Annotated in this window: 50 protein-coding genes, 1 tRNA gene and 1 pseudogene (1 of these 52 running past the window's edge); 24 read left to right on the top strand and 28 right to left on the bottom strand. The window is 72.8% G+C overall.

Annotated elements, in window-relative coordinates; all coding sequences use genetic code 11:
* Together ACGF5U_RS20765 and ACGF5U_RS20760 are read left to right on the top strand one after the other, a co-directional pair.
* Positions 1-854, top strand: the 3' end of a protein-coding gene (locus tag ACGF5U_RS20765) for an FtsX-like permease family protein (protein ID WP_392711382.1). Its footprint begins 1987 nt before the window's first position; only the last 854 of its 2841 coding nucleotides appear in the window; its start codon lies beyond the left edge, outside the window; it ends in the stop codon at positions 852-854.
* Positions 851-1897 carry an ATP-binding cassette domain-containing protein gene (locus ACGF5U_RS20760; RefSeq protein WP_392711381.1) on the top strand — a complete coding sequence of 349 codons (1047 nt, stop codon included), beginning with the start codon at positions 851-853 and terminating at the stop codon, positions 1895-1897. The genes ACGF5U_RS20765 and ACGF5U_RS20760 overlap by 4 nt, the downstream gene beginning before the upstream one ends.
* A gap of 15 nt (positions 1898-1912) precedes the next feature.
* Here the strand turns inward: ACGF5U_RS20760 and ACGF5U_RS20755 are convergent, their stop codons facing one another.
* On the bottom strand, positions 1913-2392 hold the full coding sequence (locus tag ACGF5U_RS20755) for a hypothetical protein (protein ID WP_392711380.1): 480 nt from the start codon (positions 2390-2392) through the stop codon (positions 1913-1915).
* A gap of 350 nt (positions 2393-2742) precedes the next feature.
* On the opposite strand from ACGF5U_RS20755, the gene ACGF5U_RS20750 reads away from it, so the two are divergent.
* Positions 2743-3195, top strand: a complete 453-nt coding sequence (locus tag ACGF5U_RS20750; protein ID WP_392711378.1) for a hypothetical protein — start codon at positions 2743-2745, stop codon at positions 3193-3195.
* A gap of 48 nt (positions 3196-3243) precedes the next feature.
* Here ACGF5U_RS20750 and ACGF5U_RS20745 read toward each other — a convergent pair whose 3' ends face one another.
* The gene (locus tag ACGF5U_RS20745; protein ID WP_392711377.1) at positions 3244-5223 is read right to left on the bottom strand and encodes a cellulase family glycosylhydrolase; all 1980 of its coding nucleotides are present in this window, start codon (positions 5221-5223) and stop codon (positions 3244-3246) included.
* Between the two features lie 534 nt (positions 5224-5757).
* Between ACGF5U_RS20745 and ACGF5U_RS20740 the strand changes: the two genes are divergently transcribed.
* From ACGF5U_RS20740 to ACGF5U_RS20720, 5 genes are all read left to right on the top strand, one after another.
* A complete protein-coding gene (locus ACGF5U_RS20740) occupies positions 5758-5970 on the top strand; it encodes a type A2 lantipeptide (protein WP_392711376.1) in 213 nt (70 codons plus the stop codon).
* Positions 5971-6186: 216 nt separating this feature from the next.
* A complete protein-coding gene (locus ACGF5U_RS20735) occupies positions 6187-6993 on the top strand; it encodes an HlyD family efflux transporter periplasmic adaptor subunit (RefSeq protein WP_392711897.1) in 807 nt (268 codons plus the stop codon).
* Positions 6990-9218 (top strand): NHLP family bacteriocin export ABC transporter peptidase/permease/ATPase subunit, encoded by a 2229-nt coding sequence (locus ACGF5U_RS20730; protein WP_392711375.1) that lies wholly within the window; start codon positions 6990-6992, stop codon positions 9216-9218. The genes ACGF5U_RS20735 and ACGF5U_RS20730 overlap by 4 nt, the downstream gene beginning before the upstream one ends.
* A gap of 1 nt (position 9219) precedes the next feature.
* Positions 9220-12159: an NHLP bacteriocin export ABC transporter permease/ATPase subunit gene (locus tag ACGF5U_RS20725; protein WP_392711373.1), complete on the top strand. Its 2940-nt coding sequence runs from the start codon at positions 9220-9222 to the stop codon at positions 12157-12159.
* Between the two features lie 139 nt (positions 12160-12298).
* Positions 12299-12526 carry a hypothetical protein gene (locus tag ACGF5U_RS20720; RefSeq protein WP_392711371.1) on the top strand — a complete coding sequence of 76 codons (228 nt, stop codon included), beginning with the start codon at positions 12299-12301 and terminating at the stop codon, positions 12524-12526.
* A gap of 123 nt (positions 12527-12649) precedes the next feature.
* Here ACGF5U_RS20720 and ACGF5U_RS20715 read toward each other — a convergent pair whose 3' ends face one another.
* The 10 genes from ACGF5U_RS20715 to ACGF5U_RS20670 form a co-directional block, all read right to left on the bottom strand.
* Positions 12650-14086 carry a hypothetical protein gene (locus ACGF5U_RS20715; RefSeq protein WP_392711369.1) on the bottom strand — a complete coding sequence of 479 codons (1437 nt, stop codon included), beginning with the start codon at positions 14084-14086 and terminating at the stop codon, positions 12650-12652.
* Between the two features lie 30 nt (positions 14087-14116).
* A complete protein-coding gene (locus ACGF5U_RS20710; protein WP_392711367.1) occupies positions 14117-16063 on the bottom strand; it encodes an amino acid adenylation domain-containing protein in 1947 nt (648 codons plus the stop codon).
* Positions 16060-17535, bottom strand: coding sequence for a condensation domain-containing protein (locus ACGF5U_RS20705; protein ID WP_392711366.1), 1476 nt, complete (start codon positions 17533-17535; stop codon positions 16060-16062). The genes ACGF5U_RS20710 and ACGF5U_RS20705 overlap by 4 nt, the downstream gene beginning before the upstream one ends.
* A 43-nt stretch (positions 17536-17578) precedes the next feature.
* Positions 17579-19417 carry an acyl-CoA dehydrogenase family protein gene (locus ACGF5U_RS20700; RefSeq protein ID WP_392711365.1) on the bottom strand — a complete coding sequence of 613 codons (1839 nt, stop codon included), beginning with the start codon at positions 19415-19417 and terminating at the stop codon, positions 17579-17581.
* Positions 19407-20312 (bottom strand): thioesterase II family protein, encoded by a 906-nt coding sequence (locus tag ACGF5U_RS20695; RefSeq protein WP_392711363.1) that lies wholly within the window; start codon positions 20310-20312, stop codon positions 19407-19409. Before ACGF5U_RS20695 ends, ACGF5U_RS20700 begins: the two co-directional genes overlap by 11 nt.
* A complete protein-coding gene (locus ACGF5U_RS20690) occupies positions 20305-21645 on the bottom strand; it encodes an MFS transporter (protein ID WP_392711361.1) in 1341 nt (446 codons plus the stop codon). The genes ACGF5U_RS20695 and ACGF5U_RS20690 overlap by 8 nt, the downstream gene beginning before the upstream one ends.
* On the bottom strand, positions 21642-21854 hold the full coding sequence (locus ACGF5U_RS20685) for an MbtH family protein (RefSeq protein ID WP_392711359.1): 213 nt from the start codon (positions 21852-21854) through the stop codon (positions 21642-21644). Before ACGF5U_RS20685 ends, ACGF5U_RS20690 begins: the two co-directional genes overlap by 4 nt.
* 164 nt (positions 21855-22018) lie before the next feature.
* Positions 22019-25117: a type I polyketide synthase gene (locus tag ACGF5U_RS20680; RefSeq protein WP_392711357.1), complete on the bottom strand. Its 3099-nt coding sequence runs from the start codon at positions 25115-25117 to the stop codon at positions 22019-22021.
* Positions 25114-27078, bottom strand: coding sequence for an amino acid adenylation domain-containing protein (locus tag ACGF5U_RS20675; RefSeq protein WP_392711356.1), 1965 nt, complete (start codon positions 27076-27078; stop codon positions 25114-25116). Before ACGF5U_RS20675 ends, ACGF5U_RS20680 begins: the two co-directional genes overlap by 4 nt.
* Before the next feature lie 176 nt (positions 27079-27254).
* Positions 27255-28040 (bottom strand): BTAD domain-containing putative transcriptional regulator, encoded by a 786-nt coding sequence (locus tag ACGF5U_RS20670; protein ID WP_392711355.1) that lies wholly within the window; start codon positions 28038-28040, stop codon positions 27255-27257.
* Between the two features lie 322 nt (positions 28041-28362).
* Between ACGF5U_RS20670 and ACGF5U_RS20665 the strand changes: the two genes are divergently transcribed.
* Positions 28363-29676, top strand: a complete 1314-nt coding sequence (locus ACGF5U_RS20665) for a BTAD domain-containing putative transcriptional regulator (protein ID WP_392711354.1) — start codon at positions 28363-28365, stop codon at positions 29674-29676.
* Here ACGF5U_RS20665 and ACGF5U_RS20660 read toward each other — a convergent pair.
* The 4 genes from ACGF5U_RS20660 to ACGF5U_RS20645 all read right to left on the bottom strand — a co-directional run bounded on the left by ACGF5U_RS20660 (position 29619) and on the right by ACGF5U_RS20645 (position 33421).
* Complete coding sequence (locus ACGF5U_RS20660; protein WP_392711352.1) at positions 29619-30068, bottom strand: hypothetical protein; 450 nt, start codon at positions 30066-30068, stop codon at positions 29619-29621. The two genes, ACGF5U_RS20665 and ACGF5U_RS20660, sit on opposite strands and share 58 nt — an antisense overlap.
* A gap of 324 nt (positions 30069-30392) precedes the next feature.
* Positions 30393-32114, bottom strand: coding sequence for an acyl-CoA dehydrogenase family protein (locus ACGF5U_RS20655; protein ID WP_392711351.1), 1722 nt, complete (start codon positions 32112-32114; stop codon positions 30393-30395).
* 106 nt (positions 32115-32220) lie between these two features.
* Positions 32221-32799, bottom strand: a complete 579-nt coding sequence (locus ACGF5U_RS20650) for a PadR family transcriptional regulator (protein ID WP_392711350.1) — start codon at positions 32797-32799, stop codon at positions 32221-32223.
* 124 nt (positions 32800-32923) lie between these two features.
* Positions 32924-33421: a DUF6194 family protein gene (locus ACGF5U_RS20645; protein WP_392711349.1), complete on the bottom strand. Its 498-nt coding sequence runs from the start codon at positions 33419-33421 to the stop codon at positions 32924-32926.
* A gap of 62 nt (positions 33422-33483) precedes the next feature.
* On the opposite strand from ACGF5U_RS20645, the gene ACGF5U_RS20640 reads away from it, so the two are divergent.
* The 4 genes from ACGF5U_RS20640 (at position 33484) to ACGF5U_RS20625 (ending at position 35947) form a co-directional block, all read left to right on the top strand.
* Positions 33484-34206 carry a MerR family transcriptional regulator gene (locus ACGF5U_RS20640; RefSeq protein WP_392711347.1) on the top strand — a complete coding sequence of 241 codons (723 nt, stop codon included), beginning with the start codon at positions 33484-33486 and terminating at the stop codon, positions 34204-34206.
* 170 nt (positions 34207-34376) lie between these two features.
* Positions 34377-34580 carry a hypothetical protein gene (locus ACGF5U_RS20635; protein WP_392711346.1) on the top strand — a complete coding sequence of 68 codons (204 nt, stop codon included), beginning with the start codon at positions 34377-34379 and terminating at the stop codon, positions 34578-34580.
* A gap of 147 nt (positions 34581-34727) precedes the next feature.
* Positions 34728-35156: a VOC family protein gene (locus ACGF5U_RS20630; protein ID WP_392711345.1), complete on the top strand. Its 429-nt coding sequence runs from the start codon at positions 34728-34730 to the stop codon at positions 35154-35156.
* 212 nt (positions 35157-35368) lie between these two features.
* The gene (locus ACGF5U_RS20625; protein ID WP_392711344.1) at positions 35369-35947 is read left to right on the top strand and encodes a dihydrofolate reductase family protein; all 579 of its coding nucleotides are present in this window, start codon (positions 35369-35371) and stop codon (positions 35945-35947) included.
* A 62-nt stretch (positions 35948-36009) separates the two neighbouring features.
* On the opposite strand, the gene abc-f is transcribed toward ACGF5U_RS20625, so the two are convergent.
* The gene (abc-f, locus tag ACGF5U_RS20620; protein WP_392711343.1) at positions 36010-37695 is read right to left on the bottom strand and encodes a ribosomal protection-like ABC-F family protein; all 1686 of its coding nucleotides are present in this window, start codon (positions 37693-37695) and stop codon (positions 36010-36012) included.
* Between abc-f and ACGF5U_RS20615 the strand changes: the two genes are divergently transcribed.
* From ACGF5U_RS20615 to pstS, 6 genes and pseudogenes are all read left to right on the top strand, one after another.
* Positions 37678-38442, top strand: coding sequence for an AAA family ATPase (locus tag ACGF5U_RS20615; protein ID WP_392711342.1), 765 nt, complete (start codon positions 37678-37680; stop codon positions 38440-38442). The two genes, abc-f and ACGF5U_RS20615, sit on opposite strands and share 18 nt — an antisense overlap.
* Positions 38327-40351 carry a hypothetical protein gene (locus ACGF5U_RS20610; protein WP_392711942.1) on the top strand — a complete coding sequence of 675 codons (2025 nt, stop codon included), beginning with the start codon at positions 38327-38329 and terminating at the stop codon, positions 40349-40351. Before ACGF5U_RS20615 ends, ACGF5U_RS20610 begins: the two co-directional genes overlap by 116 nt.
* On the top strand, positions 40339-40620 hold the full coding sequence (locus ACGF5U_RS20605; protein ID WP_392711340.1) for a GNAT family N-acetyltransferase: 282 nt from the start codon (positions 40339-40341) through the stop codon (positions 40618-40620). Before ACGF5U_RS20610 ends, ACGF5U_RS20605 begins: the two co-directional genes overlap by 13 nt.
* Before the next feature lie 17 nt (positions 40621-40637).
* Positions 40638-40775 (top strand): annotated as a pseudogene (locus tag ACGF5U_RS20600) (IS630 family transposase); the annotation flags it as partial.
* A complete protein-coding gene (locus ACGF5U_RS20595) occupies positions 40774-41052 on the top strand; it encodes a TIGR02391 family protein (RefSeq protein WP_392711895.1) in 279 nt (92 codons plus the stop codon). The pseudogene ACGF5U_RS20600 and the gene ACGF5U_RS20595, both read left to right, overlap by 2 nt.
* Positions 41053-41292: 240 nt before the next feature.
* Positions 41293-42306 carry a phosphate ABC transporter substrate-binding protein PstS gene (gene pstS, locus ACGF5U_RS20590; RefSeq protein ID WP_392711339.1) on the top strand — a complete coding sequence of 338 codons (1014 nt, stop codon included), beginning with the start codon at positions 41293-41295 and terminating at the stop codon, positions 42304-42306.
* Here the strand turns inward: pstS and ACGF5U_RS20585 are convergent.
* Genes ACGF5U_RS20585 through ACGF5U_RS20575 form a run of 3 tightly spaced genes read right to left on the bottom strand, consistent with a single transcriptional unit; the run spans position 42290 to position 44738 of the window.
* Positions 42290-43357, bottom strand: coding sequence for an ArsO family NAD(P)H-dependent flavin-containing monooxygenase (locus tag ACGF5U_RS20585; RefSeq protein WP_392711338.1), 1068 nt, complete (start codon positions 43355-43357; stop codon positions 42290-42292). The two genes, pstS and ACGF5U_RS20585, sit on opposite strands and share 17 nt — an antisense overlap.
* Positions 43354-44433, bottom strand: a complete 1080-nt coding sequence (gene arsB / locus ACGF5U_RS20580; protein ID WP_392711337.1) for an ACR3 family arsenite efflux transporter — start codon at positions 44431-44433, stop codon at positions 43354-43356. The genes ACGF5U_RS20585 and arsB overlap by 4 nt, the downstream gene beginning before the upstream one ends.
* Entirely contained in the window at positions 44430-44738 is a 309-nt protein-coding gene (locus ACGF5U_RS20575) for an ArsR/SmtB family transcription factor (protein ID WP_392711335.1), read from the bottom strand. Before ACGF5U_RS20575 ends, arsB begins: the two co-directional genes overlap by 4 nt.
* A gap of 91 nt (positions 44739-44829) precedes the next feature.
* Here ACGF5U_RS20575 and ACGF5U_RS20570 point away from each other — a divergent pair, with 91 nt between their 5' ends.
* The 3 genes from ACGF5U_RS20570 to trxA are packed head-to-tail and all read left to right on the top strand — an operon-like array spanning position 44830 to position 46550.
* Positions 44830-45258 (top strand): arsenate reductase ArsC, encoded by a 429-nt coding sequence (locus ACGF5U_RS20570; RefSeq protein ID WP_392711334.1) that lies wholly within the window; start codon positions 44830-44832, stop codon positions 45256-45258.
* Positions 45255-46199, top strand: coding sequence for a thioredoxin-disulfide reductase (gene trxB / locus ACGF5U_RS20565; RefSeq protein ID WP_392711332.1), 945 nt, complete (start codon positions 45255-45257; stop codon positions 46197-46199). Before ACGF5U_RS20570 ends, trxB begins: the two co-directional genes overlap by 4 nt.
* A gap of 27 nt (positions 46200-46226) precedes the next feature.
* Complete coding sequence (trxA, locus tag ACGF5U_RS20560; protein WP_392711330.1) at positions 46227-46550, top strand: thioredoxin; 324 nt, start codon at positions 46227-46229, stop codon at positions 46548-46550.
* 129 nt (positions 46551-46679) lie between these two features.
* Here the strand turns inward: trxA and ACGF5U_RS20555 are convergent, their stop codons facing one another.
* Positions 46680-47039: an ArsR/SmtB family transcription factor gene (locus tag ACGF5U_RS20555; RefSeq protein ID WP_392711893.1), complete on the bottom strand. Its 360-nt coding sequence runs from the start codon at positions 47037-47039 to the stop codon at positions 46680-46682.
* Between the two features lie 114 nt (positions 47040-47153).
* On the opposite strand from ACGF5U_RS20555, the gene ACGF5U_RS20550 reads away from it, so the two are divergent.
* On the top strand, positions 47154-47807 hold the full coding sequence (locus ACGF5U_RS20550) for a low molecular weight phosphatase family protein (RefSeq protein WP_392711329.1): 654 nt from the start codon (positions 47154-47156) through the stop codon (positions 47805-47807).
* A 7-nt stretch (positions 47808-47814) separates the two neighbouring features.
* Here ACGF5U_RS20550 and ACGF5U_RS20545 read toward each other — a convergent pair whose 3' ends face one another.
* The 5 genes from ACGF5U_RS20545 to ACGF5U_RS20525 all read right to left on the bottom strand — a co-directional run bounded on the left by ACGF5U_RS20545 (position 47815) and on the right by ACGF5U_RS20525 (position 52393).
* The gene (locus ACGF5U_RS20545) at positions 47815-48549 is read right to left on the bottom strand and encodes a response regulator transcription factor (protein ID WP_392711327.1); all 735 of its coding nucleotides are present in this window, start codon (positions 48547-48549) and stop codon (positions 47815-47817) included.
* Positions 48550-48618: 69 nt separating this feature from the next.
* Complete coding sequence (gene pstB, locus ACGF5U_RS20540) at positions 48619-49491, bottom strand: phosphate ABC transporter ATP-binding protein PstB (RefSeq protein WP_392711325.1); 873 nt, start codon at positions 49489-49491, stop codon at positions 48619-48621.
* Between the two features lie 45 nt (positions 49492-49536).
* Positions 49537-50457, bottom strand: a complete 921-nt coding sequence (pstA, locus tag ACGF5U_RS20535) for a phosphate ABC transporter permease PstA (protein ID WP_392711323.1) — start codon at positions 50455-50457, stop codon at positions 49537-49539.
* Positions 50454-51407: a phosphate ABC transporter permease subunit PstC gene (pstC, locus tag ACGF5U_RS20530; RefSeq protein ID WP_392711322.1), complete on the bottom strand. Its 954-nt coding sequence runs from the start codon at positions 51405-51407 to the stop codon at positions 50454-50456. The genes pstA and pstC overlap by 4 nt, the downstream gene beginning before the upstream one ends.
* A complete protein-coding gene (locus tag ACGF5U_RS20525; RefSeq protein ID WP_392711321.1) occupies positions 51404-52393 on the bottom strand; it encodes a PstS family phosphate ABC transporter substrate-binding protein in 990 nt (329 codons plus the stop codon). The genes pstC and ACGF5U_RS20525 overlap by 4 nt, the downstream gene beginning before the upstream one ends.
* Before the next feature lie 362 nt (positions 52394-52755).
* Here ACGF5U_RS20525 and ACGF5U_RS20520 point away from each other — a divergent pair, with 362 nt between their 5' ends.
* Positions 52756-54849: a PhoX family protein gene (locus ACGF5U_RS20520; RefSeq protein WP_392711320.1), complete on the top strand. Its 2094-nt coding sequence runs from the start codon at positions 52756-52758 to the stop codon at positions 54847-54849.
* A gap of 379 nt (positions 54850-55228) precedes the next feature.
* On the opposite strand, the gene ACGF5U_RS20515 is transcribed toward ACGF5U_RS20520, so the two are convergent.
* Positions 55229-55316: transfer RNA gene (locus ACGF5U_RS20515), tRNA-Leu, on the bottom strand.
* A 221-nt stretch (positions 55317-55537) separates the two neighbouring features.
* Entirely contained in the window at positions 55538-56539 is a 1002-nt protein-coding gene (locus tag ACGF5U_RS20510; RefSeq protein ID WP_392711891.1) for a sugar phosphate isomerase/epimerase family protein, read from the bottom strand.
* Positions 56540-56804 lie beyond the last annotated feature (265 nt).

The following is a 56804-nucleotide window of genomic DNA, read 5'->3' as shown; positions in this document are numbered from 1 at the left end:
ACCCCGACTCGTACGCGCGTTTCGCCCGGCGCACCGGCCTCGGCGCCTTCCCCGCCGACGCGTTGCGGGCGGCACCGGGGCGGACGCTGCCCGCGATCGCCTCCCCCGGCGTCGCCGAGCGGCTGGGTGACGGGGACTTCCAGATCGGCCCGGACGAGGGCGGGTTCACGGTGCGGGTCGTGCTGGTACGGGAGGTCACGCCCGCCGACGCGACACGGGGCGACTTCCTGATGGTGGACGCGTCCGGCCTGCCGGGCGACCGGACGCCCAACGCGCTGCTCGTCCACGGCACCTCCCTGTCGGCGACGGCGCTCGGGGCGGCGGCCCGTACGGCCGACGGCGATGCGACGGTGACGCTGCGCTCGGCCGAACGGGCGCGCTTCGCGGACTCCCCTGTCCAGCGCGGTGCCGAACGCGTCTACACCGTCGCCGCGACGGCGTGCGCGGGCTACGCCGTCCTCGCGCTGCTGCTGACGCTGCTGCGGGCCGCGCCCGAGCGGGCCGCGCTGCTGGCCCGGCTGCGCACCATGGGCCTGACCCGCCGCCAGGGGCGCCGTCTACTCGTCCTGGAGTCGCTGCCGCAGGCGCTGACGGCGTCGGTGGGCGGTGCGCTGGTCGGGTGGGCGACGATCCGGCTGCTCGCGCCGGGCGTCGATCTGGGGCAGCTCGCCCTGGCGTCGGCGCAGGCACGGTTCGGGCCGACGGGGCCCGTACCGCTGCGTGCCGATCCCTGGAGTCTGCTCCTGCCCACGGCCGCCGTGGTGGTGGTCGCGGTGGGCGTGGCCGCCGCGCAGGCATGGACGACCACACGCCGTACGACGACGACCGAACTCAGGGCAGGAGACACGCGATGACCGAGTCGTCCACACCGGCCGCCGCCTCGGGCACCACGGCGCGGATCGCCGCGCCGGCGGCCACCGGGACCACGCTCGACGAACTGGAGCGCCGTGCGGCGGCCCGCCGTGACCGGCCGGCGTACGGGCATGACGCGCTGATCTCCTGCGACCGGCTCGTGCGGGTCTTCTCCACCGACGGGGTCGAGGTGCAGGCGCTCCAGGGCCTCGATCTGCTCGTGCGGGAGGGCGAGTTGATGGCGCTGGTCGGGGCGTCCGGCAGCGGCAAGTCGACCCTGATGAACATTCTCGCCGGGCTCGACGTGCCGACGGCGGGCGCCGCGAAGGTGGCGGGCAGCGATCTGCTCGCCATGGGGGCGAAGGAGCGGCTGCGCTACCGGCGCGAGGTCGTCGGCTTCGTCTGGCAGCAGACCGCCCGCAATCTGCTGCCCTACCTGACCGCCGCGCAGAACGTGGCGCTGCCCATGCAGTTGCGCGGCCGGGCGCGGAAGCGGGCCGAGCGGGTGGAGTCCCTGCTCGGCGCGATGGGGGTGGCCGACTGCCGCGACCGCCGGCCGCACCAGATGTCGGGCGGCCAGCAGCAGCGGGTCGCGATCGCCGTGGCGCTCGCCAACGACCCGTCGGTGCTGCTCGCCGACGAGCCGACGGGCGAGTTGGACTCGGGGACGGCCGAGCAGATCTTCGCGGCGTTCCGCCGGGCGAACGAGGAGTTCGGCACGACGATCGTCATCGTCACGCACGACCAGGCGGTGGCCGGTGAGGTGCGCCGTACGGTGGCGATCCGTGACGGGCGCACCTCCACGGAGATCCTGCGCCGTACGGAGGTCGACGCGGAGACCGGCCACGAGTCCCTCACGGCCCGTGAGTACGCGATGCTGGACCGCGCCGGCCGCCTCCAGCTGCCGGCCGACTACACGGCGGCGCTGGGCATGCGGGACCGGGTGATGCTGCGGCTCCAGGAGGACCACATCGGCGTCTGGCCGGACGAGCCGGACGAGCCGGTCGACTCGGAGGCCGGCTCGACCGGGACGCCTCAGGACTGACGGCTGACGGTCGGATCAGTACCAGTTGGTGCGGGCCAGGACGACTCCGGTGCTGCCGAGACCGCACACGAGGGCGGCGCGCGAGTAGCGGCCGTTCAGGTTGTTGCCCATCTTGGTGTAGGCGTAGTTGAGGCCGGACTCGACCTGCTCGGAGACGTTCACCCAGGTGGCACCGCCGTCGTCGGAGCGGTCGAGGTAGGCCTCGCAGTCGGTGGGGGCGTTCTCGATCCGGGCGAACGAGCCGCAACCGCCGTTGTAGTAGTACTTCAGCGTGACCGTGCGGCCCGCGTAGGACACGCTCCGCGTCGCACCGCCCGGGACGTCGCTGGGCAGGTAGTAGCGTCCGGAGCAGGGTGTGGATCCGGGGTAGACGCCCTCGTAGGCGTAGCGCCCGTAGGGCGCGCTGGCGGCCTGGGCCGAGCCGGCCGTGCTGAACAGGAGTCCGGCGGCCGCGGCGACGACGCCGAGCGAACGCGTGATGCGCGTGGTGCGCATGCCGATTCCTTCCCTCGAGTGACGGTGACGGGACCAGCGGACCATGGATGGCGCAGGGGCGGTGCCTGACGAATGTCAGGGTGTCGACGCGGAGTCGCCCCCGCCCCCGGGTTGCTCGCCCTGCCGGAGTGGAGGGCGGGCAGGGGCCGCCGCTCACCGGTGCCGGTGTCGACAGGGCCTCCGCCGGGGCCCGCGTCGCGCGGGTGGTCGCCGGCCTCCGACCCTGACATCTGTCAGGTACGCGGCCGGGGCTCGGTTCCCTAGGGTCGGTGTGGGCACGGACGGCCGGGCAACGGCCGGACCGCCGCCCGCACGACCTCATCACGCCGACGACATTGGAGAGAGGGCTCATGCCTCGCCGACTCCTCAAGACCCTGCTCGCCGCGGCCGGTGCCGCCACCGCGGTCGCCCTCACCCCGTTCACCGCCCAGGCCGCGTCCTTCCAGGGCGGCAACTACGGCGCCTACGCCTACGAAGGCCAGTACCCCACCGTCTCCGGCTGCGCGGGCACATTCCGCCAGATCGGCAACACGATCTACGCCGAGGGGATGGCGCTCAAGTACTTCTACTCGGACCGCTGCGGATCGTTCGCCAGGATCGAGAACTCCCGCTCCAACTGCGCCGCCGTGCTGGAGCGGTCCAACTCCGGCGCCTGGCGCGCGGACGCCTGGGTCTCCGAGACCGTGGACCCCGGCATCAACTACGCCTACACGAAGATGGGCAACAACCTCAACGGCCGGGTCTCGCGGGCGCTGCTCACCTGCGACGGCCACGTCATCGCCCCGCCCACGGCCTGGTACTGAGCCCCGTGCGGGTGGTGGGCCACGCGGGGAGCCCACCACCGGCCCCGTTCAGCCGTGCGCGGCGGCCCAGGCGGTCAACTCGTCCCGCGCGGCCCGGAGCAGCGCGCCGGAGGGCGGCGCGCCGGTGGCGCCCTCGGTGACCAGCGCCACGTGCGGTGTGCCGGGGGCGCCGGTCGGCGCGGTCAGCAGCAGGCGGCGGCTGCCGGTGCCGCCCGGTTCGGGCGCGACGGCGACCGGCGGGGCGGCGGACGGCGCGGAGGCCGCGTCCAGGCCCGCCGGGTACGGGGGCGGGCCGTGGACCGTGCCGAGGTCGGAGACGACGGTGGTCCGGGCGGGGTCGAACGAGGCCGGAAGGTGCAGGTCGGTGGGGGCTGCCGTACCGTCCCCGCGCCACAGCAGCAGACCGTACCGGCCGGTCCCGACGAGTTCGGCGACCCGTGGCAGCGACGGTGGGACCGGGTTCCAGGTCAGTGTGGTCGTCCCGTCGCGGGAGCGGTCCTCGTACGTGAAGGCGAGGGCGCGTCCGGCCGTCGCGGCGGGGTACAGCCGGTCAAGGAGCCGGGCGTCCTGGCGCAGTACGGCGTTCCCGCCGTTGTCGAGGCGTACCGCCGACAGGTCCTCGTCGTTCCAGGCGTCGCCCGAGGTCAGCACCTTGTCGGGGTTGCCGTTCATCAGCTCCCGGTGGCGCCCGTTGTGGATGTCCCACTGCCATTGCGTCGCCGACAGGACGGGTCCTGACGCCTGCGGTCGCGACCACCAGCGGGCACCGGGCAGCCGGGAGTCCAGCGCCTGGTACATCGCCTTGAGGACGGTCGGCGCCTTGTCGGCGACCGTCCCGCTCAGCGGGTGGCCGAACTCGCCGACGACGGCCGCCGTCCCGGCACCGGCCGCACGGTCGCGGACGGTGGCGAAGTCCCCCGCGTACTGACCGTCGGCGGCCTTCCCCCACATGAAGACGCCGGAGATGGCCTTCTGGTCGTAGAAGTGGGTGTTGAACACATACCGGGGGCCGAGCCCGCCGCCGGCGTCGAGCAGGCCGCCCTCCTCCTTCTGGAAGGCGATGTTGGCGTTCCAGAAGAGGTTCGGTTCCACGAAGGCCGGCTTGTCGCGCCACCCGGCCGCGTCCATGCGCGCGCGGAACGCCTCGTAGAACGGCCACAGCACGTCCCGCTCCCAGGTGCGACCGGTCTGCCCGCTGTCGTACCGGCCCGCGTGGGGTTCGTTGTACGGATCGAAGCCGGCGACCCGCGCGAACTCGGCGGGGGTCAGCCGCGCGGCGAGGTACGCCATGGTGGCCTCTGCGGTGTCGAGGAACGCGTCCCGCACTCCCGCCCGGTTGTGCCAGAAGTCGTACGTCGCCCGCTTCACGGCCTCGTTCTGGGTGATGTTCTGGCCCCAGAACAGGCAGATGCCGCACGACTCCCTCGGGTAGTCCCCCGCGTCGACCACCCACTTGGGCGCTCCGTCGCCGGTGTACCAGCTGTCCCGGTGGAACAGGTACCGCGAGTGGAGGTCCTGGTGGAAGTCCGGGTAGACGCGGATGCCGGCCCGCAGGAACGCCCGCATCTGGGCGGTGGCGGCGGCCAGGTACGCGGTGTCGACGCGGCCCCGCTCCGGTTCGGCGTACGCCCAGGAGAGCAGGAACCGCACGGTGTTGCCGCCGCCGAGGGCGCGCAGGGCGGCCGCCGACTTCTCGGCGTCGGCGACGGAGGCGAACGGCAGCCCGTCGTGCTCCGCGAGTTTGGTCCCTCCGGAGACGTTGTAGCCGCGCAGCACCGCCTCCCGGCCGAGGCCGTCCACGAAGCGACCGTCCCGGACGGTGAGGACGGCCGCGGCGGGCTCGTCGAACCAGAGGGATCCGGACGGGGCGTCCGATGACGGCTGCCGTACCGCCGGCGCCGACGCGGACGGCAGCGACCGTGCCGACGGCACCGACAGCGCCGACGGCGACGCGGCCATCACGGCCATCACGGCCAGGAGGACCAGGACGGCACCGGCGAGCCGGGGGGCGCGCATCTTCGTCACCATGCGAGCAGGTTCCTGACGAACCGTCAGACTGTCAAGGTGTGCACGGCGTGCCCGGTGAACACCGCTCCCGCACACCGGGCTCACCGCCCGGCGCCGACACAGCCGATCGACGCCACGGTAATTCGGGCCATTCACCGCCACGGACCGCCAAATCCGTTATGGCGCGATGCCGCACCTGTCGCACACCCCTTCAGCGGATCTGCACAGCGAATACGCAGCCGGCACATCGCCTCCCGCAGGCCGCCACCGCGTCGACCGGTATCTCCCTCCGCCGCTGACGGATTGTCCGATTCCCCTCCGGTGCGCGCGAGCAGCGGGCGAGCGTTAAGGAAACGCCGTGAAGAAACCGCCACCACGCTATGGACGGTTCCGCACACCGGCGCAATTCCGGGGAGCTGCACACCCTCTTCGGTGAGCGCTCGATTGGCCGTTCAACGCGCCTGCGTGCTTTGATCCTTCGCACTGCGGGAAGCCGTACTCCGGCTCGCATCCGCAGTGATTTCGAGAAATTCGTGTGAAGGGAAACCCCACATCATGAACGCCCCCCAGATCCAGACCCAGGAAATCTCCGACAGCGACCTCGACAACGTCTCCGGCGGTCTGCTCGGCGGCCTCGTCGGCAACGTCGCCGGCGCCGTCGACGCGGTCGTCCCCGTCGCCGGCACCGTGGCCGACCTGGCCGGCACCACCGACGCGCTGACCGGCCTCAACACCACGGGCACCACGGCCTACGCCGCCGGTCTCTGAGACGTCTCACCTCCGCGGTGACGGCTCGTCGGCATCCCCCCACCTCGTGCCGACGAGCCCGGCGCACCTCCCGCACTCCGGCAGTCCCGCACTCCGGAGAGTTCCCGTACTCCGGAGAGTTCCCGTACCCCCGAGAGTTCCCGTACTCCGGACGGTTCCCGTACTCCCGGTCCCTCCCGTAGTCCTCCGAGAAAAGCAGTCGAGGAAAGCGTGTCGTTGCAGTTCCGCCAACAGGCTCTTTCCAAGCTGCAATCGCCCGAGGAAATCGATCTGCCGGTCCGTTTCGCCCGGCCGCAGGGCCTCCTCGTCCTCATCGTGACCATGCTCGCCATGCTCGCCGGTGCCGTGTGGGCGGTCACCGGCACCGTCGCCTCGACCCTCACCGCGCCCGGGATCCTCACCCACGCCCAGGGCAGCTACATCCTGCAGAGCCCCGTCTCCGGACAGGTCACCGGCGTCCTCGCCGAAGAAGGGCACCGGCTGCCGGCCGACGCGCCGCTCTTCGAGGTCCGCACCGCCCGGGGACAGACCGTCGTCCGTACCGTCGCCGCCGGTCGGCTCACCGCGCTCGTCTCCACGATCGGCTCCGTGGTCACCACCGGCACGGACCTGGCCGCCGTGGAGCGCGTCGACGACGAGGACCACCCCCTGCGGGCCGTGCTGTACGTACCCGCCGACGCCGGCTCGTCCGTCCCCGTCGGCGCCCCCGTCGACCTCACCGTCCAGTCCGTGCCCGCCCAGCAGTACGGCCTGCTGCGCGGCACCGTGAAGGCGGTGGCGCGAACCGCCCAGTCCCGGCAGCGGATCGCGGTGTTCCTCGGCAGCGACCAGCTCGGCGAGCACTTCTCCCGGCAGGGACAGCCCGTCGCCGTCCTCGTGGAGCTCGAACGGTCCACGGCCACCAGAACCGGATACGCCTGGTCCACCTCGGACGGCCCCCCGTTCCCGCTGCCCTCCATGACGCTGGCCACCGGCACCGTCCGCCTGGCTGAGCGGCACCCGGTCGACTGGCTGCTGCCGTGACGCGCGGGAACCGGCGCGGCACGGGATCCCGGCGGAACACGCGCGCCGTCCGCCGCGTACGGGCCGCGCGCACCCCCACGATCCTCCAGATGGAGGCCGTGGAGTGCGGCGCCGCCGCCCTCGCCATGGTGCTCGCCCACCACGGCCGCCATGTGCCGCTGGAGGAGCTGCGCATCGCCTGCGGGGTGTCCCGGGACGGCTCGCGCGCGAGCAACCTGCTGAAGGCGGCACGCGGTTACGGCCTCCAGGCCAAGGGCATGCAGATGGAGCCGGGGGCGCTGGCCGGAGTGCGGGGCCCCGCCATCCTGTTCTGGGAGTTCAACCACTACGTCGTCTACGAGGGCATGGGCCGCAGGTTCGGCCGCCGGGGCGTCCACATCAACGACCCGGACAAGGGCCGCCGGTTCGTGTCCCCCGAGGACTTCGACGCGAGCTTCACCGGTGTGGCCCTCGTCTTCGAACCCACCCCCGCCTTCCGCCGGGGCGGCCGCGGGCCCGGGGTCATGCGGGCCGTGCCGGCGCGGCTGCGCGGGACGACCGGAACCCTGCTGGCCGCACTGGTCGCGAGCCTGCTGCTGGTCGCGGTCGGCGCGGCGCTGCCCGCGCTGAGCCGTACGTACATCGACACGTTCCTGATCGGCGACCAGACGTCCGTCCTCGGACCGCTGTTCGCGTCGATGGCGGCGACGGTCGCGCTGACCGCCGTCCTCACCGGCTCCCAGCAGGCCAACCTGCTGCGCGGGCGCCTCATCGCGTCCACCCTGGGCAGCGCCCGGTTCCTGCGGCACCTGATGCGGCTGCCGGTCACGTTCTTCGCCCAGCGCAGCCCCGCCGACCTCGTGCAGCGGCTCCAGTCGAACGACGCCGTCGCCGAGACCCTGGCCCGCGACCTGGCCGCCGCGGGCGTGGACGGGGTCGTCGTCGTCCTGTACGCGGTGCTGCTGTGGACGTACGACCCCCAGCTCACCGTCGTGGGTGTGCTGATCGCGCTGCTGAACGTGGTGGCGATGCGCGTCGTGATCCGGCTGCGGGCCACGCACACCCGGAAACTGCGCGCCGACAGCGCCCGCCTGACCACCACCTCGTACACCGGGCTCCAGCTGATCGAGACGATGAAGGCCACCGGCGGCGAGCACGGCTTCTTCCGCCGCTGGGCGGGTCAGCACGCCACCACCCTGGAGGAGCAGCAGCGGCTGGGCGTGCCGAGCGCGGCCCTGGCCGTCGTGGCACCCGCCCTCGCGACGCTCAACAGCGCGCTGATCCTCTGGATCGGAGGGCTGCGGGCCGTCGACGGCCATGTCTCCATCGGTCTCCTCGTGGCCTTCCAGGCGCTGGTGACCCGCTTCACCGCGCCCATCACCCGGCTGAACGGCATCGCGGGACGCATCCAGGACTTCGCGGCCGACGTGGCACGCCTCAAGGACGTGGAGAACTTCCCGGCGGACGCGCTCTACGCGCGGCGCGGCGGGCGGGGAGGCCCCGGTGACACCGGCACCCGCCGGCTCACGGGCCATGTGGAGCTGGAGGGCGTCACCTTCGGCTACAGCCCGCTGGACGAGCCGCTGCTGAAGGACTTCTCGCTGACCGTCGGGCCTGGCCGGCAGGTGGCCCTCGTCGGCGGGTCAGGCAGCGGCAAGTCGACGGTGTCCCGGCTGATCGCGGGGCTCTACACCCCCTGGGAGGGGACGATCCGGATCGACGGGCAGCGGCTGGAGGACATCCCGCGCGGCGCGCTGGCCGCTTCTGTCTCCTTCGTGGACCAGGACGTGTTCCTCTTCGAGGGGACGGTCCGGGACAACGTGGCCCTGTGGGACCCGTCGATCCCCGACGAGGCGGTCGTCGCCGCTCTCAAGGACGCCGCGCTGTACGACGACGTCGTCGCCCGGCGGCCGGGAGGCATACACGGCCGGGTCGAACAGGACGGCCGCGACTTCTCGGGCGGGCAGCGGCAGCGGCTGGAGATCGCCAGGGCGCTGGTGCGGCGGCCGAGCGTCCTCGTCCTCGACGAGGTGACGAGCGCGCTCGACGCCAGGACCGAGGAGATCATCATCGACAACCTGCGGCGGCGCGGCTGCGCCTGCGTCGTCATCGCGCACCGGCTCAGCACGGTCCGGGACAGCGACGAGATCGTGGTCCTCGACCACGGTTCGGTGGTGGAGCGCGGCCGGCACGAGGAGCTGGTCGCGGCCGCCGGTCCGTACGCCGCGCTGGTCGAGGAGCGCTGACGTGTCGACCTCCTTCGTAGGCGCGGGCGCGACCGACGCGGTGATCCACGCCCTGGGCGGCCTCGGCACGCCCGTCGACCGCGCGGGACCGCGGACCGTACCGCTGGAGGGGCCGCAGGTGCTGTGGCTCGTGACGGGCGGCGGGCTCGACCTGTTCGCGGTGGACGCGTCGGCGGCGGGCCACTGGCACTTCCTGGGCCGTCTCGAGGCGGGCAGTCTGCTGCTCGGTCCGGTCGCGGGCGCGCGGCACACGCTGCTGGGCAGGCCGTCCCAGGACTGCGCGCTGCGCCGGATCGCGCTGCGGGAGCTGTACGAGCCCCCGCCCGCCGATCCGTACGGCGGGCCCTGGCCCGGTCCCGATCCGTACGCGCCGCCGTACGCGGATCCCCACCGGGCGCCGACGCCGCTGGAGCACGCCTTCGCGCTCGGCACGGCGCGCAGTCTGGGCGTGCTGTGCGAGGCGCCGCTCGGCGACCGGGCCGCGTCGGCGAGCGACGGCGGGGGCGGTTCCGTCGCCGACGACGACATGCTGTGGATGCCGGTGCCGCCGGGCAGCGTCCGGTACGGCGCCGAGTTCAGCGCGGACGCGGCGGGCGACCTGCTCGTCGAGGGCGGCCTGTGGCAGAGCATGGTGAACCAGCAGTACCGGCTGCTGTCCGCCGTGGACCGCTGGATCGACCGGCTGGAGCGCGCGCACGAGGACCGCACGGCCGCGGGCATCAGGGCGGGCGAGGCCGTCCGGGAGCGGGCCGACCAGGCGCTGCTGGCGTCCATCGGGGGGCGGGACCGTGCGGGGCGGGGCCGTGCGGGACGGGCCGGGGCGGCCGGCAGAACCGGCCCGGAGGCCGGTTCCGACGACGCCGCGTTCGCGGTGTGCCGACAGGTGGCCGACGCGGCCGGGATCACCCTCACGGAACCCGCGCGCACCGACGCGACCGCCGGCGGTACGGGCGACGGCACGGGCGCGGGTGACCGGACCGACGCGGTCGAACGCGTCGCGCTGGTGTCGCGGATCCACACCCGGGCGGTGCGGCTGCACGGGCGCTGGTGGCGCCGCGACGCCGGGCCGCTGGTCGGCCACTGGGCGCGGTCCGGCGCCCCGGTGGCGCTGCTGTGGCGGCGCGGCCGGTACGAGGCGGTGAACCCGGCGTCGGGTCTGCGGCTACGGGTCGGCGAGGAGACCGCGCGGGAGCTGGAGCCCCGGGCCGTGATGCTGTACCGGCCGCTCCCGGACCGGCCGCTGACGGCGTGGCGGCTGCTGCGGTTCGGGCTGCGCGGCAGCGGCCGCGACCTGCGGAACCTGACGCTGGCCGGGCTGGTGACGGTCGGACTCGGCGCGCTGGTGCCGGTGGCCACGGGGCAGGTGCTCGGCGTGTACGTGCCGGCGGCCGAGCGGAGCTTGATCGTCCAGGTCGCGCTCGCCGTGATGACGGCGAGCGTGGTCGCGGCCGCGTTCGCGCTGCTGCAGAACCTGACGGTGCTGCGGATCGAGGGCCGGGTGGAGAGCGTGCTCCAGCCCGCGGTGTGGGACAGGCTGCTCCGGCTGCCGGCGCGGTTTTTCACGGGGCGGTCGACCGGCGAGCTGGCGAGCGCGGCGATGGGGATCAGCGCGGTGCGGCGGGTGCTGTCGGGCACGGGTCCCGTGGTGGTGCAGGCGGGCACCGTCGGCACCGTGAACGTCGTCCTGCTGCTCTGCCACAGCGTGCCTCTGGCCCTGGCGGCGATCGCGATGCTGGTGGTGTTCGGTGCCCTGTTCCTGGCGCTCGGGCTGTGGCAGGTGCGCTGGCAGCGGCGGCTCGTCGCGCTGGCCAACAAGCTGAACAACCAGGCGTACCAGACCCTCAGGGGGCTGCCGAAGCTGCGGGTCGCGGCGGCGGAGAGCTTCGCGTACGCCGCGTGGGCGCGGGAGTTCGCCCGGTCGCGGGACATGCACCAGCGGGCGGGCCGGATCAAGAACCTGACGACGGTCGTCGACGCGGTCCATCTGCCGCTCTGCTCGCTGATCATGTTCATGCTGCTGGCGGGCCCGGCGCGCGGCACGATGTCGGCGGCGGCGTTCCTGACGTTCAGCGCCTCCCTCACGATGCTGCTGACGTCGGTGACCCAGCTGACCGGCGCGCTGGTGTCGGCCGCCGCCGCGCTGCCGATGTACGAGCAGCTCAAGCCCGTCCTGGAGGAGCTGCCGGAGGTGCGCGGCGGCGGCACGAGGCCGGGCCCGCTGTCCGGCGCGATCGAGGTGCGGGGCGTGTCGTTCCGCTACGGCGACGACACGCCGCTGATCCTGGACGACGTCTCCTTCGAGGTCCGCGCCGGGGAGTTCGTGGCGATCGTCGGGCCCAGCGGCTGCGGCAAGTCGACCCTGCTGCGCCTCCTCATCGGCTTCGAACGGCCGGCGTCGGGCCGTGTGCTGTACGACGGTCAGGACCTGGCCGCGCTGGATCAGGCGGCGGTGCGCCGCCAGTGCGGGGTCGTCCTGCAGAACGCCCAGCCGCTCACCGGCTCCGTCCTGGACTGCGTCCGCGGCGCCGGGTCCTTCACTCAGGAGGAGGTGTGGGCGGCCGTCGAGATGGCCGGGCTCGCGGAGGACATCCGGCGCATGCCGATGGGCCTGCACACGATGGTCTCCGGCGGCGGGGCGGTCTCCGGTGGCCAGCGTCAGCGTCTGATGATCGCCCAGGCGCTGATCCGGCGCCCCCGGATCCTCTTCCTCGACGAGGCGACGAGCGCGCTGGACAACCGGACCCAGCGGACGGTGATCGAGTCCACGCGGCGGCTGAGCGCCACACGCCTGGTGATCGCCCACCGTCTGTCGACGGTTCTGGACGCCGACCGGGTGATCGTCATGTCGGCGGGCCGCGTCGTGGAGCAGGGCCCTCCGTCCGTCCTCCTCGCCGATCCCGGCGGTCACCTGCATGAATTGGTGCGCCGCCAGATGAGCTGACCCGCCCGGCTGTGAGCTCCGCTCGAAAGGGTGGGCTTCCCGCCCGGCGTGCCTCCGAGACCCCGAGCACCGGGAACCTCTCACTCCGAACCCGCCCGGAGGGACCGGGCGGCGCGTCTCCAGGTGACTCGGAGGAACAATGATCAAGAAGGCCCTTGCCTGCGCGGCCCTCGTCACGGCCGCCATGGCGATCGGAACCGTACCCGCCGCCGCGCTGAACAACGACGACGGCTGCGCCTGCGACCACGGCAGCTTCCACGCCAAGGAGTGGAGCGCCATGCACTTCCACTACCTGGAGCAGGACGGCGGCTCGGTCATCGCCAGCGGCGGAGCGGCCGACGGCTCCTCCATGGGCGCCACCTGGTAGCCACCCGGGCGACCAGGACACCGAGCCGCCGAGTGCCCGAGCGTTCGGCGGCTCGGTGCCGCGCACGAGGCGTCCCGGCGCGGACAGCGCCGACAGCGGCGACAGCCGCGACAGCGCCGACGGTCAGCGTGCCGGTCGCACCCGCTCGCCGTCCGGTGCGCCGCCGGGGGCGGTGCGGTCCCCGGGGGCCAGTTCGTGAAGGCCCACGCCCGACGAGGCGCCGTTCGCCACGTTGACCACGTCCGTACCCGATCCCGGCCTGACCCCGCGGGCGAGGATCCCGGCGAACCCGTGGACGGAGGTGAACACTCCCCAGACGGTCCGCCAGGGCACCAGGTCGCCGGAGTCGTCGGGGAACAGCTCCTGGACCGGGCGGACGCGGCGCTGGAGGACGTACGGTCCGTCGACCGCGGCCTCGAGCGCGCCGCGCCAGCGCGCGTCGTCCACACCGTCGTCCCAGCCGAGGAGCACCCCCGCGCCACCGTGCTGGAAGACCGGCTTGAGCGCGAACTCGCCGCGGTGGGCGAGTGCGTGGTCCACGAGGTCGGCACGGGTGCCGTCGTCCAGGGTGACCTTCTCCCGGCGCACCGCCCTCGTCCAGGGCAGCAGGCGGTCGAGCGCGGCCAGCTCGTCGGCGTCGTACAGGGAGCGGTGCCGCTCGTCGGAGAGCATCGCGAGCGCGGCCTTGCTGGCGTACAGTTCCGCGTCCAGCGGTGTGAAGAGACGTACCCGGCCGTCGGCCGCCGCGTCGAGGACCGGGGCCATCAGCTCCGCCGCGTCCGGCGACTCCACGAGGTCCTCGCTGATGAAGATCCGCACGATCACGTCGACCTTGCGGCCGTGGAGCCGGACGTCCCGGTCGCCGACGTCGAGCTGACCGAAGTGGCCCGCCGTGGCGTCCACTCCGCGCTCCCGCAGCACCGCGCAGAACTCGTGGAGGAAGGGCGCCATCTGCGCGCGGTAGCTGCTCGGCCAGTCGATCACGGCGACGGCGGGGGCGTCGGCCCGCGTGAAGCCCGTCTCCGCGTACATGGTGTCGAGGAACGCCGAGATGGTGTCCTCGTGGCCCAGGCCGTGGCGGGCCGCGAAATCGGCGAGCAGCGGGTGCTCCAGCTGAGCGCGGGCGATGTCCACGATCGCCAGCCCGCCGAGGGAGCTGCCCATGTTCACCTCAAGGAGCCGGAAGCCGGACTCCTCGACGCTCAGGTCGAAGCGGGACAGCCGACTGACCGCGGCGCCTGGGGCGTCGGACGCGTCGGAGGCGCGCGCCACGGCGGCGACCTGCGGCTCGGCCAGCCCGGCGGCACGGGCGAAGGCGGCCACGTCACCGTCGAAGAGCCGCTGGGGAAGGCTGAGCAGAGCGGTGCGGAACAGTTCCAGATCGGCCATGAGGCGGGTCTTCTCGTCATGTCCCAGGAACAGCGGACGGGACAGGAAGTCGCTGCCGAACTGTGTGGTGACCAGCCTCGACTCGGCCTGGCGGCCCAGCAGTTCGGGCGCGGTCGCGCCCCGGGACCGTACGTCGGCGAGGTAGGCGGCGGTGAGGGTGGCGCGGTCCATCGGAATCTCCTTGGGTGGGTGCGGGGCGGCTCAGCGGGCGGACGGCGTGCGGGTCCGGCCGTCGAGCAGGGCCGCGAGCGAGCTGAGGTCGGGCTGGCGCAGCACCTCGGCGGCCCGGACGCGGACACCGAGGGTCTGTTCGATCGCGGCGAGCAGCCGGGCGGCGGCGAGGGACGTGCCGCCCGCGGCGACGAAGTTGTCGGCGGCCGTCAGCCCTGGGCGGTCGAGGAGCTTCCGGCAGGTGTCCAGGAGGAAGCGCTCGGTGCCGGAGCCGGAGCCGGAGCCGCGGGACGGCCGGCCGGGTTCCGGTTCGTCGCCGGGGACACCGCGCAGGGCGGCGGCGAGGCGCGCGGGGGCGGCGGTTCCGGTGGCGGCGTCGTGGCCGGCGGAGGCATCGGCAGGGTCGGGGTGCGGCTCGGACGCGAGGGCGGCGAGACGCCCCCGGTCCGTCTTGCCGTTGGCGTTCAGCGGGAAGTCCGCGACGAAGCGCACCTCGCCGGGGGCGGCCTGCGGCGGCAGCAGGTCGTGGGCCGCCCTGAGCACGGCGCCCGCGTCCTCGGCCGCTCCCGGCACCGTACGGACGAACGCGACGAGCCGCGTACCGCCGAAGGAGTCGGGCACCGGGACGACGACGGCCCGCCGGACCGCCGGCTGGGCCTCCAGGGCGCTCTCCACCTCGGCGGGCTCGACCCGCACCCCGCTGACCTTGACCTGGTCGTCGACGCGGCCGAGGAACTCCAGGGTGCCGTCGGGGCGCATCACCGCCTTGTCGCCGGTCCGGTACACGCGGGACACCCCCGGCGCCTCGTCGGGCGCGGGAACGAACCGCTCGGCGGTGCGCAGGGGGTCCAGGTAGCCGATGGCCAGGCCGGTGCCGCCGACGCGCAGTTCGCCCGGCAGACCCCGGGGCAGCACGCGCCCCGCGTCGTCGGTGACGAGGACGACGGCGCCGGCGACCGGACTCCCGATGGGGATCGGCCCCTCGCCGTCCGGCGACACGCGGTGGGCGGTGGTCACGACCGTGGCCTCGGCCGGCCCGTACATGTTGTGCACGGTGGCCGTGCAGTCCGGCTGCGGACGTACCCGCATCCGGTCGCCGCCGACGGAGACATGGCGTAGTGCCAGGCCCCGCGGCCAGTCTCCGGCGAAGGCGAGATCCGCGAGCGGTGTGGGGAGGATCGCGCTGGTGACGCCCGCGTCCCGCCACCACCGGAACAGTTCCGCCGTGGAGCCGGCCGTGTCCTCGGGGGCGACGCACAGGGCGGCCCCGGAACTCAGGGCGGACCACAGCTCCTTGAGGTGCGGATCGAAGGTGGTGCCGACGAAGAGGCTCACCCGGCTGTCCTGACCCAGTTCGTGCCGTGCGCAGTACCAGCGCACGACGTTGCCCAGGGCCTCGTCGCCCACCAGGACGATCTTGGGCCGGCCGGTGCTGCCCGAGGTCGTCACCGCGTACCGCGCGTCCGGGTGCCGGGCGGGGTCCGCGCCGTCCCCGTCACGGCCGTCGCCGGTGGGGCGCCGGTCGACGCGTACGGCGTCGGGCAGCGGCCGCGCCGGCCGCGCGGGCTCCCACCCGGCAGGCGGCGCGAGGTCCGCGTCGGTGACGACGAGACGGACGCCCGCCTCCGCCGTGAGCGCTTCGATCCGCCCCCGCCCGGCGTGCGCCCCGAGCGGGAGGTACACCGCTCCCGCTCTGGCCAGGCCGATGACCACCGCCACCAGATGCGCCGAGCGCTCCATCCGTACGCCCACGATCTCGCCGGGCACCACGAGTTCGCGCAGCGCCCGCGCCATGCGCTCGGCGGCGAGGTCCAGGGTGCGGAAGGTCCAGACGTCCTCGCCCTGGACGACCGCCGGTGCCTCCGGCCGCCGGGCGGCCTGGTCGGCGAACCACTCGACCGGGCCCGCCCCCCGCGCGGGGGCGGGCGGGGTGGCGTCGCCGTACGCGACGCTGAGCGTGAGCTCCCGAAGGGTCATGACCGTCCTCTGTTCGATCCGGTGAGCGGGGAGAGGGGGGTGGGGGTGTGCGGGGTGAGTGGGGTGTGCGGGGTGAGGGGGGTGAGCGGACCGGCCGGGTCGGCCTCGGGGACGAGGCGTTCGAGCGGGGTGTCCGGGGCGTCGAGGAAGGCGTCGAGGAGGGCCATCAGCCGGGTGTGCAGGCCGTCGATCGTCGAGGCGTCCCAGAGGTCGGCGGCGTAGTCCCAGACGAGGACCATGCCGGCCTCGCCCGTCGACGGGCCGACGGTGCGCCGGGCGTCCGGGATGAGGACCACGTCGAGGTCGAACCGGGACGTCCCGGTGTTGTGCCCCTCGTGGAGGGCGACCTCCACATCCAGGTCCCGGATCCGTGGGAGGGGGGCGTCGTGCGCGCTGAACATGACGCGGAACAGCGGGTTGTCGAGGCCGCCGGACGAGTGCACGCCCATCTCCCGGGCGAGGTCCTGGACGGGGACGTGCTGGTGGGGCAGTGAGCGGAGCAGGACGTCCGTGGTGTCCTCGACGGCGTCCCGCGCGCTGTCCCCTGGCCGCAGCCGCAGGCGCAGCGGGATGGTGTTGACGAACATGCCGACGGTCTCCTCGGTGCCCGGCGCCCGGTTCCCGACGGCGCTGCCGATCACCAGGTCGCCGCGGCCGCTGAGGCGGCGCAGCAGCTCGGCGAAGAGGGTGAACAGCACGCTGAACGGCGTGAGACCGTCGCGGCGGGCCACCGTGCGCAGCAGGGCGGCACGGTCGGGCGACACGGACAGCCGCAGTTGGGCGCCGTCCGGTGCCCTGCGCGCGCGGTCCGGATCGGCCCGGCCGGGCAGCGGCAGGTCGAAGCGCGCGTCACGCAGCGAGGACCGCCAGTACGCGAGCGCCTCCTCACGGTGGGCGGCACCGTCGCGAGCGGCACCGTCGCGAGCGGCACCGTCGCGGACGGTTTCGGCACGGACGTGGGCGGCGTACGAGCCCGGGGCCGGCAGGTCCGCCGGGATGCCTCGGGTCGCCTCCCGGTAGAGCGTGAACAGGTCGCGCAGCACCAGGCAGAACGACCATCCGTCGTGGACCAGGTGGTGCTCGGTCTGCAGCAGCCGGTGGTGGTCGGGACCCAGCCGGACCAGGGTCCAGCGCACCATCGGTGCCCGCGCGGTGTCGAACGGGTCGTCGTGCTGGCGCCGCCACAGCCGGTCGAACAGCGCCTCGGGGTCGTCGCCGCCGCTCAGGTCGACGGTCCGGTAGCGCGGCGCGCAGTCGGGGCTCACCCGCTGGCGCGGCGGGAAGGAGTCGGGGTCGAGTTCGAGCCGTAGCCCGTCGTGGCGTGCCAGTACCTCGGTCAGGCTCCGCCGCAGCGCGGGTTCGTCCAGGGGACCGCGCAGGTCGAGCGAGGCGGAGAAGTTGTAGGCGCGGCTGTCGGGGAACAGCTGCTCGTGCAGCCAGACGATCTCTTGGGAACGGGACAGGGCGAACATCCGTCGTGCCTTTCGGTGTCGGTGGCGGGTGCGCCGCACGGTCTCAACGCGTCGCCGTGGCCGGGCCGTCGATGACGGTGTCCCTGAGCAGGAAGTCCAGGTCACCGCCGTGCAGCCAGCGGGCGCTGGCCTCGCGGTACGGGTGGGCGGGCGTCGACCCGGCCGTCGCGTCGAGCTGTCGTCGCGCGTCCGCGACCCGGTGGAGGGCGTCGGCGCAGTACGTCTCGGCGAGCTGCTGGGCGGCGCCGGTCCCGCCGCCGTCGAGATGGGCGGCCCTGGCGAGGACGAGGGCCATGGTGAACAGCTCGGCGGAGATCCGGCTGAGCAGGATCAGCGTCCGTTCCCTGGCGTACAGCTCTTCGGGGTCGGGATGCTCCCGGGTGAGCCGGCGGCAGACACGGGCGAACGCCGCCGTCTCCTCCGTGATCCGCTGCCGGTGGCGGCGGTTGGCCGGCGAGAGCGGCAGCACGTCCCCGGTGTCCGGGGACTGGGCCGGCCTCTCGTCCCCGCCCGGCTCCGGGTCGGTGTCCAGCACCCGGTGCGGGTCCGCCGCCCGGTCCGTGCCAGGGTTCTCGTAGTGGGCGGCCAGGATGCGCCGCGCGGTCCAGTGGTCGACCATGAAGTCGACCCCGCCCATCACGCGCAGGGCCCTGGCGTCCCTGAACGCCCGCTCCACCGGCAGCGGCTGGGCGCCGCGGCGGGCTTTGCTGGCAGCCGTCTCGTACCCCTCGCCGCCGAGCAGGGACAGCGTCCGGTCGACGATGCGCCAGCTCGTCAGGGAGTTGATGTTCTTGGCGGCGGTCTCCTCGGGGTCGACGTCCAGGCCGGGACGCGTCTCCTGGGCGAGCAGGCACCAGTCGGTGACGCTCTCCATGGCGAAGACCTCGGCGAGGCTCGTCGCGATGAGACGCTGGATCTCCTCGTACTCGCCCAGCGGCAGTCCTGCGACGGTCCGGCGACGGACGAACTCGCGGATCCAGTGCAGGCACAACCGCCCGGTGGCCAGCGCGGGCGCGGAGACCGGATACATCCGCCCGCGTACGCTGATGCGGTGCAGCACCGGCTGGAGGCGCCATTCGCCGCCCCCGGCGGACTCCTCGACGGGGAACGTGCGGCTGTGCGGGACGAAGACCCGGTCGAACGCGAGCGCCGCGTTGGGCATGCCCTTCAGGCCGAGGTACTCGTGCCGGGAGACCACGGAGAACCCGGGGTCCCTGGTGTCGACGAAGAACAGCCGGATCCGGTCGCCGTCGGGCTCCTCGACCGTGGCCGACACCCGCAGCAGCCCGGCGACGGGACCGTTGCCGATGAAGATCTTGCGGCCGCTGATGAACCAGCCGGAACCGTCGTCGGCGGGCACGGCGACCGTCTTGCGGGTGCGGTTCAGCGCGCCCGTGGGCTCCGTGTCGGCGTCACCGGTGATCAGGCCCTCGGCCAGCAGGGCGGTCAGCTCGTCCTTGAGTTCGCCGTCCGGCAGCGCGGGCAGGTACGCGCCGGCGCCGAGCCCCAGATGGAGCGCCATGGAGGTGGCGGCCGCCGTCGACCAGCTGGCCACCGCCTGGATCAGCCGGAAGGCGTTGTACGCGCTGAGGCCGTGGCCGCCGTCGGCCTGCGGGTCCTGGAGACGGAACCAGCCGCGCTCCGCGCACCGCTCGTGGAAGCCGTCAGGAAGCCGTCCCTCGCGGTCGACGGTGAGCGGGTCGAGGTGCTCCCGCAGGAAGTCGGCCGCGTCGGCGACGACGGCGTCGCCGTGCTTCCGGTCGGCCTCGGACTGTTCGGGGAAGGGGTATACCAGGTCCCAGCGCAGTCGTCCCTGGTGGAGTTCGGACAGGAACCCCGCGGTGCCGCCGGGTCCGGTCCTTCGGGTGTGGTCAGCTGCCATCGTCGTTCTCCCTGCCGGATGGGTGCGGGAAGGTACGGGGGACGGGAACGGGAGCGGGGGCCGGGGCGGGCGCGGGGATGGTGGCGGGCGCGGGGGCTGCCGGGGCGGGCGCGGGGATGGTGGCGGGCGCGGGGGCTGCCGGGGCGGGGAGGGTGATCGCCCTGCGGATGACGTCGAGCGTGTCCGTACGCCGGTCCCGCAGGTAGAAGTGGCCGCCGGGCAGCAGTCGGACGTCGGTCGCGGCCTGTGTGTGGATACGCCACTGGGCCAGGTCGTCGGCGCTCATCCGGTCGTCGGTACCGCCGATGACCTGGAACGGGATGTCCAGGGGCGGACCCTGGCGGTGCCGGTAGGTCTCCACGACCGTGAAGTCGGCCCGGTGGGAGGACATCGTCAGCGCCAGGAGCTCGTCGTCGGCGGCGAGTTCGGCGGACAGCGATCCGTAGTGGCCCTGGATCGCCGCGAACAGCTCGCGGTCCCCCAGCCCGCGCAGCGGCGGCAGCGTGCGCGGCAGGTGCGGTGCTGGACAGGCGGACAGGATCAGCCGCCGCGGTCCGGTACGGCCCAGAGCGCGCAGGGCGCGGGCCGTCTCGTAGGCGAGCAGGGCGCCGAGGCTGTGCCCGAAGAAGACGAACGGGGGCTCGAAGACCGCCTCCTCGACCAGTTCCGCGACGAGGGAGGGGAGCGCGGTGTGGGACGGTTCGTCGATCCGGGCGCCCCGGCCCGGGAGCTGTACGCCCCAGAGTTCGGCCTCCGGGAGTTCGCCGTCCCAGCGCAGGAACTCCCCGATGTAGCCGCCGCTGTGCGGGAAGCAGTACATGCGCAGCGGGGCCGTCGGGCGCGGTGTCCGGTTGACCAGCCAGGGGGAAGCCGTCCGTGCGGAGGTGTCAGTCACCGCCGGCCCCCTGCCCGTCAGCGGCCCCCCGCTGGTCCGGGGTCCCCGGGGCGTCCGCGGGCTCCCGCGCGTCCGGCGATGTGGGTATCTCCCGCAGCGCGCGGACGGCGGACAGGAGGACCGGCAGCCCGGCGAGGACACTGCCCACACCGGCGATCCAGAGCATCGGCCGTACGCCGACGGTCTCGGCCAGCGCACCGCCGGCGAAGGTGCCGACGGGGATGGTGCCCCACACCACGAACCGCATCGTCGCGGTCATCCGGCCGCGCAGCTCGGCCGGTGTGACGGCCTGCCGCAGGCTGACCTGGTTGATGTTGAAGATGGCGGCGAACACTCCGGCCAGGGCCATGGAGACGCCCAGGACCGGGACGGCGGTCGCGCGGGTCGCGAGGGGCAGCAGAAGCAGACAGGCGCCGAGGAGCAGCGAGGAGGCCGCCAGCATGGGCCCCGTGCCCCAGCGTCTGGTCAGACGGCCGTTGACCGTGGCACCCAGCAGCACGCCGCCGTTGGCGAACGCGAGGGCGAGACCGAGAACGCCCGGTTCGAGCCCGAGGTCGCGGACGGCGAACAGCACCAGCACCGCCTGCACCATGCCGAACACGCCGAAGAGGTTGCCGAGTCCGGCGGTGAGGGCGAGGGGGCGCAGCAGGCGGTGTCCGAAGACGTAGCGCAGTCCCTCCCGTACCTCGGCGACGAGACCCGGCGCGTCCGGGCGGCGCTCGGGGCGCGGATCGTGCGCCTTGGTGCCGAGCAGCAGCAGGCCGGACACGGCGAACCCGATGGCGTTGGCGATCACGGCGACGGGTGCGGTGAGGAGCTGGATGAGGAACCCGCCGACGCTCGGACCCGCCAGCTGGCCGACCGTCTGCGACACCTGGAGCTTGGTGTTGCCTTCGATCAGCCGGTCCTCACCGATCAGGGCGGGGAGGTAGGCCTGGGCGGCGATGTCGAAGAAGACGGTGGCGACACCCACGACGAAGGCGACCGGGTAGAGCATCCACAGTTCCAGCACGCCGGTGAGCGCCAGCACGGGAAGGGCCAGCAGCACCCCGAAGCGCACCACGTCCGCGATCACCATGACGGGCCGGCGCGGGAGCCGGTCGACCCAGGCCCCGGCGGGCAGGCCGACCAGCAGGAACGGCAGGTACTGCACCGCGACCAGCACGCCCACCTCGAACGCTCCGGCGCCCAGCACCGCCACCGCCGCGAGCGGCAGTGCCAGCTCGGTCACCTGGGAGCCGAGCACGCTCACCGCCTGGGCGCCCCACAGTCTCCGGAACCCCTTGTGGCGCCACAGGGTCGGCGCTTGGGCCGCCGGTGCCGTGGCGGTCACTCCCCGCCCCCGTGCGCGTGGGCGGTCCGCAGGCTCAGCGGCCGCTGGTCGGTCCAGACCTGGGCGACCCGGTCGAGGCATCGCGCCCGGGTTCCCGAGGTGCCCTCGTGGGCCCAGCCGTCCGGCAGCGGTCTGTCGGCCGGCCAGACGGCGTACTGCTCCTCCGTGTTGCGGACGACGGCGTACCGCCGTCCCGTGTCCTCGGACACATCGTTCCCTTCGCTGAGGTCGATGGATGGTCGACGGTGGTGGATGGACGCTGGGTGTGGTTGGACGGTGAGTGGTGGGTTGGGACGGTGGGTGGTGGATGGACGGCGGCTCGCCGGGGACCGGTGCTTGACCGGGCATCACCGCCGCGCAGGGTGACGAGCGGTCAGCGGCCGTCGTGATCGCGTCGCCGCTCTTCGGCGACGAGGCGCGCGAGCCGTTCCGGCGTGGGCGCGGTGAAGACCTGCTTGACCGACAGCCGCACCCGCAGCGAGGTCTGGACGGCGGCGGCCAGCTGTACGGCGATCAGTGAATCGCCGCCCATCTCGAAGAAGTTGTCGCGGGCTCCGACGTCGTCCATGCCGAGCGCCCGCGCGAAGAGTTCCCGCAGGCGGACCAGCGTGTCGTCGTCGGCCGGCGACTCCGGTGCCGGATCCGCCGCCGACGCGGATGCCGACGCCGAGGCGCGCTCCGGTGCCGGTGCCGGTTCCGGTTGCGTGTCCGGCACGGGCGAGTGGCGCCGGCGGTCGAACGGGTACGTGGGCAGGGCGGCCTTGCGGGGCGCGTGGCCTTCGTGCAGCCGCCGCCAGTCCGGTTCCACACCCTCGGCCCAGAGCCTGCCGACCGCGTGCAGGACGGTACGCCGGGCCGGGGTGTCGTCCGCCGGGTGCGGCAGGCTCGGCAGCAGCACATGCTCGTCGGTCCTGGCGGGATGACGGCGGGCGAGGGTGGTGAGCGTACGTCCCGGGCCCACCTCCAGCAGGACCCGCCCCGGCGTGCCCAGCAGCGTGTTCAGGGCGTCGCCGAACCTGACCGCCCGGCGCATGTGCCCGGTCCAGAACCCGGTGGAGGCGACATCGGCCGGGGCCACCTCGGCGCCGGTGGTATCGCTGATCCACGGCACCCGCGGCGGGCGCGGCCGGGCCTGCGAGACGGCCTGCGCGTACTCCTCCAGGACGTCTTCGACCAGGGCGCTGTGCGCGCCGGCCTGGATGCGGAGGAGGCGGGCCTCGACACCCGCCGCCGTGAGCGTGCGCCGGAGCCGCTCGATCGCCGGGCGGGGTCCCGACGCCACGATCTGGTCGGGCCCGTTGACGGCGGCGATCTCCACTCCGTCGTCGAGCAGCCCGGTGACCCGGTGCTCGGGCAGGGCGACGGCCAGCATGGCTCCGTCCGGCAGGCCCTCCAGGAGCCGCCCGCGCACCGCCACCAGGCGGAGCGCGTCGGCCGGCGACAGGACTCCGGCGACGCAGGCGGCCGCGTACGCGCCGAGACTGTGACCGGCGACCGCGTCCGGGACGACGCCCCAGTGCCGCCACAGCCCGGCGAGGGCGTACTCGACCGCGAAGACGGCGGGCTGGGCGATGGACATCCGGCGCAGGGCGCTCTCGGCCGCGGCGTGTTCCCCGGCGTCGGCGGGGCGCAGCAGGGTGGTGAGGTCGAGGCCGATGAGGGGCCTGAGCAGTTCGGCGCACAGGTCGATCCGCTCCCGGTAGACGCGCTCGGTCGCGTACAGCTCCGCGCCCATGCCGACGTGCTGGCCGCCGTGTCCGGGGAAGAGGAACGCGACCGGCCGGCCGGGGACCGCTCGGTACACCCGGGCGGTCGGCCCGGTGAGCTCGTCGGCGGCCGTCGCGTGGTCCCCGGCGATGGCGAACTGCCGGTACGGGAAGGGCTTCCGGCCGGTCTGCAGGGTCCACGCCGCGTCGGCGAGCGGAACGTCGGTGCGCGGGCCGAGGCTTTCGGCGACGCGCCGGGCCGACGCCGTGGTCCGGTCCTCGCTCCTGGCCGACACGAGGATCAGCTGGTCCCCGGTGCCGGCGGGGCCGGGGGTGCGCGGCGCCGGTGCGGGCGGCTGCTCCAGCACGATGTGGGCGTTGGTCCCGCCGATGCCGAAGGAGCTGACGCCGGCCCGGCGCGGGTGCCGCCGGGGATTCCACTCGTACGACTCGGTGTTCACGACGAAGGGGCCGGTGCCGAACGCGATGCCGGGGTTGTCGGCGGTGTGGTGCAGGCTCGCCGGGATGAGGCCGTGCTGCACCGCGAGCACCGTCTTGATGAACCCGGCCACGCCCGCCGCCGCGTCCGCGTGCCCGATGTTGCTCTTCACCGATCCGATGCGGCACCAGCCGCGCCGGGACCCGTCCTCCGTACGGGACCCGTGATCCGTATGGGGGCCGTCCTCCGTGCCGAGGCCGTCCTCCGCACTGGCACCGTCCCGCGCACCGGGCCCCCGCTCCGCACCCGGGCCGCCGCCGGGGTTCCGGGTGAACGCCCGTATCAGCGCGGCGACCTCGATCGGGTCGCCGAGCGGCGTGCCCGTGCCGTGGGTCTCGACATAGCCGACGGTCGTGGGGTCGACGTCGGCGACCAGCTGCGCCGCCCTGATCGCCGCCGCCTGCCCGCTCACGCTGGGCGCGGTGTACCCGACCTTGTCCAGACCGTCGTTGTTGACGGCGCTGCCGCGCACCACGGCCCTGATGTGGTCGCCGTCGGCCAGGGCGTCGCCGAGTCGTTTGAGGACGACCACGCCGACGCCGTTCGCGGCGACGGTGCCCTGGGCACGCGCGTCGAACGGTCGGCAGTAGCCGTCCGGTGAGATCACTCCGCCCTCGGTGTACTCGCCCAGCCTCGGGGGCACATGGACGCTGACCCCGCCGGCGAGCGCCAGGTCGCACTCGCCCGCCAGCAGGGCCTGCGCGGCCACGTGGATGGCGACCAGGGAGGTCGAGCAGGCGGTCTGCACGGTGACGGCGGGACCCGTCAGGCCGAACCGGTGGGCGACCCGGGTCGTCAGCATGTCGATCCCGGTGGCGAGCCTCAGCTGCCACTCCCCCATCCCGGCGGTGGCCTCCGGGTGGGCGAGCAGGGTGGCGAGGTAGTCGGTCTGGCTGCTGCCCGCGTAGACGCCGACGACGTCGGGTCCGCCGGACGGCTGGTGCCCCGCGTCCTCCAGCGCGGTCCACGCGCACTCCATGAACACCCGGTGCTGCGGGTCGAGGGCGAGGGCCTCACCCGGCGAGTAGCCGAAGAAGGCGGCGTCGAAGGTGTCGGCCCCGGCGAGTTCGCCCAGGGCGGGCACGTAGGTACCGCCGGTCGCCGACTCCCTCTCCGGGTAGCGGGTCACGCAGTCGCGGCCCTTGCGCAGGTTGTCCCAGAACTCGTCGACGTCGGCGGCGCCGGGGAACCGGCAGGCCATGCCGACGACGGCCAGGTACGGTCCGTCCGGGTCGATCGCGGCCTCCAGCGCCGCGGCCGCGGTCATCGCGCACCGCCGTCCGAGGCGCGGCCGGCCCGGCGCGTCCGGCGCTGGGCCGTCTGCCGGATCGTGCTGTGTCGCCGTGCCGCCCGCCCGGCGGTGCCGTCCTCGTCCGCGCCCCCGCCCCCGGCCCCGGCCGTGTCCGTGCCGGCGTCGGCCGTGTCGGTGTCCGTGTCGGTGGCGGCCGTGTCGGTGTCGGTGCCGGTCGCCGTTTCGTCGGCGAGGAACGCCGCGAGCTTGCGGACGGTCGGATGGGCGAACAGGTCGACACCCGAGACGGTGCGTCCCAGTTCGGCCGAGAGGCGGCGCTGCACCTGGACCAGCAGCAGGGAGTGGCCGCCGAGTTCGAAGAAGGTGTCGTCCGGGCCGATCGGTCCCCGCCGCAGTACGTCGGCCCATACCCCGGCCACCAGGGCCTCCATCCCGGTCAGCCGCTCCACCGGGACGGCGGTGCCGGCGCCGGGTGGCGGGGTCGCCGACTCCAGTGCCTTGACGTCCACCTTGCCGCCCGGGGTCAACGGCAGCTCGGGCAGCGGCACATAGCGGTCCGGCACCATGGCGGCGGGCAGCAGCCGAGCCAGATGGGTGCGCAGCTCCGCGCCCGTCACGTCGTCGGCGACGACGTATCCGACGAGGCGGGCGTCCCCCGCGTCGTCCCGCACGGCCCGCACGTACGCCTGACGGACGGCCGGGTGCCGGCACAACGCGGCGCTCACCTCGCCCGGTTCGACCCGCTGTCCCCGGATCTTCAGCTGGGCGTCGCGGCGTCCGTGGAAGACGAGCGCCCCGTCGTCCGTACGCGTGACCAGGTCACCCGTGCGGTAGAGACGCGCGCCGGGGCGTCCGCCGAACGGGTCGGGCAGGAACCGCTCGGCGGTCAGCGCGGGCATGCCGTGGTACCCGCGCGCCAGCAGCGCGCCGCCGAGGTACAGCTCACCGGTGGTGCCGTCGGGGACGGGGTTCAGCTCGTCGTCGAGTACGTGGGCGGTGACGCCGGGCAGCGGGACGCCGATGGGAAGGGTCGCCCGCTCGGGGAGCCGCGACGGCGGGCATTCCTGTACGAGGGCGGTGATGGTGGTCTCGGTCAGCCCGTAGGCGTTGAGCACGGGGACGTCGCTCTGCCGCCACCAGGACGCCAGGGTGTGCGTGTGGCCCACGTCGCTGCCGATCACCAGCAGACGGAGCGACGCGGGCAGGGGGCGCGGCGCGGCGGCCAGGTCCAGCACCCACTGGTCCCAGTACGGCGTCGGCAGGTTGAGGACCGTCACCCCGGCCTCGGCGACGCACGCCTCCAGTTCGGCCGGTGACGGCATCCGCCCGCCTGGCACCACGACGGTTCCGCCGGACAGCAGGGTGGGGTAGACCTCCTCGGCGTACACGTCGAATCCCGGCCCCGCGAACTGCAGCACCCGGTCGGCCGGGGTCAGCCCGAACCGGGCGCCGACGACCCGGGCGTGATGGGCGAGCGCGCCGTGGGTGACGGTCACCAGCTTGGGTTCGCCGGTCGTCCCCGATGTGGGCATGAGGTACGCCTGGTCGTCCGGCCGGAGACGCGGGAACAGGTCCCGGCCGGGCTCCTGGCCGCTCGTGCCCTTCGGTGCGCTGTCCGGAGGGATCTGCCCGGGGCCCGTACCGATCACGAGGTGCGCCCCGGCCGCCGTCAGCAGCGTGTTCCGGCGGTGTGGCGGCAGCGCGGGGTCGAGGGGCAGGTAGGCGGCGCCCGATGTGAGGACCGCCAGCAGCGCGGTGACCAGGTCGGCGCCGCGCGGCAGTTCGACCGCGACCACACCGCCCGGCGCGGCTCCCCGCTCGGCGAGCACCCGCGCCAGCCGCTCGACCTCCGAGCCCAGTCGGGCGTAGGTCAGCCGGGTGTCGTCCGTGCGCAGTGCCGGCGCCTCCGGTGTGGCCGCCACCTGCCGTACGAACAGCTGGGGAACAACGAGAGCCTCTTCATCTTCATCCCGCATCCGGTCCTCCACGACTCCGTGGGCGGCGACGACCGCCCCCGGACGAGAAGAGTTCCGGGCTGTGCCAGCGCCCGGCCATCGAAGCGGCGCCGGCCGTCGATGGCGTATCGGAAGGGGGTCCCGGCAGTGTGGCGGCGCCGGGGACGACCGGCTGGGGTGAAGAGGCTTTCCGACCGCTACCCGGGCAGGGCCGGCAGGACGTACGCCTCCGTGCCCTGCCGCAGCAGCTCCCGGTGGCTGGCCTGGAGCGCGGGGCCCGGACGGCAGCCGTACTCCTCGTCCAGGCGCCGGCGCGTCCGTTCGAAGAGGTCCAGGGCCTCGGCGGTCTGTCCGCACCGCCGCAGCGCGTGCATCAGCAGCGCCACGAGGGGCTCGGCCTGGGGGTGCGCGGTCACGAGCCACGACAGCTCTCCGAGCACCTCCGCGTGGCGCCCGGCCCGCAGTTCGGCGCCGTAGAGCTCGGTGAGGGCCCCGAGTCTCTCCCATCCGAGGGACTCGCGTACGCCGTCGAGCCAGCGGTTGCCGACACCGCCGAACGCCGTGTCGGCGCGCCACAGGCCGACGGCCGAGCGCAGCAGGTCGGTGGCCGCGAGGTCGTCGCCGACGGAGGCGGCACGCCGGGCCTCCTTGATCAGTCGGCGCATGCGGTACACGTCGACGCGTTCCGGTGGCGCCTCCAGTACGTAGCCGGCGTGGTCGCTGCGCCGGAGCCGGACGTCCGGCAGCGGCGCGAGCAGTGTGCGGAGCCGTGACACGTACGCGTAGAGCGCGCCCCTGCCCGCCGGCGGCGACTCGCCGTCCCAGACCCGTTCGATCAGCGAATCGATCGGGACGGGCCTGCCCGCGTTGAGCGCCAGAACCGCGAACGCGGTGCTCTGCTTCGGGGGCCCCGCGGAAACGAACACCCCGTCGGCCATGATCCCGATCCGTCCCAGTAGCAGTATCGCCGTGCCATCTCTCATGTCGCGCGATCCCCCGTCGTCCCCGTTGTCCCCGTCGTGCCTTTCGTGCCCGGCGTGCCCGGCGTGCCCGGCGTGCCGTCGTGCCGTCGTACCCGGCGTGCCCGATGTGCCGTCGTGCCCGTACCCGGCCCGGTGTCCCCCCGGGCCCGGTGCGCGCGGCCGACCGGGTGTGGCCCGCCCGTGTCAGCTCTTCACAAGATTCCCGCAAGCCGACGCCACCACTATCTCCCCGCACCCGACGTCGAAAAGACCGACGGGCTCACCGACCCCCGTCTGTCTCGCACACCATGATCTGGCTCGCCGAGGGGATGGAGATACCGACGTGCATATCCTGTTGCTCGGATCCGTGGAACTACGTCTGCCCGACGGAACGTCGCCGCACATCGGCGGGGCGCGGCGGCGTGCGACGCTGGCCGCCCTCGCACTGGAGGTCAACCGGGTGGTGTCGGTCGACCACCTGGTCGACCTCATCTGGGACCAGGCGCCGCCGCCGAGCGCCAGAGCCGTGCTCCAGGGCCATGTGGCGCGTCTGCGCGCGCTGTTCGACGACACGCTGCGGCTCACCACGCGGGCCCCCGGATACATGCTCCAGGCGGACCCGGACCGGATCGACGTACACCGGCTGCGGGCCAGGCTGAAGGAGAGCGAGACGGCCCCCGACCGGGAGGCCGTACGGACCCTGTTCCACTGTCTCAACCAGTGGCGCGGCCCGGTGCTGGACGACTGCGACTCCCGTACGCTGCGCGAACAGTCGGGCCATGCGCTGGAGGAGACGCGTGTGCGCGTACTGGAGGCGCTGGCGCAGCGGTTGCTGCGGCTCGGCGAGGGCCACCGGGTCCGCGCGGAGCTGGCCGACGCGCGGCGCGCACGTCCCCTGAACGAGCATCTGGCGCGCCTGTTGATGCTCTGCCTGCATCAGGAGGGCAGGGTCGCCGAGGCCCAGTCCGTCTACCACGACGTCCGCGCGCGGCTGGCGGACGAGACGGGACTGGAGCCGGGCCCCGAGCTGCGTGAGGCCTTCGCCCGGATTCTGCGCCCCCGGGATCCCGGACCGGCGTCCGGCGTCCCCGCCGCCGTCCGGGTGGCGCCGCCACGGGACGGGCACGAACGCCCCGGCCCGGTGGCCGCCGTGGCCGAGCCGGGGCGGGAGGGCATCCAGCACGCCCGCGCGTCCGAGCCCGAAGGCGGTTTCCCCGGGGGCGGGTTCCCCGGGGGCGCCTTCCTCGGCGACGGCTACCTCGACGCCGGTGAACGGGTGGCGGCCGTGGCGGGACGCGACGCCCCGGTCCTGGCCACCCGCGCGTTACCCCGCCGCCCCGCGGACCCCGCCCCGCGTCCGTCGCCCAGAACGACGGTCCTCCACTGGGGCCTGACGCTGATCGACGGCGTCAGGGACCAGGCGGACTACGGGGAGATGCAGCTCATCGACCATGCCCGGGCGCTGGGGATGACGTGGGAGCAGCTCGCGGGAGCGCTCGGCTACGGCGGGCACTGCCAGGCCCAGGCGCGGTGGCGGCAGCTGCGCGACCGCTGGCCCGGCTACCAGCCGGTGTCCGAGGCGCGGACGGCGGCCGGTCGTCAGCAGGCGGAGGGCAGTACGGCGGACGCCTGGTCGTTCGCGCCGCCCGAGAAGTAGACGAGCGGGACCCAGCCCCACCGGCCGTTGTCGGCCATGGTGAAGGCCCACCAGCTGTTGTAGTAGCCGCTCGCGTGGAAGTAGGCGGGGGAACCGTCGTTGTGGTAGGAACGGCACTGCCCGGTGAACCAGTTGGCGCGTCCGCCCTCGTACAGGTAACCGACGACGGGCTGTCCCGCGAAGGGCCAGCTGTACACGGGCACGTTGCCCTTCCACAGGCCGCACACGTACTGCGGGCCGTACGCGCTCGTACGGCCGTTGGCCACGCAGGCGCCGGGGTCGCCGGCCGCGAGCGCCGAGGCCGTGGGCGCCGGGCCGGTGAGCACCAGTCCCGCCGTGAGCGTCAGCGTCGCCGCCGCCGCCGCGCTGAAGATCCTGCGCATCACACGCATCTGTTCCCCCTGATCGGATCGTCGAGCCGGGGAGGCCGGACCGCCCCACCCGCGCCGGGATGCTACGGGAGGGGCGCCTCGCGGGTACCTGACAGACGTCAGGGTGACCGGGGCCCCGGCCGCCGGAGGTGAGCGGACGGCCGAGCGGGATCCCGTCCGCGCGATGGGAGTTGCCGAAGCCGCCGCGCGGAACACCGGTACGGAGCCCGTCCCGCGCGGGGAGGGACCACCCCTCCTGACACCGCCGCGCGTGCCGCCGCCCCCGGCCGGTGGCGGCCGAGGACGGCGGGACGGTGGCGTTACGGCGCCATCTTCTCGTACGCCTTACGGCGCCATCTCGTACGCCCCGGAGAGCGCCTCCACGCGCTGCCAGACGCGGGCCGAACGCGCCTCGTCGACGACCGGGCGCCGGACGGCGGCCAGCGACCACAGCTGCTGCCGCTCGGTGGCGGAGTCCTTGCCGTGCAGCTCGACGGCGTGCGCGGAGAAGTCCCGTACGAGGACGGCGAAGAGCTCGTCCAGCACGTCCTCGTCCAGCCCGGTCAGGCCCGCCTGCTCCAGGATCAGCTGGCCGTGCACGACGAGCGCGAACAGCTGCCCCACGGCGAGGAGGAGGTCCAGGTCGCGGCTCTGCTCCTCGTCGGGGGCCGCGGTGGTGACGAACTCGCAGAGCGCGTCGGCCTGCTCGCGGAAGCGGGCGACGTTGGGCAGGTGGGCGTACGCGTCGTAGGCGGTGCGCCAGTCGTGGAAGCGTACGGAGCCCAGGCCCCTGGCCGGGCCCTGGCGGAAGAGGAACGCGTCGTCGGCCGCGTCCAGACGGGTCGGGACCGGCTCGTACTCCGCGGGGGCCAGCAGGTGGTTGCGCATGAACTTCAGGATCAGCGCGAGGTTGACGTGGACCGTGCCCTCCAGCTTCGGCAGGCCGCGGATCTCGACGGCGGCCTGGGCGAAGTAGTTGTCCTTCTCGAAGCCCTTGGCGGCGATGACGTCCCACATCAGGTCGATGACCTTCTCGCCCTCCGTGGTGACCTTCATCTTGGTCATCGGGTTGAAGAGCAGGTACCGGCGGTCGTCGGGGCCGGCGGAACGGAAGTAGTCGACGGCGCGGTCGCTGAACAGCTTCATGCCGACGAGACGGACGTACGCGTCCGTCAGCTCGCGGCGTACGTGCGGGAACGCGGTGACGGGACGGCCGTAGAGGACGCGGTTGTGCGCGTGGGTCACCGCCTCGTACATCGCGTGCTCGCAGATGCCGATGGACGCGGTACACAGGTTGAACTTGCCGACGTTGACGGTGTTGAGCGCGGCGTCGAAGGCGGCCCGGCCGGTGTGCAGGACGTCCTCCGGCGCGACCGGATAGTCCTCCAGGCGGAATTCGCTGACGTACTTGGACGAGTCCACGACGTTCTTGACCAGCTGGTACGCCGGGTGGCGGCTGTCGGCGGCGAAGAAGACGTAGCCGTCAGGGCCTTCGACGTCGGTGCGGCGGCCGAAGACGGAGACGAGACCTGCGGCGTTGCCGTTGCCGATGTAGTACTTGGAGCCGGTGGCCCGGAAACCGCCCTGGCCGTCGGGCTCCAGCAGCATGTCGGTGGAGTAGATGTCGGCGCCGTGCGTCTTCTCCGACAGGCCGAAGGCGAACACCTCGCCCTGGTCGAGGAGCTCCGCGGCGCGGGCGCGGGCGTCGGCGTTGTCGCTCTGCCAGACCGGGCCGAGGCCGAGGATGGTGACCTGCCAGGCGTACCAGTAGTCGAGCCCGTAGAACCCGAAGATCTCGTTGAGGGCGGCGATCCGGGCGGTGTCCCACCGCTTGTCCTGCTGCCCGTCGGCGGCGGACGCGGGGGTGAGGAAGGTCGCGAACAGCCCTTCCTTGGCGGCGAACGCGAGGAAGTCGCCGAGCCAGGCCCGGGAGCGGTAGTCCTCGATCAGCCGGCGCTTGCCCCGGTCCTCGAACCAGTCGACGGTGGCGCGCAGCAGTCGGCGGGTCTCCGGGTCGAAGTGCGCGGGGTCGTAGGTGCGCGGGTTGAACAGCAGCGGGTCGGCCATGGATGTCCGCCTTTCCGGCTTGGGACGAGGGGTCATGAGGGTGAGGGTGGTGAAGGTGGTGAGCGTTGGTGAGGGTGGTGAGGGTTGGTCGTGGCGGCTCGGGCCGTCAGCGCGGCGGCCCGAGCCCGCGCAGGGTGGTGAGGACGTCGTCGAGCCAGGCGAGCGTCATCCGCTCGTACGCGATGCCGCCCCGGAGCACGACGTGCTGGAGCTCGCGCCCGGGATCGGGCGGGCCGCCGGAGCCGGCGCCCGCACCGCCGCCGGGCGGTCCGGTGAAGTCCCGCTCCTCGCCCGCGAGGTAGTGCGCGAGGCGCTCGGTGTGCGCCTGCCGGTACCGCTCCACCTCGCGGATCAGCGCGGCGGGATCGTCGAACGCCGCTCCCCGGATCTTCACGGCGAGGTCGTGGCGCACGCTCTCGGGCTCGATCGGCTCGTGCAGCCACCCCGAGAGTGCGGCCCGTCCGAGCTCGGCGACGGAGTACTCCTTCTTGTCCGGCCTGCCCTGCTGCGGCACCTCCCGGACGTCCACCCAGCCGTCGCTCTCCATGCGCTTGAGCACGCGGTAGATCTGCTGATGGGTGGCGGTCCAGAAGTACCCGATGGACCGCTCGAACCGCCGGGCCAGCTCATAGCCGGAGCCCGGCTTCTCCAGCAGGGACACGAGGATCGCGTGTTCGAGCGCCATACCCCGATCCTCATATGCAACTCGTTGCACAAACAAGCGCCCCCGCCGGGGTGAGACGCGGCTCACCCCGGCCCATGGCGCACGGTGCCGGTCGGGAGCGCGTCCGCCCGACCGGCACTCGGCGTCACCGCGATCGTGAACCGGCGCGGCGCCGGTGGCGCGCACGGGCGAGGTCGTGCGCCGCACGGAGGAGGCCACGGGCCGCTTCCCCGCTCCGCGCGCCCGGGTTCACGACGGCCAGCCACCCGAGGTCGCCGTAGACGGGGTGGGCCATCACGGTGTCGGCCGTGCTCGGGTCGACACCGCTCGCGCCCGGTGCGACACCGCTCGCGCCCGGTTTACGGGGCTCGTGGCCCGTCCACCGGACGAAGCTCTCCCTGCCGGCGTTGACGTTCAGGCGGAAGCCGCCGGTCCGGGAGAGACCCGCGGCGTCGTCGCCGGGGTAGTCCTTGGTCACGATCGTCGCGAAGGGCTGGGCCGTGTCACGAACCGTGCCGTCCGGCGCGTAGAAGAAGAACACGTCACCCCAGGCGATCTCGGGCGAACCGTCGCCCGGCCCCGGCCTGCGTGTCAGCACCCCGCCGAGGGTCTCAACGAACTGGATGATCTCGTCGATGCTCATGTGCTCTAGCGTTCCATTGACGTGCTTGTGGAGACCTGGGACCGAAAAGACGGGGTAGACCGATGGAAAGTCGCAACTCGCCCCGCCTGCGGACCGTCGATGTCGCGCGACGCGCCGGGTGCTCCGTCCAGCAGGTGCGCAACCTGGAGCGCGACGGTGTACTGCCCCCGGCCGCCCGCACACCCGCCGGCTACCGGATCTACGACGAGTCCCATGTGCGTTCCGCGCTGGCCTACCGCGCCCTGGCGGCGGGCACCGGTCCGGTCGAGGCCCGGAACATCATGCGCGCCGCGCACGCACACCCGGCGCCGGGCCTGTTCGCCCGCGTCGACGCGGCCCACGCCCGACTCGCCGAGGAGCGCCGCGGGCTCGAACAGGCGAGAGAGGCGGCACGGGCGATCGTCGCGGAGCCGCTCGCGGACACACGCCCCTCGGACGCCATGAGCGTCTCCGAACTGGCCGACGCGCTCGGCGTGCGCCCCTCGGCCCTACGGCACTGGGAGGCCGAGGGGCTGCTGAAACCAGGCCGGGGCCCCGCGAGCGGAGCGCGCCGCTACACACCCGCCGACGTGCGGGACGCGCGGATCGTCCACCAACTCCGCCTGGCCGGCTACCGGATCCCGGCCCTCCAGGCCCTGATGCCGGAACTCCGCGCCGCACGCCGCCGGAACGACGTGATCGCCGCCCTGGCCGCCCGGGACGCGAGCATCGAAGCGCGTTCGAGGTCCCTCCTGGAAGGCGCGGCCGCACTCTGGACCCTGATCGCCCCACAGCCGCACCGGTAAGACTCCGGCGAGGCGAGCCGTGGCGCGGAGCGGCGAGACGAGCCGTGGCGCGGCCGGCCGACATGCGCCGCCGCGCGACGCCCTGGGACCCGAGGGCGTGCGCCGCCCGCGCTCCCGAGCGCTCCGCCCGGCATCTTCCCCGCGCCGCCGGGGCCGTCGACCATGGCGCCATGCAGGGATCGGGCCCGCCGGACTGGTGGATCGCCGTCGTCGCCATCGCGATCGTCCTCGGCGTCATCGAGCGGCTACGGCCACTCGGCCCCGGCGAATGCCGTCGGTGCCGAGGGAGGGGCGGTCACCACTACAAGGACAGCACCGGCACCACCTGGTACAGCTGTTCCGCCTGCGACGGCACCGGGAAGACCAGGCGGTAGCGGGGGGCCGCCACCACGAGAGCGGTCCGGCCCCGCTCCGTCCACGGCCCGCCGGAGAGAACCGGCGGTGAGCCGCCCGGAAACCGCCGGTCAGGCCGTGCGGGCTATCCCCCAGCCGGGTGACACGGCCCCTGTTATGGTGCGCCGATGTCATCGATCAAGCAGTTCCAAGTCACCTTCGACTGCGCGGAACCCGAGCGTCTCGCCCGCTTCTGGTGCGAGGTGCTGGGGTACGTCGTATCGCCGCCGCCGAAGGGGTTCGCCACGTGGGACGATTTCGATCGCTCCCGGCCGCCTGAGGAGCAGGGTTCATGGTTCGCCTGCACGGATCCCTCAGGCGTGGGCCCGCGACTGTTCTTCCAGCGCGTTCCCGAAGGCAAGGTCGTCAAGAACCGGCTCCATCTCGACGTGCGGGTCGGCACCGGGCTCGTGGGCGCGGAGCGCCTCGCCGCACTCGAGGCCGAGTGCGCACGACTGGTCCCGCTGGGCGCGGTACGCGTGCGACTGCTGGCTGACGACCATGATTCGTGCATCGTGATGCAGGACATCGAGGGCAACGAGTTCTGCCTCGACTGATCACCTCCGCCGGGTGGGCGCCGACGGACACCGCCGACATCCAGCAGGCCGATGGCCGCACGGGGCCCACTCGGCGACCGAGACCGAGACCGCGACGGCGACCTCGACCGCGAGGCGGTCCGGATCCGGGTGTCCGAGTGCGATGAGTTTCGCCATGGTTCCTCGTCTGTATTCACGACACCATCCACCGCACCGCACGCGAGGAGAGCACCATGACCGCCATCTACACCTGGGACGTCTTCTCCACCCTCGACGGCTACGGCTCCTACGGTCCCGACGGCGACTGGGGCGGCTACTGGGGAAAGCAGGGCCCTGAGTTCCTCGACAACCGCCTGGCCGTGATCGGCGAAGAGCAGCGGATGGTCCTCGGGAGCAACACCTTCCGGCAGTTCGTGGAGCTGCTCGGCCCGATCCCGGAGGCCGACCTCGACCCGGTGAACTCCCGGATGCGCAGCATGCCCACGACGGTGGTGTCGACGACGCTCGCAGGACCTCTCACCTGGCCGGACGTGACCGTCGTGGCCGGCGACGCCGTCGATGTCGTCGCCCGGCTCAAGAAGGAGTCCGAGGTGCCGTTGCGCTCGCACGGCAGCCTGTCGTTGAACCGGGCGCTGATGGCCGCAGGGCTCGTCGACCGCGTCCAGGTGACGATCTTCCCTGTGATCAGCGGACGGACCGGGACCGACCCGGTCTTCAAGGGCTCGGCCGACTTCGACCTTGAGCTGCTCGAGAGCAGGACGTTCGACGGCCGCATCCAAGAGCTCGTCTACCGGCCCACCGCGCACGGCTGAACACCACCGCGCACCGCGCCGGGCCCGGCAGCCGAGATCGGTGCGCGGCCTCGGGGCGGGGGTCAGCGGATGCGGCCGCCGTGCAGTTCCAGACGCTGCCCCGGGAACCGCTGACGGAAGCGGCGGTCGTGCGAGACCGCGACCACCGCTCCCGGGTACGCCGCGAGCGCCGCCTCCAGGTCCTCGACCAGGTCCAGCGCGATGTGGTTCGTCGGCTCGTCCAGCACGAGGAGGTCCGCGGGCAGGGTCACCAGGGTCGCGATCTGCAGCCGCCGCCGCTGCCCGGCGGACAGGGCCGCGACCGGGACGTACAGGTCCTCCTCACGGAACAGGCCCAGCGTCATCAGCTGTTCGGCGAACTCCTCCGGCAGCCCGGGCCGCCCGGCCGCGAAGGCGGCGAGCAGCGGGAGGCGCGTGGAGCGCGCGGGCAGCTCCTGCGGGAGGTACCCGATCCGGGCGGGGCGGCGCACCGCGCCCGCATCCGGCTCCAGGTCGCCCGCCAGGACGCGGAGCAGCGTCGTCTTGCCCGCCCCGTTCCCGCCCGTGACCAGCAGCCGTTGCCCGGGGTCGACGGCCAGTCGCCCGTCCAGTCGGAGGCGCTCGCCGACCGTTACGCCGTCGAGCTCGGCGACGGGGTGTCCCGTGCCCGGGCGGAGAGGCGCGCTCGGGGCGGGGCGCTCGCCGGGACGGTCGTCGCCCGCCACCGACAGCGCCGCCGTGAACCGCAGCGGTGCGGGCGGCGCCGCCACCGGGTTGCGCCGCAGGTGGGCCAGCCGCTCGCGGACCGCGCGTACCCGCCCTCCGAGCTTCGCCTCGTGCGAGCGGCGGTGCTTGCCGAAGCCCTGCCCCGGGTCCTTGCCGGTGGTGGCCAGCCGCCTCCCTGCGGCTTCGAGCAGCTCCTCGGTACGGGCCACCTCCTGGAGCCAGTCCGCGTGTTCCTGCTCGGCGCGCCGTCGGGCGGCTGCCTTCGCGGTGCGGTAGCCGGCCCAGCCGTCGCCGTACCGGCGCACCGTGCGCGCGTCCCGGTCGACTTCGAGGATCGTGGTGGCGATGCGCTCCAGGAAGCCGCGGTCGTGGGTGACCGCGACGACGGTGCCGCGGTGCGCGCGCAGATGCTCCTCCAGCCAGCGCACGGCCGCCGCGTCGAGGTGGTTCGTCGGCTCGTCGAGGAGCAGGAGTTCGGGGGCGGCCGCCAGTACGCAGGCGAGCGCGAGCCGTGACTGCTCGCCGCCGGAGAGCGAGCCGAGCGCGCGGTCGCGGGTGATCCCGGCGAGCCGGAGCCCGTGCATGGCGGTGTCGACGCGGTGGTCCGCCTCGTATCCGCCGCGTTCCTCGTACGAGGTGAGCAGTTCGCCGTACGCGGCGAGTTCGTCCGGTGACGCGGCGCCGAGGCGCGCCTCCGCCGCACGCAGCCGGCGCTCCATGTCCCGGAGTTCGGTCAGGGCGAGGTCGACCGCGTCCTGCACGGTGCGGTCCGGGTCGAGGTCGAGGGTCTGTGCGAGGTGGCCGACGCCACCGGGGAAGTCGACGGTGATCTCCCCGGCGTCCGGCGCCTCTGCCGCGGCCAGCAGCCGCAGCAGGGTGGACTTGCCGGAGCCGTTCTCGCCGATGACGGCGGCCTTCTCGCCCGGGCGGACGGTGAGGGAGACGTGGTCGAGGACGGTGCGGGTGCCGTAGGACTTGGTGACGTCCTTGACGGACAGCTGCGCCACGGCAGCGGGTACGGCGGTATGGGCGCGAGCGCGCATGTGACTTTCCCTGGAGTACGAAGGGTCTACGGGCGGCGGAAACGGCGGCGTCGGCCGTGCCCGGACTCAGAGGGAGAAGAAGAAGGCCACGAATCCACCATAGCAAGACGATGCGTCTCGTCTCTAGTCGTTCTGCCTCACGAGGTCCGTGGCCCCCGTGACCCCCGTGACCCTCTCCCCTCCCCCCTCGGAGGCACCCGGCTGGTCCGGGCGACGGGCACGGTGTCGACAGCCCGCCTAGCATGGGATGAAGCGATCGTCCCGAGCGGTCTGGTGTGTCGAATGAAGCGACCCGCTGAGAGTCCCGAAGCGGGGGAACTCCTGGGTCGTGGGCGTGAGCAGGACCGGTTGCGTGAGGCCCTCGCCCGGCTGCGGGCCGGTGACGGCGGGCTGTGGCTCGTCGAGGGGGACGCGGGCGCCGGCAAGACGACGCTCGTCGAGTCCGTTCTGCCGCCGCGGCTGAGCGTGCTGCGAGGCGGCGGGCCGGATCGGGGGGTCCCGTACGGACCGCTCAGGACCGCACTCGGCGGTCGCCTGCCGGAATCCGCAGCGGAAGCGGCAGCGGGATCGGGTGACGTACCGGCGGTGGTGAGGGACGAGTTCGAGCGCCTGGCGCGGCAACGGCCCACCGGTGGTGTTCCTCGACGACCTGCAGTGGGCGGACGCCGCGACACTGGCCGTGCTGGACAACTGGGTGGCGCCTTCGACGGGGCTGCCCCTCCTGGTCATCGGCGCGTTTCGCAGTGACGAACTACCGCGTGGGCACCCGGTGCGCGACCTGCGGTCCAGGTTGCGGCGGGCCCCGTCAGGACGGGAACGGCATGTGCGGCTCGGGCCCCTGGGACCGGAGGACAGCGGTCTGCTGGTGCGACGCCTTCTGGGAGGCACGGTCACGCAGGGTGTCGTGGACGTCGTTGTGCGCCGGGCCCACGGCCTGCCCTTCTACCTGGAGGAACTCGCGGCGGCGGTCGCCGAGACAGGGGACGCGCAGGTGGTTCCCGAGTCGGTCACCGACGCCGTACTGCAGCGCATGGCGAGGCTGTCGGAGCGGGCGGGGGCGGTCGCCCAGCTGGTCGCCGCGAGCGGTGCGGTACGGCTCGACGTCCTGGCCGACGCCGGCGCGGAGGAGGCGGTGGTCGAGGAGCTGTTCGACGCCGGTGTGCTGGTGGAGCCTCCCGGAACCGCAACAGCCACCGCAACCGCAACCGCAACAGGAACTGCACCGGGAACGGGAACTGCAACCGGAACGGGAACCGGAACCGGAACCGCGGTCCGGGCCGGTGGCGCTGGCGGCACCGGCCACGCCGCCTTCCGCCATGCCCTGATGGGCGAGGCGCTGTACGCGGCCACCCCCTGGTCGCGGCGCCGTCGGCTGCACGCGACACTGGCGCGGGCCATGGAGGTACGCGCTGAGGCGCCCGCTCTCGCGGCGGCGCACTGGGAGAAGGCCCATGAGCCGACGCGCGCCTGTCCGCTGCTGCTGGCCGCCGCCGAGGCCGCGTGCCGGGTCCACGCGTACCGCGACGCGCTGAACGCGATCCGGCGCGCCCTCGCCCTGTGGCCCGCCGGGTCGGACGCCGCCGCCCGGCTGCGTGCGCTGGACCGGCTGGGCGAGTGCGCCGCCCGGTGTGGTGAGACGGGCGAGGCCGCCCGCGCCTGGGAGGAGGTCGCGAGCGCCTACCGGACCATGGGCGACCACGCCGCCCTGGCTCGGGTCGCACGGTGCCTGGCCGGCGTCTACGAGCTGGCGGACGACTGGCCGCGCGCGCTCGCCGCCCGGTACGTCGCCGTCGATGGGTTCACCAGGACGGGCCGGCGGGCCGAGGCGGCCGCGGAACGGCTGGCCGCTGCCTCGCACCTGCACTCCGCCGGTGATCTGACCGGGGCGATGCGCCTCGTACGGGAGGCGTGGCAGGACATCGACGCGGCCGCGCTCGACGGGGCGGCCGAGCTCCGCGTACGCGCCATGGGCATGGAGGGGCTGATCAGGACCAAGCTCGGCGACGGAGCGGCCGGAATCGACCTGACCGGTCGAGCACTCGACCTCGCCCTGAGCCGCGGTCTGGACGCGCTGACCGCCGACCTCTACTACCTGCACGCCGACGCGCTCGAACAGCGCACCGACTACCGGGCCGCACTGGACGCCTGGACCGACGCGCTGTCCTTCTGCCGCACCCGGGGCCTGGACGCCGACGCCCACGAGCTGTTCGGGCTGGAGATCGACACCGGATGGGGCCTGGCCAGGACCGACGCGCTGGACCACGACGACGTCAGTGCCTCCGCACGGCTGCGGGAACTCACCGCCCGTTGCCGAGCCCGCGAGGAGCACCACTACTCCGTCGCCGCTCTGCGCTGGGCCTCGACGTACTTCGCCCGTCATGGGCTCCGCGAGGACCTCGGCGCGTGCACGGATGTCCTGGCCCGTATCGCCGCCGCCACGGGCACCGCGGAGGCGACCGGCGCCCTCGCGCACGCCCTGGCGGAGAGCGCCCTGCTGGAGGGCGACGTCCGCCGGGCCGCCGACCTGACCTCGCGGGCGCCGCCCTGTGGATGCCGCCGCACGTGCAGCAGGCGTTCGACGACAGGGCGGACGAGTTCGCCGCTGACGTCGAACGCGTCACGGAGGAATGCGCCCCGGCCGTCATGGAGTTGCTGACCCTGCTGGACGACCACCACCCGCACGAGCCGCATTGCTACCTGCCCATCATGGGCGCCCGCCCCGAACACCAGGGGCACGGCATCGGCGCGGCACTCCTCGACACGCTGCTGGAGCAGTGCGACCGCGCGAAGCTGCCCGCCTACCTCGAAGCCACGAGCACGCGCAACGAGTCCCTTTACGCCCGCCACGGCTTCCACACGGTCCGGGATCTGCCTCTGCCCGGCGGGCCCGCCCTGCACGCCATGTGGCGCGAGCCGGACACCTGACGTAACGACGGCAGCCGACGCGGGCGATGGTCACGGAGATGGGTCTGTCGCAGTCGACCGTGTCGCGGATCTGACGAGCCTTCGGCCTGCAGCCGCACCGTACCGAGACGTTCAAGCTGTCGACGGACCCAGACTTCGAAGACCTGACAGGAGATTCTCGATGGACGTGCCCCAGCCTGGTCAGCCTCGCCTCCGGCTCATGAGCCTGGTCAGCCTCGCCTCCGGCTCATGCCGGACGACGGGAGTGACACCTGCGGCAGCGTCCACCGCGGTGCCATGAGCTTCGCGGTCGGCTGCTACGCGGCCATACGGAACCCCGACAGCCACGAGGACGCTCTCCCGGAGTTGCCGGAGCACGAGGCGCTGGAGCAGTCGGCGGCCTTCAGCGTGCCGGCTCGCCGGGTCGACGCGGCCACGGTGGCGCCCGCCTGAGGGACGCCCGAGCGGTACGTCTCGCCGACCCGTCCGCGCCCCCTGATGTTCGTCCTCACGTCACCACCAGTCCCGCCATATAGCCGAGTATCTATACAAGTGGCAGGTGCGGGGACTGGAGGGGCGCGGATGTGGATTCAACGCGGAGGCAGAGGCTTGCCGTTCGGCATGGGGGTGTCGTTGACCGCGCTGCTGACGCTTGCGGGGTGCGGGCTGGGCGAGGGTGAAGGGGCGGAGCCCGTGACCGCTCCCCCGGCGGACCTTCGGATCGCGTGCGCCGAGAAGGGCTACCTCGCAGCGTCCGGTTCCACGGCCCAGCAGAACGCCATGGCGCACTGGATGGAGGAGTACCAGGCCGCCTGCCCTGGAGTGAAGGTGCGGTACGCGCCGCTCGGGTCCGGGGCCGGGGTCGCTCAGTTCCTGCGTGGTGCCACCCAGATCGGCGGCACGGACGGGGCACTGACGCCCGACGAGGTCGTACGGTCGGCCGAGGTGTGCCGGGGCGGTCGCGCCATCGATCTGCCCATGGTGGGCGGACCCATCGCGATCGGCTACCACCTCGACGGAGTCGACGACCTGGTGCTGGACGCCTCCGCACTGGCCCGGATCTTCAACTCCGAGATCACCGTGTGGAACGACCCGGCGATCCGGCGCCTCAATCCGGGGGTCGACCTGCCGCCCACACCGATCAGTGCCGTCCACAGGTCCGACGGCTCCGGTACGACGCAGAACTTCACCGCGTACCTGGCCGGCGCCGCGCCCAAGCACTGGCCGTACGGGGAGGACAAGACCTGGCGCGCCAAGGGCGGTGTCGCGGCGGCCGGTTCCGACGGGCTGGTCTCGCATGTCAGGGGCACGAACGGCGGGATCGGCTACTTCGAGCTGTCCTTCGCCAAGAAGGCGAAGCTCCACACCGTACGGCTGGACACGGGCGGCGTTGCCGAGCCGGTGACCGTCTCGGCGGAGTCGGCCTCGGCCGGCATCGCCCAGGCGAGCGTGGCCGGCGACGGCAACGACATGACGCTCCGGTTCGACTACGAGAACCCGGCGCCCGGCGCCTGGCCCATCGTCCTCGTCACGTACGAGATCGTGTGCGACCGGGGCAACCGGCCGGACGTCCTGCCCGTCCTCAGGTCCTTTCTGACATACACCGCCGGCGAGGAGGGGCAGAACGGCCTCACCGGCATCCACTACGCGCCGCTGCCCGCCGAACTCGCCGCCAGGGTACGGCAGGTGGTCAGTTCCCTGTCCTGAGCAGGGCGGCGATCTCCCGGGCGGCGTCCCGCGCCGTGCGGCCGACGCCGATGAGGGTGGCGGACGCGGGGCCTGTCCAGTCGCCGTAGCCGAGCAGGTGCAGGCGGGCTTCGCCGACGGCGCGGGTTCCGGCGGTGGCGATGCGGCCCTGTGTGTCGCGCAGGCCCAGGGGCGCCAGGTGGGAGAGGGCGGGGCGGAAGCCCGTGCACCAGATGATCGCGTCCGCGTCGGCGGTCATGCCGTCGGCCCAGGCGACGCCGGTCGGTGTGAGGCGGTCGAACATCGGCTGGGCCTTCAGCAGACCCGCGTCCCGGGCCTCCCGTACGGGCGGTACGGCCACGATGTCCCCGAGCGAGGCGACGCCGCCCGTGTCGGTGCGGCCCTCGTCCAGGGCGCGGCGCCGGGCGGTGGCGACGTCGAACAGGACGCGGCCGTCGATGTCGTCGGGCAGGAAGCGCGGCTCGCGCGGGGTGGCCCAGGTCAGCTCGGCGACGCGACCCGCGAGGTCGGCGGCGATCTGGGCGCCGGAGTTGCCGCCGCCGACCACCACGACGCGCTGCCCCTCGAAGTCGCGCGTGGTGCGGTACGCCGTGGTGTGGAGCCGGCGCCCGCGGAAGACCTCTCGCCCCGGAACGGCGGGCAGGAAGGGCCGCGACCACGTGCCGGTCGCGCTGACGGCCGCGCGGGCGCGCCAGGTGCCCCGGTCGGTCTCGACGCGCAGGCACGGCCCGTCGCGGTGTACGCCCTCCACCCGTACGGGACGGTGCACGGGGAGGCCGTACCGCCGCTCGTACTCGGCCAGGTACGTGACGACGTGCGCCGCGTCCGGGTAGGGCTCGCCCTCCTGCGGCGGCATCATCCAGCCGGGCAGGGACGAGTACGCGGCCGGGGAGAACAGCCGCAGCGAGTCCCAGGCGTGCTGCCACGCACCTCCGGACGCCGTCTGGGCGTCGAGGATGACGAACTCGACGCCCAGACGGCGCAGGTGGTAGCCGGCGGCGAGCCCGGACTGGCCGCCGCCGATCACCACCACATCGGTGTCGGGCTTCACGCGGTGGTGAACTTCCTGCGCCACGCCAGCGACACGTACACCAGTGCCACCAGCACCGGCACCTCGATGAGCGGTCCGACGACGCCGGACAGGGCCTGGCCCGAGGTGACCCCGAAGGTGGCGATGGCGACCGCGATGGCGAGCTCGAAGTTGTTGCCGGCCGCCGTGAAGGCGAGGGTCGCGGTCCTGTCGTAGGCCAGGCCGATCGCCTTGCCGAGCGCGAAGGTCCCGAACCACATCACGGCGAAGTAGACGAGCAGCGGGACCGCGATGCGGGCCACGTCCAGCGGCTGGGAGGTGATCGTCTTCCCCTGGAGGGCGAACAGGATGACGATCGTGAACAGCAGGCCGTAGAGGGCCCAGGGGCCGATCTTCGGCAGGAACTTCGCCTCGTAGCTCTCGCGGCCGAGCTTCTTCTCGCCGATGCGGCGGGTCAGGAAGCCGGCGACGAGCGGCACGCCGAGGAAGATGACGACGTTCAGCGCGATCTTCCACATGGAGATGTCCAGCGACTCGCCCGAGCCCAGGCCGAGCCAGCCGGGCAGCAGGTCGAGGTAGAACCAGCCGAGCACACCGAAGGCGATGACCTGGAAGACGGAGTTGAGCGCCACGAGCACGGCGGCGGCCTCGCGGTCGCCGCAGGCCAGGTCGTTCCAGATGATCACCATGGCGATGCAGCGCGCCAGCCCGACGATGATGAGGCCGGTGCGGTACTCCGGCAGGTCCGGCAGGAAGATCCAGGCCAGCGCGAACATCACGGCCGGGCCGAGCACCCAGTTGACGACCAGCGACGAGATCATCAGCCTGCGGTCGCCGGTGACGGCGTCGAGCTTGTCGTACCGGACCTTCGCGAGGACCGGGTACATCATGATCAGCAGACCGACGGCGATCGGCAGCGAGATTCCGCCGATCTCGACCTTGGCGAGCGCGTCGTTCAGGCCGGGGATCAGCCGGCCGAGACCCAGCCCGAGGCCCATGGCCAGGAGGATCCAGACGGCGAGGAAGCGGTCGAGCGTCGACAGCTTCGCGACGACCGAGGGCTCCTCGGTCGTCGCGGGCGCTTGGGTGGGGGTCACGGACAGGCCCTCTTGTTCTCGGCGGCGGTACGGGCGGAGTCGGCCAGCTCGGCGAACTGGCCGGCAAGGGAGGCGATGACGTCAGGGCGCAGCTTGTAGTACGTGAAGCGGCCGCAGGGCTCGGTCTCCACGACGCCGGCCTCGCGCAGCACTCTCAGGTGGTTGGAGAGGTTGGTCTGCTTGGCACCCGTCTCCTCGACGAGGTGGGTGGTGCACAGGGTCTCGCGGGCGAGCAGGGTCACGATCCGGAGGCGCAGGGGGTCACCCAGAACCCGGATCAGCTCAGTGTCGACTGACGTCATCATGGACTGATACTCTCACATCAGTGGTGGATGACACCACCGGGTGCTGATTTCAGTAGTGCCTGATTTCCCCGTGAGACAAGAGAGACCAGCCGTGTCCGAGTCCGAGAAGCCCTCCGTCCTGTTCGTCTGCGTCCACAACGCCGGCCGTTCGCAGATGGCCGCCGCGTGGCTGACCCACCTGGCCGGGGACCGCGTCGAGGTCCGCTCGGCCGGGTCCGCGCCCGCCGACCAGGTCAACCCCGCCGCCGTCGAGGCGATGCGCGAGGTCGGCATCGACATCACCGCCGAGACCCCGAAGATCCTCACCATCGACGCGGTCAAGGCGTCCGACGTCTGCATCACCATGGGCTGCGGCGACACCTGCCCCGTCTTCCCCGGCAAGCGCTACCTCGACTGGCAGCTGGAGGACCCGGCGGGCCAGGGCGTCGAGGCCGTACGCCCCATCCGCGACGAGATCAGGAAGCTCGTCGAGGGCCTGATCGAGGAGATCGCCCCGCAGGCCCCGGAGACCACGGCGTGAGCACGGGCACGGACGGCATACGCGACGTCATCGTCATCGGCTCCGGCCCCGCCGGCTACACCGCCGCCCTCTACACCGCCCGCGCCCAGCTGAAGCCCCTGGTCTTCGGCGGCGCCGTCTTCGTGGGCGGCTCGCTGACCACCACGACCGAGGTGGAGAACTTCCCCGGCTTCCCCCAGGGCGTCGACGGGCCGGTCCTGATGGAGGACATGCGGGCCCAGGCCGAACGCTTCGGCGCCGAGATCATCGAGGACGACATCGTCTCCGTCGACCTGACCGGCGACATCAAGGAGGTCACGGACACCGCCGGCACGGTCCACCGCGCCAAGGCCGCGATCGTCGCGACCGGCTCCGGCTACCGCAAGCTCGGCCTGCCGGGCGAGGAGGAACTGTCGGGGCGCGGCGTGTCCTGGTGCGCCACCTGCGACGGGTTCTTCTTCCGCGACCGCGACATCGTCGTCGTCGGCGGTGGCGACACCGCGATGGAGGAGGCCACGTTCCTCACCCGGTTCGCCCGCTCCGTCACCGTCGTCCACCGCCGCTCCACACTGCGCGCCTCCCAGGTCATGCGGAACCGCGCGTTCGCCGACGACAAGATCTCCTTCCTCTTCGACAGCGAGATCACGGCGATCAACGAGGAAGGCGGCATGCTGTCCGGCGTCACCGTCCGCGACAACATCACCGGCGAGACCCGCGACCTGCCGGTGACCGGCCTGTTCATCGCGATCGGCCACGACCCGCGCTCCGACCTGTTCAAGGGCCAGCTCGACCTGGACGACGACGGCTACATCGCGGTCCACTCGCCCTCCACCCGTACCAGCGTCCCCGGCGTCTTCGCGGCGGGAGACGTCGTCGACCACACCTACCGCCAGGCCATCACCGCCGCCGGCACCGGCTGCCAGGCCGCCCTGGACGCCGAGCGGTACCTCGCCGCCCTCTGACCCTCATCGCATCGGGAGACAGCTGCCATGGCACTGAAGAACGTGACGGACGACTCCTTCGAGGCGGACGTCCTCAACAGCGACAAGCCCGTCCTCGTCGACTTCTGGGCGGCCTGGTGCGGCCCCTGCCGCCAGATCGCCCCTGCCCTGGAGAAGATCGCCGAGGAGTACGGCGAGAAGATCGAGATCGTCAAGCTCAACATCGACGAGAACCCGGCGACCGCTGCGAAGTACGGCGTGATGTCGATCCCGACGATGAGCCTCTACCAGGGCGGCGAGGTCACGAAGACGATCGTGGGCGCCAAGCCGAAGGCCGCGATCGAGCGGGATCTCGCCGACGTCCTCGCCTGACCCGCGCCGGGCCGGGGCGGCGGGCCCGGCAGGCCCCGGCTCCCGGCTCACGGTCAGGACCGCCGACTCCCGGCTCGCGGTCAGGACCGTCGGCTCCCGGCTCGTCGGCCAGGACCGTCCGGGCCCGATTCAGCCGGCGGGTTCGAGGATTCCGCGGATACGGCGGAGCCCCTCGGGCTTCACCGAGTACCAGACCCAGGTGCCCCGGCGCTCACGATCCAGCAACCCGGCGTCGCACATCACCTTCAGGTGGTGACTCACGGTCGGCTGACGGAAGCCGAGCGCCGTCGTCAGGTCGCACACGCACGCCTCACCGGCCGGCGATCGCTCGATCATGCGGTACAGCTGGAGCCGCGTGGGGTCGGCGATGGCCTTCAGCATGGCGGCCAGCCGTTCGGCCTCATCGCGCTCGATGAGGAGACCGGACAGCTCGACACCACAGGTCTCCGGGTCGTGCGCCACCGGAACGGCGGCGCCATACGTAGAGATAGCCACCTCATCACCATAAGTGCGGCCCCACCGCGACCACGGGGCTCGAACGCCTGCCCGGCCACTTGTTCACTCAGGGTTCACTTTCGGGCCCCTCCCGTGCCAGGAGTCCCCATGCAGGAGCCACCCTTCCCGCCCGGGTCCCGCGTCCCGCCGCTGCGTGACGCGAGCGCCGTACTCGACCGGATCGCCCGCCGACTCGCCGCCCGGCACGGACGAGCTTTCTCGGACGCGACGATCGCCCGGTACGTGGAGGAGTGCGCCGACTTGCTGGGCAAGAGCGCCCGCGTGGGCAACCACCTGCCCGTACTCGTCGAACGGTTCGCGGACCAGCGGCTCGCCGCGCTCGCGAAGGCGTCGGGCGTGGCACGTGCGGTCGTGCCAGAGGTGCTGTTCGTGTGCACGGAGAACGCGGGACGCTCGCAGCTCGCCGCCGCGCTGCTGCGCCACCGGGCCGGGGCGGCGGTGGTCGTGCGGACAGCCGGGCCGGAGCCGGGCGCGGAGATCGCACCGGTGGTCCGGCGCCTGCTGGCCGAACGGGTCCTGGACGTCGGGGACGAGTTCCCCAAGCCGCTGACGGCTGAGGTGGTCGCGGCGGCCGACGTGGTGGTCACACTGGGCTGCGGGGACGCGTGCGCGGTCCTGCCGGGACGGCGGTATCTGGACTGGGAGCTGCCTGACCTGTCCGGTCTGGACCTGGAGAGCGCCCGCTCGGTGTGCGCCGCGCTGGACGCGCGGGTCGCGGTGCTCCTGGAGGAGCTTGGGTGACGGCGGCTCAGCCGGTCGGCTGGCGTGCCGGGGAGCACTCCAGGCGGTAGCCCATGCCGCGGATCGCGTCGATGGTGCAGCAGCTTCTGCGGTCGTCCCGCAGCCGGTTGCGGACGCGCCGGACATGGACCGTCAGGGTGTTGCTGTCGAGCGCGTCGGCGCCCCACAGCGCCTGGGTCAGCTCAGCCCGGCTGACGACCTTGTTGGGGCGTTCCATGAGGTAGCGCAGAAGCATGAACTCCCGTACCGGCAGCTTGAGCAGGCGGCCGCGTACGTGGACGTGGAAGCCGGCCGGGTCGAGCTCGATGTCCCCGACGACGAGGCGCTCGGCCGATGCGTCCCCGCCCTGGTCCCCGCTCGCGCGCAGGAGCGGGAGTATCTCCTCGGTGCGGTAGGGGCGGGCCACGAAGGCCACCGCGCCCGCCGCCACGGCCGCGGTGGCCTCGTCCACCCCGTCGGGCCCGGCTCCGACGAGGACCGGTACGGGGTGGAGCCTGGCGATCAGTTCGGTGACCCGGGCGGCGCCGACGACGGGCAGCGGGGCGCCGAGCAGGACGGCCCGGGGGTGCAGGACCCCGGCGTGGAGCAGCGCCTCGGCGCCGTCATGGCAGGCGACGACGGTGACCCCCGCGGCCGTGAGGCGGCCGACGACCTTTGCGGCCAGGGCCGTGTCGGGTTCGGCCAGCAGCAGGTCCGGGGGCTTCTCGTCGACCGTGGCGTGCTGCGTCGGGTGGGGGGTCACCGGGTGGGCTCCTCTGCTGCTCTCTCTGCGCCGTGAACGGGTGCCTTGCGTCTGCCGGGGCGGTCCCGGTCAGCCGAAGCGGCCGGAGATGTAGTCCTCCGTGCGCTGGTCGGCGGGGGTGCTGAAGATGCGGGCGGTCTCGTCGTACTCCACGAGGCGGCCGTGGCGTACACCCTGGTCGTCGACGTCGGCGGTGAAGAAGGCCGTGCGGTGCGAGACGCGGGCGGCCTGCTGCATGTTGTGGGTGACGATGACGATCGTGAACTGCTGGACGAGGTGCTCCATCAGGTCCTCGATCTTCGCCGTGGCGATGGGGTCGAGGGCCGAGCAGGGCTCGTCCATGAGGATGACCTCGGGCTTGACCGCGATGGTGCGGGCGATGCACAGCCGCTGCTGCTGGCCGCCTGACAGGGCCAGCGCGGAGGACTTCAGCTTGTCCTTGACCTCGTCCCACAGGGCGGCCCGGGTGAGGGTCTCCTGGACCAGGTCGTCCAGGTTGCCCTTCACGCCCGCGACCCTCGGGCCGTACGCGATGTTGTCGTAGATCGACTTGGGGAACGGGTTGGGCTTCTGGAAGACCATGCCGATACGGCGGCGGACCTCGATGGGGTCGACGTCCTTCCCGTACAGGTCCTCGTCGTGGTAGCGGACCTTGCCGGCGACGCGGGCGCCGGGGACGAGGTCGTTCATGCGGTTGAAGCAGCGCAGGACGGTGGACTTGCCGCAGCCGGACGGGCCGATCATCGCGGTGATCTCGCGCTCGCCGATGGTCATGTTGACGTCGCGTACGGCCTCGTGGTCGCCGTAGAAGACGGACAGTCCGCCGACCTCGAAGACGGGGCTGGAGCGTTCGGGCACCGCGCGGTAGGTGACGTCCGGGGCCTTGGCGGCCGTCTTGGTGGTGGTCGTGCCGCCGGCGGAGTCGGAGGGGGAAGCGGTCATGGCGGTCTCCAGTGGTGATGGAGTGGTGGTGGGCGTCGTCATGGGTCACCAGCGGCGGGAGTAGCGGTTGCGGAGCCAGATGGCGGCCGCGTTCATCAGCAGCAGGATCCCGAGGAGCAGGATGATCGCGGCGGCGGCGAGGTGGTGGAACTCCTCACGGGACTGGCTGATCCAGTTGTAGATCTGGACCGGGAGCACGGTGTAGGAGCTCTGCAGCCCTTCGGGGTTGAACATCACGAAGGTGACCGCGCCGAGCATGATGACGGGCGCGGCCTCGCCGATGGCGCGGGACAGGGCGAGGATCGAGCCGGTCGCCATGCCGGGCACGGCGGCCGGGAGGACCTGGCGCCAGACGGTCTGCCACTGGGTGGCGCCGAGCGCCAGGGACGCGTGCCGGATGGACTGCGGTACGGCCCTGATCGCCTCGCGCGAGGCGATGATGACGACCGGCAGCACCAGCAGCGACAGCGTCAGCGCGGCCGTCAGTACGGTCGTGCCGAGCGCGAACTGGCGGGCCAGCAGGCCGAGTCCGAGGATGCCGTAGATGATCGACGGGACGGCGGCCAGGTTCTGGATGTTCAGCTCGATCATCCGGTTGTACCAGCGGTCGGGGTCGGCGTACTCCTCCAGGTAGATCGCCGCCATGATGCCGGTGGGCAGGCAGAACAGCGCGGTGAAGCCGATGACCCAGAGGGTGCCGAAGATCGCGGACTGCGCGCCGGCCCGCTCGGGTTTGCGGATGGACGGGAAGTTCTCCCACAGCCGCGGGTCCAGGCGGGGCCACGCCTCGACGAGGACGTAGGCGAGCAGGGCCACCAGGAAGACGACGCCGACGGCGAGGCAGCCGAGGAGCAGCCAGCGGAAGAGGCTCTCGCCGGGGCGGAAGCGCGGTCCGGCGAGCAGTCCGCGCTCCGGCTTGCGGACGGGTGCGGGCGCCTGGGCGGCCTGCGTGGGGGTGCTGGTCACTCGTACACCTCCCGGTACTTGCGCACCAGACGGATGCTGATCAGGTTCATGAGGAAGGTCGCGAGGAAGAGCAGCGCGCCGACCGCGAAGATCGTGTCGTACGCGATCGAGCCGACCGGCACGTCACCGGACGCGGCCCGGGCGATGAACGCGGTCATGGTCTCCATCTCGACCAGCGGGTTGAGCGTGAACTCCGGCTTCGCGCCCGCCGCGATGAGCACGATCATGGTCTCGCCGACGGCCCGGGAGATGCCGAGGACGCAGGCCGCGACGATGCCGGACAGGGCGGCGGGGACGACCACGCGCACCGAGACGGTGCGCTTGCCGGAGCCGAGTGCGAACGCCCCGTCTCGCAGGGCGTGCGGCACGGCGGACAGCGCGTCCTCGGTGAGGGAGGCGATCGTCGGCACGATCATCACGCCCATCACCAGGCCGGCGGCGAGGCCGTTGCGGACCTCGGGAGCCCAGGCTTCGGGCAGCACGTCCTGGAGGAGGGGGGTGATGAACGCCATGGCGAAGAAGCCGTAGACGACCGTGGGGATGCCGGCGAGGACCTCCAGGCTGGGCTTGAGGACCTTGCGCACACCGGGCCTGGCGTACTCGCTCAGGTAGATCGCGGCGCCGAGGCCGACGGGGATGGCGACCAGCAGCGCGATGCCGGTGATGACGAGGGTGGCGGCGACCAGCGGCAGCACTCCGAACTTCTTGTCGGCGAAGAGCGGGGTCCACTCGGTGCCGGTGAAGAACTCGACCGGGTCGACCTGCTGGAAGAAGCCCACCGCAGGCGGGATCAGCGAGACGACGATCCCGATGGTGGTGGCGACCGAGACCAGCGCGGCCGCGAGCAGCAGCGCCTTGATCGCGGCTTCGCCGTAGCGCGGGCGAGCCCGCCGCAGGGACCGCGCACCGGTCTCGGTCCCTGCGGCGGGCTGGGTGGTGGAGCTGGTCACTTGGCGGCTGCCTTGAGCTTGTCGAGGGCGGCCTGGAGGTCCTTCTCCTGCTGGGAGTTGAGCGGGATGAACTGGGCGTCCTCGGCGATCTTCTTGTGGTTCGAGACGTAGAACTCGACGAAGTCCAGGACCTGCGGCTTCTTCAGGCCGGCGTCCGACGGGTAGATGAACAGCTGCCGGCCGAGCGGGGCGTAGGTGCCGTCCTGGGTGGCCGCGGCGCTCGGCTCCACACAGCCCTTGCCGCCGTCGATCGCGATGGCCTTCAGCTTGTCCTTGTTCTCCTCGTAGTAGGAGAAGCCGAAGTAGCCGAGGCCGCCCTTGGTGCCGGAGACGCCGGTGACGATGACGTTGTCGTCCTCGCTGCCGCTGTAGTCGGTGCGGGAGGCGCCCTCCTCACCGTTGATCTCGTCGGTGAAGTAGTCGAAGGTGCCGGAGTCGGTGCCGGGGCCGAACAGCTTCAGCGGCTCGTCCGGGAACTTCGGGTCGACCTGCTTCCAGCTGTTCACCTTGGAGCCGGGCTCCCAGATCTTCTTCAGCTGCTCGGTGGTCAGGCAGGTCGCCCAGGTGTTGTCCTTGTTGACGACGACGCTGAGGGCGTCGTTGGCGACGGCGAACTGCTCGTACTTGATGTTGTTCTGCTCGCAGGTCTTGATCTCCTCGTCCTTGATCGGACGGGAGGCGTCGGAGATGTCCGTCTCGCCGACGCAGAACTTCTTGAAGCCGCCACCGGTTCCGGAGGTGGCGACGGTGACCTGGACCTTGGCCTGCTTCTCCGCGTACAGCTCCGAGGCGGCGCTGGACAGCGGGGCGACCGTGCTGGACCCGTCGATCAGGACCTTGCCGGACAGTTCCTTGCCGTTGCCGCCCTCGCTCTTGTCGGAGTTCGAGCCCGCGTCGGCACCGCCGCACGCGGTCGCGGCCAGCATCACAGCCGCCGTCAGGGCCACGGGAGCCTTGGCCCGGCGCAACGAAAGGGAGATGTTCACGTGACTCTCGATCCTCGTGTCTGCCGGGGTCTCCCCGGCTGTCTGGATGAGGTGCGCAGTACGCGCCACTCGGACGGTTGGATCGAAACTCGCCTATATGAACGGACGGTGTACGGATACCCCCTCAATGGTGAATGATAGCCAGCCATCTATATAGGCACATCTTGATGCAGTCAACAACCAGCACTGGTGGGGCGGTTGGGGCGCATGGGGCGGCGCCCTCCTGCCTCCACTGTTCGACCGGAGTTCACCCTTCCGCCCCTCAGGGCGACGGGTGGCCGCCTACCGTCCGCATAGACGCCTGCCTATATACGGCGTCGGTTCTCAGCCACATCCCGTCCGCTGCCCGCTCTGGAGGAGCCGTGCCCGACCGTCCCCTGGACGACGGCCGTACCGTCCCGGTGTTCCACAACACCGCCCGTTCCGCCCTCACCTGCCAGTACCGCTGCGGCAACGCCTGCTCCCACGAGGCGCCCAACCGTTCCCTGAACACCTACTTCGGGGACGTCGTGCAGCAGGCGGCCATGTCCCGCAGAGGCACCCTCAAGGGCGCCGCCGTCCTCGCCCTGGCCGGCGGCACGATGGCACTCGCGGGGCCCGCGGCCGCTGCCGGAGCCGCCCCCGCGTCCGCGTCCGGCGTGACCGCCGCAGCCGCCGCCACGGCCCGGGGCAGGGCACCGCGGGGCCTGGACTTCGCCCCCGTCGCGCCCAACACCGCCGACACGGTCACCGTCCCCGAGGGCTTCGCCCAGCAGGTCGTCATCCGCTGGGGCGACCCGGTCCTGTCCGGCGCGCCGCGCTTCGACGCCCGCCGCCAGAGCGCCCGCGCGCAATCCCTCCAGTTCGGCTACAACTGCGACTACATGGCCCTGCTCGACCTGCCGCGCCGCCGGGAACACCAGCTGCTCGTGGTCAACCACGAGTACACCAACGAAGAGATCATGTTCTACGGGTACGACCCCGCGAACCCGACGCGCGAGCAGGTGGAGATCGCCTGGGCCGCGCATGGCCTGACGGTCATGGTCGTCCGCGCGGACCGCCGCTCCGGCCGCCTGTGGCCGGTCACCGGCGACGCGCTCAACCGCCGCATCACCGCCACCACGCCCATGGCCCTCACCGGCCCCGCCGCCGGCAGCGACCTGCTGAGGACCAGCGCCGACCCCACGGGCCGTACCGTGCTGGGCACCCTGAACAACTGCGGCGGCGGCATCACCCCGTGGGGCACGGTCCTGACCGGCGAGGAGAACGTCAACCAGTACTTCGCCAACGCCGCCGCCGTCACCGACCCCGTCTCCGCACAGCGCCTGGCCCGCTACGGCCTGCCGAAGGGCGCCAGCCACCGCCGCTGGGAGCGCTTCGACCCCCGCTTCGACATCGCCCAGGAGCCCAACGAGCCCAACCGGCACGGCTGGGTCGTCGAGGTGGACCCGTACGACCCGGACTCCGTCCCGCGCAAGCGGACCGCGCTCGGCCGCTTCAAGCACGAGGCCGCCGAGCCCCGCCTCACGGCGGACGGCCGCGTCGCGCTCTACATGGGCGACGACGAACGCTTCGACTACCTCTACAAGTACGTCTCCGCCCACCCGTACAAGAAGGGCACCATCCGCGCCGCGCGCGAACACAACATGCGCCTCCTCGACGAGGGCACGCTCTACGTGGCCCGCTTCACCGGCGACTCCCCGGCCGAGGAACTCGACGGCACCGGCAAGCTCCCGACCGACGGCGCCTTCGACGGCTCCGGCACCTGGATCCCGCTCGCCACCGGCTCCACGTCGCACGTCCCCGGCATGACCGCCGAGGAGGTCTACGTCTTCACCCGCCTCGCCGCGGACAAGGTCGGCGCCACCAAGATGGACCGCCCCGAGGACGTCGAACCCCACCCGCACACCGGGCACGTGTACGTCGCCCTCACCAACAACAAGGACCGCGGCGCCACCGGCAAGGCCGGCCCCGACGAGGCCAACCCCCGCAAGGGCAACAAGCACGGCCACATCCTGGAACTCGCCGAGCACTTCGGGGACGCCGCGTCCGACGGCTTCGCCTGGCGCCTGATGCTGGTGTGCGGCGACCCGGAGGACCCGTCCACCTACTTCGCGGGCTACGACAAGAGCCAGGTCAGCCCTATCTCCTGCCCCGACAACGTCGCCTTCGACGAGCACGGCAACCTGTGGCTCGCCACCGACGGCGCCGCCCTCGGCTACCACGACGGCCTCTTCGCCGTCCCCGTCAAGGGCCCGCACCGCGGCCACGTGAAGCAGTTCCTCACCGTCCCGGTCGCCGCCGAGACCTGCGGCCCGATCATCACCCGTGACCGCGTCCTCGTCGCCGTCCAGCACCCGGGCGAGACCGACACCGCCACCGCCGAGACTCCGGCCTCGACCTGGCCCGACGGCCCCGGCACCCTCCCCCGCCCCTCGGTTGTCACTGTCTGGCGCGAAGGCCGCCACCACCGCTGACCCGCGCCGTACAACGACGGCTCCTGCGTAGACCGCTGTCCACGCAGGAGCTGACGTCCAACGGATACGGCACGGCGAAGGGAGACACGGCCGCCAGATGCCGCGTACCGCCATCCAGCGGTGGTGGGCACGGACACACACCGGCTGCCCGGCGCAGTGGCCGCCGCCGCGCCGGGCAGAGGAACGCCCACTCCGCGTCGTGAGATGGCAGTCGTCGGCGGGCGGCCGGGCTGGCGCCCACGGGTACGTGCGCGTGATCTCGCCCGGGATCGGGCGCGCGCGGTCGCACGGGGCGGTGAGGATCGCATGACCTATCGGCCCGCACAACGCAAAATGCTGGTCGAGATCGCTCCCGACCAGCATTCCGATGGTGCATGCGTGGTGTCCGAGGGGGGACTTGAACCCCCACGCCCGATAAAGGGCACTAGCACCTCAAGCTAGCGCGTCTGCCATTCCGCCACCCGGACCAGGTGTATGCCGTCTCGCGGTGTTCCCCGCGGCGACATGGATAACTCTACCAGGGGTTCGAGGTGCCCTTCACCCGCATATCCCGTGGTCAGGGGGGTGTGGAGCCCTCGACCCCGAGCAAGGGAGGCGGACGGCGCCCGGCGGTGTACGGGGTGTCTCCACCCGGGTGCGGAGCGTGTCCATGGCGGTCCGGGAGCCGTGGGGGCGTGAGGGACGGATGTCAGCAGTCTCGCTCTCGTAGGGAGTGCAGGTGCGCGCTCGCCTTGCGGGCGAAGGTGAGGGACTCGGCGGGGTCGTCGTGCTCGGCCTGCCAGTGGTGGGCGCGACGGCCGGCGGGGGTCGCGCGGGTCACGGCCGAGATGAAGCGCCGGTAGTCGATGTCGCCGTCGCCGACGTCGACCATGCGGTAGCCGTCACGGGCGGTGTCGTCGCGTTCGCCGTCCTTGACGTGGAAGAGCGGATAGCGGTGGGGCTGGTCGAGGACGTAGCGGAGGGGGTCGAAGGGGGCCTGCGTGCCGTCGGCCCGTCGGCTGAAGCGGTGCTGTCCGGCGTACGCCCAGTAGATGTCCATCTCCAGGAACACCAGCTCGGGGTCGGTCTCGGCGAGGAGTACGTCGTAGAGGCGGACGTCCGGCCGGTCGGTGGCGAACGAGAACTCCTCGGCGTGGTTGTGCTGGTAGAACCGCATCCCCCGCTTCTTGGCCTCGGCACCGTAGTGGTTGAACTCCTCGGCGCAGCGCTTCCAGCCGTCGACGGTGGCTCCGTAGCGCCAGGGACCGGACGCGGTTCCGATGTGCCGCAGGCCGAGGGCTTGCGCGTCGTCCAGGACGCGGTCGAGGTTCTGCGCGAACGTGTAGGCGGCGGGGTCGGTGGAGTAGTAGCCGACGTGGCTGCCGATGGCGCGTAGACCGTGGTCGCGGGTGAGGCGCCTGAGCTGGTCGAGGCTGATGGGGCCTGCGGCGCCCTGGCTGTAGCCGGCGTACTCGACCTCGTCGTAGCCGTGGTGCCGGAGTTGTTCGAAGACCGGGCCGAAGCCGAGGGTGGCGACCTTGTCGCGCAGCGAGTAGAGCTGGATGCCGAGGCGGCCGGGCGGCAGGACGGGGCGCCCTCGGCCGCCGGCCCCGACGGGGTCGGGAATGGTACGGGCCGCGGCGGGGGTGGCGGAAGCGCCGACGAGTGCGGCGGCGGCGCCGGCGGCCGCCCCGACGGCGACGCCGAGCATGCCGCGCCGGGTGAGTCTGTGGGTGAGTTCGGGGTCGGTGTTCCGGCTGGTGCGGGTGGTGCCGATGGCGCGGACAGAGAGGCTGGTCCGGGTGGTGCGGCTGGTGCGGCTGGTGCGGCTGGTGCGGCCCATTGTGGATAACTCCTCGTTGTCGGTGGAGTGTGCTTCAGTGAGCTTCTTCGATGTGGCCACCGATCGGGTGACGGTCCGTGAAGCGCAACGAGCGAAGCCCCCGGGCTGTTGATCGAGGTGTCTGACGCCTCAA

It is taken from the genome of Streptomyces sp. NPDC047886, from assembly GCF_043204435.1.
Taxonomy (GTDB): domain Bacteria; phylum Actinomycetota; class Actinomycetes; order Streptomycetales; family Streptomycetaceae; genus Streptomyces.
This window is presented reverse-complemented; position numbering and strand designations above follow the sequence as displayed.

Bases quoted from the DNA above. Each gene is read 5' to 3' on its own strand.
- ACGF5U_RS20645 (WP_392711349.1), bottom strand. From the start codon at position 33,421: ATGAGCATCGACGAGATCATCCAGTTCGTTGAGACCCTCGGCGGGGTG.
- ACGF5U_RS20755 (WP_392711380.1), bottom strand. From the start codon at position 2,392: ATGCGCACCACGCGCATCACGCGTTCGCTCGGCGTCGTCGCCGCGGCC.
- trxA (WP_392711330.1), top strand. From the start codon at position 46,227: ATGGCACTGAAGAACGTGACGGACGACTCCTTCGAGGCGGACGTCCTC.
- ACGF5U_RS20745 (WP_392711377.1), bottom strand. From the start codon at position 5,223: ATGGTGACGAAGATGCGCGCCCCCCGGCTCGCCGGTGCCGTCCTGGTC.
- ACGF5U_RS20700 (WP_392711365.1), bottom strand. From the start codon at position 19,417: ATGGCAGCTGACCACACCCGAAGGACCGGACCCGGCGGCACCGCGGGG.
- ACGF5U_RS20605 (WP_392711340.1), top strand. From the start codon at position 40,339: ATGGAGTTGCTGACCCTGCTGGACGACCACCACCCGCACGAGCCGCAT.
- ACGF5U_RS20675 (WP_392711356.1), bottom strand. From the start codon at position 27,078: ATGCGGGATGAAGATGAAGAGGCTCTCGTTGTTCCCCAGCTGTTCGTA.
- ACGF5U_RS20650 (WP_392711350.1), bottom strand. From the start codon at position 32,799: ATGGCGCTCGAACACGCGATCCTCGTGTCCCTGCTGGAGAAGCCGGGC.
- ACGF5U_RS20705 (WP_392711366.1), bottom strand. From the start codon at position 17,535: ATGTTCGCCCTGTCCCGTTCCCAAGAGATCGTCTGGCTGCACGAGCAG.
- ACGF5U_RS20760 (WP_392711381.1), top strand. From the start codon at position 851: ATGACCGAGTCGTCCACACCGGCCGCCGCCTCGGGCACCACGGCGCGG.
- pstB (WP_392711325.1), bottom strand. From the start codon at position 49,491: ATGACCGCTTCCCCCTCCGACTCCGCCGGCGGCACGACCACCACCAAG.
- ACGF5U_RS20615 (WP_392711342.1), top strand. From the start codon at position 37,678: ATGGGCGCGAGCGCGCATGTGACTTTCCCTGGAGTACGAAGGGTCTAC.
- ACGF5U_RS20720 (WP_392711371.1), top strand. From the start codon at position 12,299: ATGATCAAGAAGGCCCTTGCCTGCGCGGCCCTCGTCACGGCCGCCATG.
- ACGF5U_RS20625 (WP_392711344.1), top strand. From the start codon at position 35,369: ATGACCGCCATCTACACCTGGGACGTCTTCTCCACCCTCGACGGCTAC.
- ACGF5U_RS20670 (WP_392711355.1), bottom strand. From the start codon at position 28,040: ATGAGAGATGGCACGGCGATACTGCTACTGGGACGGATCGGGATCATG.
- ACGF5U_RS20660 (WP_392711352.1), bottom strand. From the start codon at position 30,068: ATGCGTGTGATGCGCAGGATCTTCAGCGCGGCGGCGGCGGCGACGCTG.
- ACGF5U_RS20680 (WP_392711357.1), bottom strand. From the start codon at position 25,117: ATGACCGCGGCCGCGGCGCTGGAGGCCGCGATCGACCCGGACGGACCG.
- ACGF5U_RS20550 (WP_392711329.1), top strand. From the start codon at position 47,154: ATGCAGGAGCCACCCTTCCCGCCCGGGTCCCGCGTCCCGCCGCTGCGT.
- abc-f (WP_392711343.1), bottom strand. From the start codon at position 37,695: ATGCGCGCTCGCGCCCATACCGCCGTACCCGCTGCCGTGGCGCAGCTG.
- ACGF5U_RS20510 (WP_392711891.1), bottom strand. From the start codon at position 56,539: ATGCTCGGCGTCGCCGTCGGGGCGGCCGCCGGCGCCGCCGCCGCACTC.
- ACGF5U_RS20750 (WP_392711378.1), top strand. From the start codon at position 2,743: ATGCCTCGCCGACTCCTCAAGACCCTGCTCGCCGCGGCCGGTGCCGCC.
- ACGF5U_RS20715 (WP_392711369.1), bottom strand. From the start codon at position 14,086: ATGGACCGCGCCACCCTCACCGCCGCCTACCTCGCCGACGTACGGTCC.
- ACGF5U_RS20635 (WP_392711346.1), top strand. From the start codon at position 34,377: ATGCAGGGATCGGGCCCGCCGGACTGGTGGATCGCCGTCGTCGCCATC.
- ACGF5U_RS20740 (WP_392711376.1), top strand. From the start codon at position 5,758: ATGAACGCCCCCCAGATCCAGACCCAGGAAATCTCCGACAGCGACCTC.
- ACGF5U_RS20575 (WP_392711335.1), bottom strand. From the start codon at position 44,738: ATGATGACGTCAGTCGACACTGAGCTGATCCGGGTTCTGGGTGACCCC.
- ACGF5U_RS20640 (WP_392711347.1), top strand. From the start codon at position 33,484: ATGGAAAGTCGCAACTCGCCCCGCCTGCGGACCGTCGATGTCGCGCGA.
- ACGF5U_RS20710 (WP_392711367.1), bottom strand. From the start codon at position 16,063: ATGACCCTTCGGGAGCTCACGCTCAGCGTCGCGTACGGCGACGCCACC.
- ACGF5U_RS20655 (WP_392711351.1), bottom strand. From the start codon at position 32,114: ATGGCCGACCCGCTGCTGTTCAACCCGCGCACCTACGACCCCGCGCAC.
- ACGF5U_RS20630 (WP_392711345.1), top strand. From the start codon at position 34,728: ATGTCATCGATCAAGCAGTTCCAAGTCACCTTCGACTGCGCGGAACCC.